Consider the following 57,671-nt stretch of genomic DNA (forward strand, 5'->3'; position numbering starts at 1 on the left):
GGCGCCGCACGCCCTGGCGGCGCAGCAGCGCCCGTCGCTGCCGAGCCGCCCGTGGTCGTCGCCAGCGTTCCGCCACCAGGCGTTCCGGCGCCGCGTGCGCGCAGCGGACCTGCACCCGCCGGCACCAGGCCTTCCGCTCCAGCACCCGGGGCCGTTGCACCGCCCGCTCCGGCGCCCGCCGACGCGGCAGCGGACACGCCGGCGCCGGGGCCGCGTCCAGTGCTGGAGGAGAAGCCGACGGATGCGCCCGAGGTCGCGCTGATGTTCATCCTGTGGGCTCGCCAGCCCTCGCAGAGGATGGCGTCCATTCGCGTCGGCACCGGCAGCGTCACCGTGGTTCACGAAGGCGAGTTCGTGGAGGGAATGCAGGTCGCGTCCATTCATCAGGACGCAATCGATTTCACCTGGACCGGGCGCACCTTCCGCATCCACGTGCGCCCGTTCTGAGCTCCTACTGCAGATAGCCGAGGCTGCGCAGCGTCTCTTCGTCCTGCGGATCCGGACGCGCGCGCCGCGCCGCTGGCCGCGTCTCCGCCATCGACGTCTCCCACGCGTCGAGAGCCGCGGCGAGGTCGGCCTGAAGCGCATCCCGCCTGCCTTCATACAGATTGTTCAGCTCGGCCGGGTCCGCCGACAGATCGTACAACTCGTAGGCCGAGGTGCGGCGCCGCTGCGGAATCTTGATCAGCTTGTGCCGGCCGCGACGCGCCATCGTCCAGCGCCCGTCGACGCCCTTGACCTGCAGGCGCGGAAAGGCGGCCGCACGTCTTCGGAACGGCGTGGCGGCGGCGAAGAGGGTGCGCCCGGTGCGATCCTCGGAAGGATCGAACAGGTCCACTCCATCCAGATCGCCGCCGCACGTCCATCCCATCATGCGGCACAGCGTCGGCACCACGTCGATCGGCGACGCCAGATCGTGACGATGGCCGGATGGCACACCCGGCCCCCGCATCATCAGAACCGCGCGGACCAGTTCGTCGTAGACGGTGTAGTCGTGCGCGAAGAAGAGGCCGTGCTCGCCCATCGCCTCGCCGTGGTCGGAGACGATGACGACGAGCGTCTCGTCGCTGCGTCCGCTCGAGTCCAGGCGTGCGAGCAGTCGTGCAAGCTGCTCGTCGACGTATCGGAGCTCTCCTTCGTAGAGCCGCATCGCCTGAGCGACGTCGGCGGGAGCGTAGTCGGCGCCGCTGTAGATGCGCGTCAGATCGCGGTCGTCGGCGGAGAAGTCCCGCATGACGCGGCTGTCGGTGCTGGCGGCCCCGGCGGCCGCAGCGTGCTCGGCCGGCGGCCGGTACGGCATGTGCGGATCGAAGTAATGGACCCAGAGGAAGAAGGGAGAGCTGCCGAAGCCGTCGAGGATCCGCAGCGCCGAGTCCGTCACCGACCTGGCATTGGCGCCTCGCAATGACACCGGCTCGTCGTCCCGGTGCGCGGCGTAGTGCTCGAATCCGCGATCGAAGCCGGTGGCCGGCCGCGCCAGCCACGGATTGGAGACCACCGCGCCCGTGCGCAGGCCGGCGCCGCGCGCCAGCTCCGCCAGCGTCTGTCCGGCAAAGTCATGCAGCGTGACGCCGGAGGCGTGGATGAAGATTCCGGAGCGGTCCGGGTAGGCGCCGGTCATGAGCGCAGCGACCGCCGGCATCGTGAAGGGCGCGACCGAGACGGCTTCGCGGAAGACGGCCGCCTGCTCGGCCCACCGGGCCAGCGCCGGCATGTGCTCGGGCGCGCCGCCGTATGCTGCAACCCGATCGGCCCGCAGCGTGTCGATCACGATCATCAATATGGACGTGGCCGACGTCGTGGGAGCGCGCGGTCCGGGCCCCTCAGGAACGTGCTCCCTGCAGCCGCCCACGAGCGCCGCGATTGCAATCGCGCACGCACAACGACCGGCTGCCTGCATCGCAAGCATGCGCAAACGCAAGCACCCCCCAAGCTGGTGGTTTTGCAAAAGCTTGCGATGCTTTCGCCACGTCGCCGAAACGACGACGCCAAAAATCCCTAAGCTGCTGAAGTTGATGGCATTTCCCCACGACAGGATGGCGTAACTGCCGATGCTGCCGAGTGATTTCTTGACTGCCTTCCTTTGCATGCGTAGCGTCACGCGTCATTCGGCGATCGCGAAACGAGCCAAACCCCGCGAAACGCCGTCGGATTTTACACATGAAGAGCCGCAACACGGGGACGGCCCCCCTGGACCACACCCGCGCCCGGCCGCGAAAAAGCGCACCAGTGAAGGCAAACGCCAAAACCGCAACGCCAGCGCCCGCTGCGGAGAACGGCCAGCAGCCGTTCTCCTCCGACAAGAGCCTCGCCACCCTTCTCGAGCTCGGGAAGGAGCAAGGCTATGTCACCTACGACGACATCAATCGCCTCTTTCCGCCCGAAGACTGCGCCCCCGAAGACATCAAGAACGTCATCAACTCGCTCATCGAGAACGACGTCGAGATCCTGGAGGGTAGCGGGGAAGAGGAGGACGGGGAAGCCGAAGGCTCCGAAGAGGTCGATCCGGACACGTTCTTCACTGATGAGGACGAATGGGTCCTCGACACCGGAGACGAGGAAGGCGAGCAGAAGGAGCCCGAGCCCGAGCCGGCGCCCGAGCTCGAGGCCAAGGTCGCCACGCCCGAGCGCGAGTACAGCGCCGACAGCACCGACCCGGTGCGGATGTACCTGCAGGAAATGGGCAGCGTGCCCCTCCTGTCGCGCGAGCAGGAAGTCACCATTGCCAAGGAGATCGAGAGCGGTCTCCACGAGGTCCGCGACTGCGTCTACGCGCTGCCCATCGCGTCGCTGTACGTCATCGGCCTTGCCGACATGCTCAAGACCGGCGAGATCGAGCCGCGCGAGATCTTCGGCGACGACACCGACGAGGATCGTGCCAGCCCCGAGCGCGACGAGAAGCGGCTGAAGGATTTCCTCCACGCGGTGGCCACGCTCAAGCGCCTCTACAAGGCGTACGAGCAGTTCGTGCCGGCGCGGCTGTCGCCCCCGGCGCCGCCCAAGATCGGCACCAAGCCGCGCAAGCCCACGGCGCGCGAAGAGAAGTTCGTCGCCGCCCGCGAGAAGGTGCGCCAGCACCTCGTGGAGATGGAGCTCGGCGAGAAGCACGTCAACAACATCGTCAACAAGCTCAAGGAGGCGCGCGAGAAGGCGCGCGACTACGAGCGCATCATCAAGCGCGCCGAGAAGCGCACCAAGCGCGACGCCAAGCAGATCCTCGAGGTCGTCCGCCAGGTCACCAACGGCAACGCGAACGCGAAGCGCAAGGCGGCCGGCAATCTGCGTATGAGCGTGGACGCGGCGCAGGAGCTGGCCAACAGCATCAAGGAGGCGCGCCGCTCCATCACCGACATCGAGAAGGCGGTCCACATGTCCTTCGAGGACCTGGACCACTTCCTCAAGATCATCCGCCGCGGCGAGGATCGCGCCCAGCTCGGCAAGAAGGCGCTGATCGAGGCCAACCTGCGCCTCGTCGTCTCCATCGCCAAGCGTTACACGAATCGCGGGCTGGGCTTCCTGGACCTGATCCAGGAGGGCAACATCGGCCTGATGCGCGCGGTGGACAAGTTCGAGTACCAGCGCGGGTACAAGTTCTCCACGTACGCGACGTGGTGGATCCGGCAGAGCGTCAGCCGTGCGATCGCCGACCAGGCGCGCACCATCCGCATCCCGGTCCACATGATCGAGACGATCAACAAGGTGCTGCGCACCTCGCGCTACCTCGTTCAGCAGCTCGGCCGCGAGCCTACGCCCGAGGAGATCGCCGAGCAGATGGAGATGCCGGCGGACAAGATCCGCAAGGTTCTCAAGATCGTCAAGGAGCCGGTCTCGCTCGAGACGCCGATCGGCGATGACGAGGAGAGCTCGCTCGGTGATTTCGTCGAGGACCGCCAGTCCGTCTCTCCGTCGGATGCGGCCGTGGCTCTGTCGCTCGAGGAGCAGACGCGCAAGGTGCTGGCCACGCTGACGCCGCGTGAGGAGCAGATCCTGCGCATGCGCTTCGGTATCGGCGAGAAGACCGACTACACGCTCGAAGAGGTCGGCCAGAAGTTCGCGGTCACGCGCGAGCGCATTCGCCAGATCGAAGCGAAGGCGCTGCGCAAGCTGCGCAACCCCCAGCGCGCGCGCAGCCTCGAGACGTTCGGCTAGTTGGAGTCGCGCCGAGGCCCTGACACTATCCGGCCGTGCCTCGGCGATCTGACGCCAGACGAGCTGTCGACGAGCAGCAGGAAGAAACGCCGATCAAGGGCGGTCGTATCGACCGCTCCGCGCTCCGGCGCGGCGCCACGATCGTCGTCCTGCTGCTGGTCGTTTCCTACACCGGCATCTTCCTGTGGGCCGGCGCCGACAGCCTTCGCGCTGCATGGGACCGCCTGGAAGCGCACTACGTCACGCTCCCGCTCCTGGCCACGTTCCTGAGCTATCTGACCATGTCGATCTCCTACGAGGGGATCGTGCGCGCCGCCGGCGCCTCCATCGGCTCGCGCGACATGTTCCGGATCACGCTGGTCGCCAACACGGCCAACTACATTTTCCCCAGCGGTGGCCTGACCGGCTTCGCGCTGCGACTGCTGTTCTTCACCAAGCGGGGAATCACGCCGGGGACGGCGGTGGCGATCTCCTTCACGCAGACGCTGCTGACCAACCTCATGCTGGTGCTGTTCGTCGTCTACGGCCTGATCAACCTGCTACTGAAGGAGGACATCGAAGGCACGCCGCTGGTGGCGGCCGGCGTGGCGACGGCGCTGCTGGGAATCGGCTTTCTGCTGCTCGTTCTCATGATCTACAGCTCGGCCATGCGCCAACGCATCCTCTCGGTCGGTGCGCACGCCGTCGACCGTGTGCTGGACCGCACAGGCTATCACGGACGATTCGCCGCCCGCGCGCGCCGCTTCTTCGTCCACATCGACGAGGGGATGGGCCTTTTCGCGGGCAGGCCGGGAGCGATGGTGCTGCCGAGCCTGTGGATCTTCATGGACTGGCTTTTCATGATGGGAGCGCTGTGGCTCGGTTTCTACGCGACCGGGCGTCCCGTCGGCTTCAGCCTGATCACGATCGCGTTCTCGGTCTCCAGCGTGCTGGCGTTCCTGTCGTTCGTACCCGGCGCGGCCGGCGTGCTCGAAGGGAGCCTGGCCGTGACGCTGTCGAGCCTGGGCGTCCCGATCGAGGATTCGGCACTGCCCATCTTTCTCTACAGGTTCTGCTACTTCATCGTACCCACCGTGGTCGCCTTCTTTCTGGCCCACGGTGCCTTCACCGGGACGCGCAGGGCCGAAGAGGTGTTGTGAATCGTCTGCGCAACCTCTTCATCGCGGGCCTGCTCGTGTTGATTCCGGTGGTGCTGACGATCTGGATACTGCAGCTTCTCCTCGGTTTTCTCGACGCGGTCTCGCAGCCCCTCCTGCGCCTGTACATCGGGCGCGACGTTCCCGGCGTCGGCGTAGTGCTGACGGCGCTGATCGTGCTCATGCTGGGCTACATGACGTCCTGGTTCGCCGGCCGGCGCGTGGTCGAAGCCTTCGAGGCCCACATGGCTCGGATCCCGATCGTGGGCAGCATCTACTCGACGACGCGTCAGGTCGTGCGCGGCTTCTCCTCGAGCGAGGGTATGAGCTTCAAGCGCACGGTTCTGGTGCGGCGTGAGGACGCGCTGCTGTTCGGCTTCGTCACCGGCGAGTTCGTGCTGAGCCGCGAAGGCGAGGAGGTGGAGATGGCCAGCGTTTACGTACCCACGAATCATCTTTACCTCGGCGACGTCTTCATCATGCCGCGCAAGGACGTGCTCGAAGTGGACATGACGCTCGAAGAGGGGATTTCCGCGGTGCTCTCGTGCGGCGGCTCGCTGCCCGACGAGATCCGCTTCCGCGATGCCGGCCACCTGTCGGATTCGCAGCGGCCGCGGGAGCTGCCGAGGCCATGAGCGAGGAACGCTATCTCGGCTTCGACGTCGGCGGCCAGTCGGTCAAGGCCGCGCTCGTGGACGCTCGGGGCACCGTGCTGCGCAGCGAAAGCGCGCCCACCGGCCCAGGCACCGACGAGGAGAGCCTGGTGCGCACGTTCCTGGCGCTGCGCGAGTCGCTGGCGCACGACGGCTGCGCCGGCGTGGGCGTCGGCATCGCCGGCGTGCTCGACAGCCATGGAACCTTGCGCGGTGGCCCGCACCTGCCCGAGCTGCATGGAAAGCGGATCGAGAAGTTCGTCGCCACAGGAATGGGCGTGCCCGCAACCGTGCGCAACGACGCCGACTGCGCCGCCGTCGCCGAAGGCTGGATCGGTGCCGCAGTAGGCCGGCACGACTATCTGGCCATCACGCTCGGCACCGGCGTGGGGTCGGGGCTGGTGCTGGGCGGGCAGCTGCGCCGCGGCGAGAGCGGCTACGGCTGCGAGTTCGGGCACATGATCGTCGTGCACCAGGGGCTGCGCTGCGGCTGCGGCAATCGCGGCTGCCTCGAAGCCTACATTTCCGAAACGGCGACACGACGGGCGGTGGAGCGTGCTGGTCTGGAGCAGCGCCTGCTCCGCGGCCGCGAGCCCGAAGGCGGCATCGCTCGCGTGCTGTTCGACGCGGCCGCGGGCGGCGATGCGCAGGCCGACGCGATCGTCGACGGCATGATCGATCATCTCGGGACGGCCTTGGCTTCGGCCGTCAACATTCTCGACCTCACCACCATCGTCGTCGGCGGCGGCATTGCGCCCGGCGTGCTGGCGCGCGTCGAGCGGCTGCGGGCGGCCATCGCGGCGAGCCTGTTCGCGCGCTCGGTCGATGACGTCGAGATCGTCGAAGCTGCCGGAGGCCCGCTCGCCGGCGCCATCGGCGCCGCTCGTCTGGCGATGCTCGCGCGTTGAGCGCGGTGGCCGTTTCAGCCTAGAATCCGCGACGCTTACACCCACGGAGGTCGTCCCCGCATGCACAGGAACCTGAAGACGCTGTCCGTTCTCGCCTTGTCGCTCGCCCTGGCCGCTTGTGAGAACAAGAGCGAGACCACGACGGCGCCGGCCGCCAAGCCCGCCGATGCACCGGCCGCAGCGCCCGCTCCTGCCGCAGGCTCGGGTGCCAGGACCGTCGCCTTCGAGCTGAAGGACGAGAAAGCCGTGGGCGCGCTGCAAATCGACGTCGAATACAAGGGAAAGGGCCGCTTCGTCGGGGATCACGATGGCGTGGCGTGCGAGACGCTGATCGAGGGTGCGCTGAGCAGCTACAACCACATGCCCAACGAGAAGATGCTCAAGGCCGCGTTCGTCGCGGTCAAGGGCTTCACCGGCCCGGTCAAGTTCTCGCAGTGCAAGTACGAAGGCGAGACCAAAGCAGACGATTTCAAGATCACCGTGCGCGATGCTTCCTCGCCCGATCTTCAGGAGATCGATCCTGCTCCCAGCGTCGCGGTGACGTTGCAGTGACATGACGGTCCGCCGCAAGACACGTCAGATCTTCGTCGGGAACGTGCCCATCGGCGGAGACGCGCCGATCGCCGTGCAGTCGATGACGACGACGAAGACGGAGGACGTGGCCGCAACGCTCGAGGAGATCCACCGGCTCGAAGAGGCGGGCTGCGAGATCGTGCGCGTGGCGGTGCCGCACAAGCGCGACGCGCTGGCGCTCGGGAAGATCCGGTCGCAGATCCGGATTCCGCTGATCGCCGACATCCACTTCGACTACCGGCTGGCGTTGATGGCGCTCGATCAGGGAGTCGACTGCATCCGCCTGAACCCCGGCAACATCGGAACGCGCGATCGGGTCGAGGAAGTCGTCAAGGCCGCGCGGCCTCGCCGCGTACCCATCCGCATCGGCGTCAACGCCGGCTCGCTCGAAGAGGACCTGCTCGACGAGTACGGCTATCCCACCGCCGAGGCGATGGTGAAGAGCGCCATGCGCCACGTGGCCATCCTCGAGGAACTCGACTTCTACGACATCAAGATCTCGATCAAGGCCTCCAGCGTGCCGCTGATGGTGGAAGCGTATCGGCAGCTTGCGCGCGCGTGCGACTACCCGCTGCACGTGGGCGTCACCGAGGCCGGCATGCCGCCGGCCGGCATCGTCAAGTCCTCCATCGGCATCGGCATGCTGCTGGCCGAAGGCATCGGCGACACGATCCGCGTCTCGCTCACTGCCGATCCGGTCGAGGAAGTGCAGGCCGGCTTCGACATCCTGCGTGCGCTGAACATTCGCGCCAAGGGCGCGATGATCGTGGCATGTCCTTCCTGCGGGCGGATCGAGGTCGATCTGTTCAAGCTCGTCGAAGAGGCCAAGCAGCGCCTGGCGCACATCGAGAAGCCGATCACGGTTTCCATTCTCGGCTGCGCGGTCAATGGTCCGGGCGAGGCGCGCGAGTCCGACATCGGCATCGCCGGCGGCAAGAACGGAGGCCTCCTCATCCGCCGCGGCCAGGTCATCGGCAAGTACAAGGAAGGTGAGCTGGTCGACGCGCTCGTGCGTGCCGTCGACGAGATGGTCGCCGAGGATGCGCCCGCCCCGCAAGCGCACGAACAGGAAGGGGCCAGGTCTTGAATCTAGGGGTCGCCGCGATCCGTAGATCGAAGGCCTGACCGCAGGAACACCGCGGCGTCGCCGCTCCGAGAGAGCCGTGCTTTACTCCCGTCTGCTTCTGCCCACGCTCAAGGAAGACCCCGCCGACTCCGAAGTCGCCAGCCACCGCCTCATGGTGCGCTCGGGCATGATTCGCCAGGTCGCACGCGGCATCTACGATTTCCTGCCGCTCGGCCGCCGCACGCTGCACAAGGTCGAGGCGATCGTGCGCGAGGAGCTGAACCGCGCGGGATGCCAGGAGGTGCTGCTGCCCGTCGTGTGCCCGGCCGAGCTGTGGCAGGAGAGCGGGCGGTGGGATCTCTACGGCAAGGAGCTGCTGCGCATCCGCGACCGCAACGACCGCGAGTTCTGCCTCGGCCCGACGCACGAAGAGGTGATGACCGATCTGGTGCGGCGTGACGTGCGCTCCTATCGGGAGCTGCCGCTGAACCTCTACCAGATCCAGACCAAGTTCCGCGACGAGATCCGGCCGCGCTTCGGCCTGATGCGCGGGCGCGAGTTCGTGATGAAGGACGGCTACTCCTTCCACGCCACCTACGAGGACACGCTGCGCGAGTACGAGAACATGCGCCAGGCCTACAGCCGCATCTTCCGCCGCTGCGGCCTGCGTTTTCGTGCCGTGGAGGCCGACACGGGCAACATCGGCGGCAGCCTCAGCCACGAGTTCCAGGTTCTGGCGGAGTCCGGCGAGGACCTGATCGTCAGCTGCAGCAAGTGCGAGTACGCGGCCAACGTCGAGAAGGCCGAGAATCGTCCGGTGCCCGCGCAACCGCTGCCGGATGCCGCGCTCTCGGAGGTGCCCACGCCCGGCGCGCGCACCATCGAAGAGGTGTCGGCATTCCTGTCGCGCCCGCCCGAGCATTTCATCAAGACGCTGATCCTGATGGCGGACGAGCAGGGTATCGCCGTGCTGCTGCGCGGCGACGATCAGCTGAGCGAGCCCAAGCTCAAGGCGATGCTCGGTGCAACGGTGCTGCGGATGGCCGAGCCGGCCGAGGTCGAGCGTCTGACGGGCGCGCCGCAGGGCTTTGCCGGCCCCGTGGGGCTGAAGCTGCCGATGTACGCCGACTACCGGCTGTCGGGATGCCGCGGCATGGTCAGCGGCGCCAACAAGAACGACACGCACGTGGTCGGCGTCTCGAACGAGAGGGACTTCTCCGGCGTCACCTTCGCCAACCTTCGCACCGCCGCGGCGGGCGACGCATGCGCGCGCTGCGAGGACGGCGTCTTCGAGGAGCACCGCGGCATCGAGGTCGGACACGTCTTCTATCTCGGCAAGAAGTACAGCCAGAAGCTGGGTGCCACCTACCTCGACGATCAGGGCAACGCGCAGGTGATGGAGATGGGCACCTACGGCATCGGCGTCACGCGCACGATGGCGGCCGCCGTCGAGCAGCATCACGACGACAAGGGCATCCGCTGGCCGATCTCGCTGGCACCGTTCGAAGTGGTCATCGTTGCGGTCAAGTGGGACGATGAACCGAGCCGCGTCGCGGCGACCTCGCTGCACGACGCGCTCCAGGCGGCCGGCGTCGAGGTCCTGCTCGACGACCGCGACGAGCGCGCCGGCGTCAAGTTCAATGACGCGGATCTGATCGGAATTCCGTTCCGCATCACGATCGGACCGCGCGGGCTCAAGGAAGGCAAGGTCGAGCTGAAGGAACGCTCGCAGGCGCAGGCACAGGAGCTGACGCTGGAAGGCGCCGCCGCAGACGTCATCGAGCGCGTGCGCCGCGCGCACGCGGAGCTGCGCCAGTGACCGTGCGGTCGGCAGGCCTTCGCGAGCGAGCGCGCGAGCGGCTCATCTTCGCGCTCGACGTCTCCACGGCGCGCGAGGCGGGCCAGCTCGTGCGCACGCTGCGCGACAGCGTGGCGATGTTCAAGGTCGGCAAGCAACTGTTCCTGCGCGAGGGCCCGCGCATCATCCAGTTCGTGCGCGAGCGCGGCGGCGAGGTCTTTCTCGACCTCAAGTTCCACGACATTCCGCAGACCGTGGCGCGCGCGTCGGTGGAAGCCACGCGGCTTGGCGCCGCCATGTTCAACGTCCATGCCTCCGGCAGCAGCGCGATGATGAAGGAAGCCGTGCGGCAGGTCCGCCGCGTCTGCCGTACCGAGCATCTGCGCCGGCCGCGCATGCTGGCGGTCACCGTGCTCACCAGCCTTTCGGCCGTGGATCTGGAGACGATCGGCGTGCTGTCGACGCCGGTGCAGGATCAGGTTCTGCGCCTGGCGGTGCTGGCGATGGAGGCGGGGATGGACGGCGTCGTCGCCTCGCCGCAGGAGATTCGCGCGATCCGCGAAGCCTGCGGGCCGCGCTTCCTCATCGTCACTCCGGGCATTCGCCGCGACGGCGACGACATGGGGGATCAGACCCGCGTCACCGGACCGGCCGAAGCCGTCGTCTCCGGCGCCGACTATGTCGTGGTTGGCCGGCCCATTCGCGACGCGCCCGATCCCCGCGCGGAAGCCGAGCACATCATCGACGAGATCGCCGATGCGCTCGTCACGCGCCGCCGCGCCTGATCCTGCATGCTCGCGTTGCTGAGGCGGCGGCGCCGCCGTCGCCTGCGCCAGCAGCCGGTGCCCGAGCACTGGCGCCAGATCCTGCAGCGGCGCTCCTCCCTGTTTCGCCGGCTTCCCGAAGCCGATCGGGCCGAGCTGCTGTCGTGCATCAACGTGCTGCTGGGCGAGAAGAGCTTCGAGGGATGCGCCGGCCTCGAGCTGACCGAGGAGATGCGTGTCGTCATTGCAGGACAGGCCGCGCTGCTGCTCCTGCATCGTGACACCGAATATTTCTCCGTGCTCGAGACCATCCTGGTCTATCCGGAGTCCTACGTCGTCAATGTGCAGACGCCGCTGCAGGATACGCCGCCGTTCGAGCTCGGCGGTGCCGAGATCACGATCGAGGAGTCGCTCGACCACGTCGGAGAGTCCTGGCAGACGGGCAGCCTCATCCTGTCGTGGAGCGACGTGCTGCGCGGCGCAGCGGATCGCGATCAAGGCTGCAACGTCGTGCTGCACGAGTTCGCGCACCAGCTCGACATGGAGAACGGCGAGGCCGACGGCGCGCCGCCCATCGCGGATGCGGCGCTGCGCAAGCGCTGGCGCGCCGTGTTCGAGCGCGAGTACGAGCGCCTGTGTGATCTTGCGGACCGCGGGCGCCGCACGTTCATCGACGACTACGGCAGCGAGCATCCGAGCGAATTCTTCGCCGTGGCCACCGAGCACTTCTTCATGGAGCCGGTCGAGTTCTCCCGCCGGCATCCCGAGCTGTACCGGACGCTGGCCGAGTACTACCGGCAGGATCCGAAGACGTGGGGGCGGCGATCGTGAAAAGGCATTCGCTAACCCCCTCAGGGTAGCGCCATAAGGCACGCGCAGCGCTTGCAGCGGTGTGAAGGATTTCGGCGCTGGCAATCCGTGCTGTCGCCATGCTACGGAGCTACCGCCGCGTCGGCGACGCCACCGCATCGTGACTCCTGATGGGATGAAATGCCTGACCGGCGTCTATGCCCACCCCGACGACGAGACCTTCTCCGGCGGTGGGACGTACGCGAAATACGCGGCGGCCGGCGTGCGTTGCACCGTGTACTGCGCGACGGACGGGGATGCCGGAAAGACCTCCGGCGTCGCCGTCCGATCCAAGGCGGATCTTGCGGTGCTGAGGCGCGAGGAGCTGGATGTCGCACGGAAGATCCTCGGCATTGCGGCGATCGAGCTGCCTGGGCATCCGGACGGTGGTTTGATCGCAGAAAACGCCGACAGGATCGTGGGCGAAATCGTCCGCCATTTTCGCCGTGAACGGCCGCAGGTCGTCATCACGTTCGGGCCCGAAGGGGCGCCGAATACGCATCCCGACCATCGCGTCATCTCTCGCTGCGCGACTGCCGCGTTCCTGCTTGCGGGGAACGATACGATTTTCGTCGAACAGCTCGAGGCGGGACTGGAACCTCACGCTCCGTCCCGGCTTTACTACGTTACGTGGCCCAAACCGGGCGCCGAAGCGCTGCTGAAGACGCGCGGCCTGCCCGCCACGGCGTGCATCGACGTGCGCAATTTCCGTGAAGTCGAAAGGCGGGCATGGGCTGCACACAGGACTCAGCAACTATTGCAGCAGCGCTTCGACGAAACGGCCGCGGCGGACGATGAGCTTTTCGCATATGCGATGGGGGTCGCGCAGCCGTCGCCGCTCGTGGACGATCTGTTCGCCGGTCTGTGACGGCGGCGTGGCTTGACACAGGTTGCCGGCACCGGCTCGGTCATTGCATGCGTCTGGCCTTCGTAGCCTCCTCCCTCCGAATCTCGGGCGGGATGCAGACCGTGGTAGGGTTTGCGGCGCGGCTGGCGGCGCGAGGCCACGATGTGTCCATCGTGTTTCCGCGAGGCGCCAGCGATCCCAGCTTAATCGACAGACTCGGTCCCTCGGTGAAAACCGTCGAAGCGGGCGGGGGATTGACCGCAGCGATGAGTCTCCCGTCCATGGGGCGTCTGGCGGTGGCGCTGGCTCGTGCAGTGCCAGACGCCGATGTGATTCTCGCGACACACGCGCCGACCGCAGTGCCCGTGCTGCTGGCGAGTCGGCGCAAGCGGGAGCGGCGCGCGATGTGGTTCTATCAGGACTACATGGACATGTTCGTCGAGCGCCCCTTCGAGCGCGCGATCCTCCGGCATTTGCCGCCTCGGTTCGAGCAACTGGTGACGGTCTCGGAAGCCGCCGCCGACGATGCTCGCAGCCGCGGTGCGCGGCGTGTGACCAACGTCCGCACAGGCATCTCCGATCCCGAGCTTTTCCATCCGCCGTCCGATTGGGCGTCGCGGGTGCCGGGCTTGCTGGCCTGTATAACCGACATGCGGCCGCGCAAGGGGCTGGCCGATCTCCTGGCCGCCGCGGAGCGTCTGTTTGACCGGATGCCCTCGATTCGCCTGGCGATCGTCTCGAAGGAAGAGTGTGCCATACGGACGCGCGTCCCGTTCGATCTCCATCTGCGGCCGCCGCGCTCGCAGATCGCTGATCTTTTCCGTCGTTGCTCCGCATTCGTGTCGCCGACATGGTCGGAGTCATTCGGCCTGCCGGCGCTGGAGGCAATGGCGTGCGGCGCTCCCGTGGTCACCACCGAAACTCTCGGCGCGAGGGAATACGCGTCGGCCGGAGTCAACTGCCTCTTGGTACCACCGCGCGATCCGGTCGCGCTCGCCGCCGCGGTCGAACGCGTCCTGAGGGATGCCGATCTCGCGCGCAGACTGTCGCAGGCCGGAGCCGCTACGGCGCGTACGTTCGAGTGGAAAGAATGTGTGAGCCGCTTGGAACGTGCGCTGAGCGAGTGACCGCGGCTTCGATGCCTCCGGCCACGCCCCGAGGTTTGGGCTACCGGCCTGCTGCGCGAGCGGAGTTGGCGTCGCCCCGCCTACGCTTCCGCAAGAACCCCTGACTTCACCGCCGCCAGAACCGGCGGAGCCGTCGCCGCAGCCGCAGGCCCGACGAAGGCCGCGTCACGATCGCTCGCCAACACCAGCCGAACCGCGGGGTTTGCAAGCGTGCAACCCGCGCTCGCGACAGCAAGATGAGCTTCTCCCCTCTCCACGGCGATCGATGCATCGAGTCCGGCCAGGCGCAGGTGCATCACGCGGGCGCGCGGATCCAAGAGGCGGAGCGCACGCTCCAGCGCCGCCGTCTGCTCGCACGGCGATCCTGACACCACCATGGACGCATCGACCTCGGCCTGCGTCACGATCAGCTCCACCGACGCGCGAGAGCCTGCATCCAGTCCCTCCACCTCCGGTGGGATGCGCAGCCATCCATGAGCTCCGGTGATCGTGCTGATGGAGCCGGCGCCCTGCGGCAGCATGCCGACGACGTAGCCATCGTGGCCACGCGTCAGGCAGACTCGACGGAACTCCTCGATGCCGGTGCGGGAGACGATCTTGCGTCCCACGCGCGCTTCCAACGTCGCGCGAGCCTGCTCGCCCGTGCCGGACAGGCGCGCGAGCAATGGTTGCAGAAGCTGCTCGGCCGCAACGATGGCGGCCACCGGGTAGCCGGGCACCGCCAGCACCGGAGTGGTTCCAATGCGTGCCAGCGCCACGGGCCGCCCGGGTGCGATGTCGACGCCGTGGACGAACACGTCGCCGAGCTGCTGCAGCACCGCGATGGTCAGATCCTTTCGACCCGCCGAGCTGCCGGCGATGGCGCACACGACGTCGAAGCTGCGGCGCGCCTGGTCGAGCGCGCCGAGCAGCGCGTCCTCGTTGTCGGCGAAGATGCCCAGCCGCACCGGCTGCCCGCCCCATTCCTCGATGAGCGCGGCCAGCACGCGCGAATTGTACTCGATGACCTGTCCCGCAGCGGCGGCACGATTCGGCTCGACGACTTCGTTGCCGGTGGCAAGAATGCCGACCGACGGACGCTGCCGCACCAGAACGCGGCTGTTGCCGGTGGCCAGCAGCGCGCCGAGGTCATAGGCGCGGAGACGGTGGCCCGCCGGCACCACGACGGTGCCCGCATCGATGTCCTCGCCTGCAACACGCAGATCGCGTCCGGGCGGCGACGGAGTCCTGATCTCGAACGCGTCGCCGGCAGCGCGCGCCTCCTCGATCCTGACCACTGCATCGGCCCACGGTGGCAACAACGAGCCGGTATCGACAGGCCGGCACACGGCCTGATCAGGCGGCGGTGCCTCGTCACGGTTCCAGACCGTGAGCCGAACCGGCTCCTGCGCCGAGGCGGCGAACGTATCGCGGGCGCGCACGGCGATGCCGTCCATCGCCGATGCCTGGTAATGCGGCGCAGGGTGCTGCGCGAGCACCTCCTCGGCGGTGACGCGGCCGCAAGCCTCTTCCACTGCGATCTCCTCGGCGGCGAGCGGCTCGATTCCCGCCAGCAGCAGCTCGCGCGCGACCGGCAGCGGCTTGCGTTGCAGGAAGGTGGTCAAAACAGCAGCACCTCCACTTCGGTGCCGGCCGACAGGCCTTCGCTCGAGCGCGGAATGCGAAGAAGTGCGTCTGCGCGCGCGATGGTCGAGATCGTCACCGACTTGCCGCGCAGCGGCCGCGCGCGCAGCAGCTCGTCGTCGCCTGCCTGCTCGAGCCGCACGCGCACGTAGTCCTCACGGCCCGGCGTCGAGGAAAGGTTTTCCGTCAGGCGCGCGCGCACGCGCGGCCGCCGGGCAAGGATGCGAGCCAGAGGCTCGCCCTCGCGAACGCGAATCAATGTGCTGCCGAACAACGTGAAGACGACGGCAGCCGCCGACGGATTGCCCGGCACGCCGAGGATCGCCAGCGGGCCGATCCGCGCCAGCATGGTCGGCTTGCCGGGCGCGATGGCGATGCCGTGAAAGACGACCTGCGCCTGCTCGGCGCCCGAGACGGATCCGAGAACGAGGTCCTTGCTTCCCATCGAGCTGCCGCCCGATACGATGAGGACGTCGCATTCGGCGCGCGCGCGCTCGAGCAGGGACCGCAGCGCCGCTTCGTCGTCTCGCACCACGCCGTAGTCGGTGACGCTCGCGCCGAGCGACCGCGCCATCGATGCCAGCAGGTACTGGTTGACGTTGCGCACCCGCCCCGGCGGCAGCTCGTCCTCGGGCTCGACGATCTCATCGCCGGTGGCGGCAACGCCGACGCGCGGCACCTTGCGCACGACGACGTGGCTGCGGCCCACGCCGGTGATGACGCCGACGTCGCTGCCGCGGATGCGATGACCGGCCTCCAGCACCGGGTCGCCACACCGCAGGTCCTCGCCGATGGCGATGGTGCTGGCGCCCGGGACGACCGCGCTTCGGATGAGAATGCGCCCGCCGATCTCCTCGGTGTGCTCGACCAGAACCACGGCATCGGCGCCCGGCGGCATCATCGCCCCGGTGGACACGCGCAGGGCGCAGCCCGGGCGGATCGGCTCGACCGCAAGAGCGCCCATCGCCACCTCGCCGATCAGCTCGAGAGCGACCGAGCTGGTGTCGGAGGCGGCGTAGGTGTCCTGCGCGCGAACGGCGAAGCCGTCCATGTTGGATCGGAAGAAATGCGGAACGTCCTCGCGTGCCGTCACGGGCTCGGCCAGGACCCGGCCGAGGCAGGCGCGGCTCGAAACGGTCTCGGTCCCGAGCGGCTCGACGAGCGCGAGTTGCTCGTAGGCCTGCTCGGTGGTCAGGAGCCGCAGGAACGGCTTCATGTTTGCAGCCTTCGGTGCTCCAGACATGGAAGCTCTTGCCGTACGCGGTCGATTACCTCGGCTTCGAAGCGGGCCATCACGAAGCCCGCGCCGTCGTCCTCGCCCCGAGCGAGGACCTTGCCCCAGGGATCCACGAGAAGCGAGTTTCCGTAGTCTTCGATGCCGCCGCTGGAGCGCCCGAACTGATTGGGCGCGATCATGAAGAGCTGGTTCTCGATCGCACGCGCCCGAACCAGCGCTTCCCAGTGCGCCTGCCCGGTCGGCCGCGTGAACGCCGACGGCATGACCACGATCTCGGCGCCCGCCTCGCACAGGCGGCGGAACAACTCGGGGAAGCGCAGGTCGTAGCAGATCGCCAGCCCGATGCGCCCGAGGCCGGTGGCGACGGTGACGATCTCGTTGCCGCGCGCGCGGGTGGCCGACTCCCGCACCGTCACGCGGCCGGGAATGTCGATGTCGAAAAGGTGGATCTTCCGATAGACCGCCAGGCGCTCGCCATCCGGTCCATAGACCACCGAGGTGTTGAACGGCCGCTCCTGGCCCGCCGCGAGTTCCAGGATCGACCCTGCCACCAGGTGCACGCGCAGGCGCCGCGCCAGCTCGGCCATGCGGTCGGAGGTTGGACCGGGAATGGGCTCGGCCTGCTCGTGCTCGAGGTCGAGCGGCCCGCGCCACGCGAAGACCTCGGGCAGCGCGATCAGCTCGGCTCCGGCACCCGCCGCCTCCTCGATCCAGCGGCACGCCGCGTCGACGTTGGCGGCCTTGTCCGTGCCGGCGTGGAGCTGAATGGCGGCTGCAAGGAACGACTTCATGACGATCGCGGCGAACGCTACGTTCGCGCTCGGCGCCGGTCAACCGAGCGAGCAGCGAGAGAAAATTCATGACGCCGCACCGCCCTCCGCCGCACCAGCGGTCGTCGGTGGAGGTCAGGCGGGCTGCTCGTTGCCACGGTGCGGCAATTTGCCCTGGGTATGCCTCTTTGATAACGCACCGAGTTAACCGAGGTGCATGCAATGGCGACTGAAAGGGAAATCCGCCGATACACGAACCGCAAGCTGTATGACAAGCAGCAGTCTCGTTATGTCACCTTGGACGACATCGCGGCGATGGTGCGCCAGGGCGAGGAAGTGCGCGTCATCGATAACGAGACCAAAGAGGATCTGACGGCCGTCACCTTCGCCCAGATCATCCTGGAGGAGGAGAAAAGAAAGACGCATCTCGTCTCGGTTCCCTTCTTGCGAAAGCTGATCCGCTCGGGCGAGGCGGCGGTGCAGGACCTCAGCGACAGGGCCTCGCGCGCCATCACCGAGCTCGGCGGGCTGACAGGCAGCGTCAGCGACCGCGTCCGTGAAGTGGTCGACGAGGGCGGACGCGCCGTGGAAGAGGCCATCGAGGAGAGCCGCGGCTTCATCGATGACCTGCTCGGACTTCCGCAGCGTCGCCTCGAGAGCCTTCGGGAGGAGGCGCGCAAGCAGGTGGACTGGATCCGCCAGTCGCCGTCGCTCCAGCGCGAGATCGAGCGGCTCGAAAAGAGCATCCACAGCATCGAACAGATGCTGGCGCGCCTGCGCGCCGGCGAGGACGAAGAGAGCATCCGTGCGTCGCAGGCCGCCGCCGAGAACGGCCATCGTACCGTCGTCGACGACGAGGTCGCTGCGGGCGACGTGGACACCACCAGCGAAGCTGGCGATTCCACCATCGAGGAGCGGCGCAAGGCCGAAGGCTGAGCACGCGCAGCTGCGCGTGAATCTTTACAACCATCTCTCGCGTCGGTAGAACCGATAGGCCGATGGCCAAGTCTTCCCGCTCACGTCGACAAGAGAAACACGCAGACGAATCGCACCCGCTCCTCGAGCGGCTCAAGGAGATCGCCAGCGCCAGCGGCCTCGAAGTGCGCGAGGAGAGGCTCTACCGAGAGGTGGGCTATTCCGTGCGCAGCGGCCTGTGCCGGGTCGGCGAGCAGGAGGTCCTCCTGCTCGACAAGAACACGGCGGCCGGCGACCGCGTCGAGGTGCTGTGCTCGGTGCTGTCGGAACGCGATCTGGACTCGGTCTTCATCGAGCCGGAGCTGCGACGGCAGATCGGCGGTCGTGCCCTGCTGGCCGACGAGGCCGGGCCGGCTCGCTGACGCTTCGGCCCATGTCATGGAAAGGCTGGAGAAGTTTCGCGAGTTCATCCGCGAGCGCGGACTGAAGTCGACGCGCCAGCGCGACGAGATCGCGAGCTGGTTCTTCGGCCACAAGGGACATCTCAGCGCCGATCAGATCTACCGGGAGGTCAAGGAGCTCCACCCCGGCATCGGCTTCTCCACGGTCTACAGGACCATGAAGCTGCTGGTGGAGGCGGGCCTGGTGTCCGAACGCCATTTCAGCGACGCCGAGGCGCTCTACGAGAACGTCGTCGGCCACCACGACCACTGCATCTGCACCTCATGCGGCAAGATCATCGAGTTCGAGAACGAGAGAATCGAGGAGCTCCAGCGGTCGGTGGCCGAGAAGCACGGCTTCCTGCTCAAGAGCCACAAGATGGAACTGTACGGCCTCTGCCAGACGTGCCGGGTCCGCGAACCGTAGGCGACACGAAAAAGGCCGGACATCTTGCGATGTCCGGCCCCTTTCGAGCCGCCGGCCGCGGCTCCGCGATCTTCGCTGCGGCGGCGCCGGCCGCCGCAGCAAGACGTCCTCTCCCCATCACAGCAGCGGGCAGATGAGCTCCACCGTCTGTCCGACCGCCGACTGCAGCGTGCGCAGCGAGTCGCTCGCCAGCACGACGCCGTTGTCGTCGGTGTCGCAGACCACCAGTGGACAGTCGACGTCGGCGCCGACCGCGTTCTGGAGGATCAGAAGCGAATCGCCGGCCAGGACGCTGCCGTCTTCGTTGGCGTCGCCGCAGGTATGCTCGGGCTCCTCGCCGCTGGAGCACTCGATCTTCGACACGCTGATCGTGGGCACGGGCACGATGTCCTCGACGTCGCCATTGGTCGCCTTCTTGGCCGAGACCTGGAAGTCGCTGGCCACCGGGTCGTCGCCGACCGGGATGAAGCGGCAGGTCGCGATGGCGGCAGGCGTGGCAAAGCCGGTGGGGTTGATCAACGCCGCCAGAACCTTGCGCTGCGCCTCGATGTCGTTGTAGCTGGCCAGCGTGCCCGCCGGCAGCGTGTCGCACTCGACGCCGCCCGCAGAGCCGGCGAACTCGCCGGACGCGTTCGGATACAGAATCTGCCAGTCCAGGGCCAGGATGGTGTTGGCGCCATTGAGCCGGAACGTGACGTCGCAAGTACGCGCCGGCAGGTCCAGCGTCGAAGTCGTCGTCGACGACGTCGTGGTCGTCGTCTGGACATCGCCGCAATCGGGCAGCGAGACGGACACGGCGGCATCAACGGCTTCATCGTTCGTGTCGGTGGCTTCGAGCACCGTCACGACGAAATCCTCGAGCGTCAGATTGTCGTCGGCATCCTCGAACTGGCAGTAGGCCAGGTCGTGCGGGCCCTGCATGCCCGAGATGCTGATGAAGCTCAGGTTGAGACGGCTCGCCTGGGCGTTCACTCCGAACGATCCGAGTGAATCCGGCATGACGTTCGTGCATCCGCCATGGATGTCGACGAAGTGTCCGGACTGGTAGTTGACCCGCACCGTCAGCGACGCGAGCGAAACCTCCTCTTCGAGACTGACCGCGACGGTGCAGGTACGAGCCTGCGCCTGTCCGGCAAACGACAGAAGAGTGATGGTCGCGGCCGCCCCGGCAACCGCGAAGAAACGAACCCGAAATAGCACTTTTCCCCGTCCTCCAGAATCTGGTGGACGAGGCGACCCCGAACAACGGCAATACTGCCGCATTCCCGTCGCGAAATCGATGGCTCGCGAACAGGCGGAACGCTTTTTCTGCGCAGGTTTGCTCTCGTCTGAGGCAAACGAAGCGCGAAGCGATTCACGTCAGGGCGAACAGCGATGCGGCGTTGACCGCGGTGGCTTCGATCACTCGTTCCACCGAGGTGCCGCAAGCCGACGCGAGCATGGCCGCGACGTGCGCTACGTATGCTGGCTCATTGCGTTTTCCGCGGTGCGGGACCGGCGCGAGATAAGGGGAATCGGTCTCGACCATCAACCGATCCAGAGGCAATCGCGAGGCCGTCTCCCGCAACGAGGCTGATTTTGGGAATGTTAAGATTCCCGAGAACGAGACGACCAGCCCGTAATCGATGTACCAGCGCGCATCTTCGTACGTGCCGGTGAAGCAATGAACCACGCCGCGCACGCCGCCGGGCGCTTCGCGCGTGAGCACGGCGCGCATGTCGGCCTCCGCATCGCGGCAGTGAAGGACGATCGGCTTGTCGAAGCGCAGGGCCAGTGCCACGTGCCGGGACAGTGCCTCACATTGAGCCATCTTCGGGCTGTGCTCGTAATAGTAGTCGAGGCCGGTCTCTCCCACGGCCACGACCTGCGGCTGCTCGAGGAGCGCCTCGATGCGGCCTTCGGTGGCATCGTCATACGTGGAGGCATCGTGAGGATGGATGCCGGCGGTCGACCGCAGCAGCCGGTTCGTCCGTGCCAGCTCGGCCGCCGCTTCGCTGGCCTCGATGGGACCGCCGCCCCCTACGGCCACGATGTGCGTCAGCCCCGCTTCCAGCGCCCGCGAGATGACCTCCTGGCGATCATCATCGAAGCGCGGGTCGGTCAGATGACAGTGCGTATCGACGAGGCCGACGGCGGGCGCGCGAGACGTCATGAGGCTACTCGTGCCCAGGCCCTAGGCCTTGGGCACCTCGATGCGGGGGAACAGGGGTTGAGGCTCGCCGACCTGGTGTCCGGCGCGGAACGTTCTCCGCCACGGCGCCGGCGCCTCGGCCAGCTGCCCGGGGTCGGCGCGCAGGAGCCCGGCGATGGCGGCCGACGTCTCGGGCATGAACGGCGCGATCAGCCGCGCCAGGTGGCGGAGCGCATCGCACAGCACGTGCAGGATCGCGCCGACCCGCGGACGCTCGCGCTCGTCCTTCCACAGCTTGAACGGCGAGGTCTCGACCACGTACTTGTCGCACGCCGCCACCGCCTTCCAGATCTCCTCGAGCGCGACGTGGAACGCCGCCTTCTCGAGCGCGGCCACCGCCCGCTTCTCGGCCTCCAGGAACGCCTGTTCCAGGGCGACGTCGGCCGCGCGCTCGGTCTCCTCGCCGATGGGCTGGATGCGCCCGTCGAAATACTTGTGCTGCATCGACAGCACGCGGCTGACCAGGTTTCCGGCGCCGTTGGACAGATCGGCGTTGAAGCGGGTGACGAATGCGTCCTCGGTGAACGAGGCATCGGAGCCGAAGGCCATCTCGCGCAGCAGGAAATAGCGGAAGCCGTCCATGCCGAAGCGCTCGCGCATTTCGAGCGGCCGGATCACGTTGCCGAGCGACTTGGACATCTTCGACTCGCCCATGTTCCAGTAGCCGTGCACGTAGAGCCTCTCGTAGACGGGCAGGCCGGCTGCCATCAGCATCGTCGGCCAGAAGACGGCGTGCGGCTTGAGGATGTCCTTGGCGATGAAGTGGCGCGCGCAGCGCCAGTAGCGCTCCCAGCCTTCGCCCTTGGCATGCCGCAAGGCGCTGACGTAGTTGATGAGCGCGTCGAACCAGACGTAGCAGACGTAGCGGTCGTCGAAGGGCAGCTCGATGCCCCAGGTCAGACGGCTCTTGGGGCGCGAGATGCACAGGTCGCCGATCGGCTCGCGCAGCAGGCCCAGCACCTCGTTGCGATACCCCGCCGGAACGATGAGGTCGGGGTTGCCCTCGAGGTGATCGAGGAGGGCCTGCTGATAGCGGCTCATGCGGAAGAAGTAGTTCTCCTCGCGGATCCACTGCGGCACCGTCTGATGGTCGGGGCACTTGCCGTCGACCAGCTCGCGGTCGGTGTAGAACCGCTCGCAGCCGGTGCAGTACTGGCCGCCGTACTCGCCGAAGTAGATGTCGCCGGCGTCGTAGACCTTCTGAAGGACCTCGCGCACGAAGGCCACGTGGTAGTCGTCGGTGGTGCGCACGAAGTGATCGTAGGCGATGCCGCAGGTGTTCCACGTCGAGCGGAACAGTGCGGACACGTCGTCCGCGTACTCCCGCGGCGCCTTGCCGCCGGCCTCGGCGGCCTGCGCGATCTTGTCGCCGTGCTCGTCGGTGCCGGTCAGGAAGAAGACGTCGCGGCCCATCGAGCGGTGGAAGCGCGCCAGCGTGTCGACGACGACGGTCGTGTAGGTGTGGCCAAGATGCGGCGCGGCGTTGACGTAGTAGAGAGGGGTCGTCAGCTCGATGCGGTCGGCCATGACACGTCAGGCTCGCACGTTCGCCAGCAGGTCGCGAATGACCAGGCGCGCGTTGGCATTGCGCTCGAGCGCACCGATGGTCCACTCGATGCGGCGGGCGTGGTCGAGAAGCGCGCGAGCGTCCGCCGCGGTCGCGGCTTCGAGGATGGCCGCCAGCGCCGCCGATGGCTCGTGCCGGGAATGTCCGAGGCTGCGCTGCACCTTGGCCAGCTGCCATTCGAGCAGATCGCCGAGGGCGTAGCCGGACTCCTTGCGCGCCATCAGCGTCTGCAGCATCGCGTCGATGTCGGTGGTTCCGGCGATGACGCCCTCGAAGGTGAGGAGCACCGTCTCGCGGTCGGCCAGGCCGTCGGCGTCGTAGCAGAGCGCGCGCGCCACGCTCCCCCGCGAGCAGGCTGCCGCGGCGACGGCTTCTTCGTCGCCGCGCCCCAGCCGTCGCAGGACCTCCAGCACCTCGCGCTCCTCGAGGCAGCCGAACGTCAGATGACGGCAGCGCGAGCGGACCGTGGGCAGCATCGCCGAAGCGTTGTCGGCCACCAGGATGATGACGGCGAACCCCGGGGGCTCCTCGAGAAGCTTCAGGATCGCGTTCTGCGCGTCCACGGTCATCGTGTCGGCGCTGCGGATGATGCCCACGCGCGGTCCGCGGCGCGACGGCCGCAGCGCCAGGCTGCGCGCGAAGGCGCGGCTGTCGTCGATACCGATCGAGCTCTTGTCGGGGGCCGGCGCCGCTTCGACGACGTCGGGATGGACGCCGCCGGCAATCAGGCGGCAGCTCTCGCAGGGCGGGCTGCAGTCTCCGGTGGTGTCGCACTGCAGCAGCATCGCCCACCAGCGCGCGACGACGTACTTGCCGACGCCCGAGGGCCCCGAGAAAAGCCACGCATGATGCAGGCCGAGGTCGCTGCCCCCGGCCAACCTGCGCGCCTGCTCGCTCAGCATGGCGCGGATCCGCTCGTGACCGACAGGATCGCGCGTCACGGCGCCTCGTCAGTGGATGCGGCGCGCCGCGAGCGTCGCGTCGACCGCGGCGATGCAGCACGAGCCGACTTCCTCTTCGGCCAGGTCGCCATCGATGCGCACGAAGCGCTCGGGGAACCTGCCGGCGAGCGCGGCAAATCCATCACGGATGCGCTGGTGGAAGCTCAGCGGCTCGGCCTCGAAACGATCGCCGGGGCCGGCGGCGCGTCGCTTGGCGCGCCCCAGCCCGAGGCCGATGTCGCAGTCGATCCACAGCGTCAGGTCGGGCGTCAGGCCATGGGCGGCAAAGCCGTTCAGGCCGATGAGCGTATCGAGATCGTGCCCGCGGCCGTAGCCCTGGTATGCGAGCGTGGAGTCGCTGTAGCGGTCGCAGACCACGATTTTTCCGTCCTTCAGGGCCGGCCGCACGACCGTTGCCACGTGCTGGGCCCGGTCGGCCAGAAACAGCATGAGCTCGGCGGTGGCGTCCAGGACGTTGGCCGGATCCGCCAGCAGCTTGCGGATGCCCGCCGTAACAGGAGTGGCGCCGGGCTCGAACGTCAGCACGACCTCGTGGCCACGGGCGGTAAGGTGGTCGGCTATGCGTTTGGCCTGCGACGATTTGCCGCAGCCTTCGATGCCTTCGAGGGTGATGAACAGCGCCACGCTGAGCGAGTGTTTCTGCGGAAGTCCGCTTTGGCAACCGCGGCTCAGGAGCAGCGTGCAGGGTCGGCGAGGGTTCGCTCGATGGTGCGCACGGCCTGGCCGCACGTCGCTGCGGCGCGCAGCACGCACCAATTCGGACCGCGACGGACCAGCCGCACCTCGAGGCTGCCGACGCGTGGCCCGATCAGCGCTGCCGCCGCGGACGCGTCGGCTGTCGGCGCATCCAGCGCAAGACCACCGAGCGCCGCGTAGCGCGCGCACAAGACGTCCTGCCGGGCGCGCAGCTCACCTGCGAGAACGGCTGCTCGCGTGACCGCGGCCGAGGCGAGCGAGGCGCCTGCGGCGGTCAGCAGGATCGTTACGAGCAGGGCGGCGCCGCGCTCGCTCGCCCGGCACCGCCGGCTCATGGAGCGAGCGACGCCGGCAGCGCGAACAGCCAGAGACGACGCTTCCTGCCCGGACCATCGCGCAACTCGAGCTCGACCATCGTGGCGGCGGACGGCGCCGATGCGGCGCCGTCGCGGCCCACGACGCGCAGCCGTCCCGTTGCATCGCCGCGTTCGACGATGGTCATTCTCTGCTTTCCGAGGCGGTGGCGGATGCGCAGGTCGCCGCCGGCCGCCATCAGCTCGAGGGCCGTCGTCTCGGCACCCGACGGCTCGACGTCGCCGTCGCCGTCGAGGTCCGCTTGGAACACCACTCGTTCCTCTTCGGCTTCGGCGATGGCGTGCGGCAGCCCGGGCCCGCTCCCGGCCGACAGAGCGGCGCGATCGACGAGGTGCTCGAGCAGGCGCTCGACGAACAGCTCGGACGTCAGTGACGTGGCAGCCGCCGCCAGCCGCGCCGTGCTCGCAAGCGCGGCGATGGTGGTCGCCAGCATGGCACCGGTCACGGCCAGCGCAGCGGTGGTCTCGAGCATCCCCGGCATCGCTCATCCGGTGGCGCAGCTCGGCTGCCGCACCAGCGTGTCCAGGCGGATGCGAAGCGGCGATGGCGGGGCGGTGACGGTCACGCCGACGCGATCCACCGAAAGCGACGCCAGCGGCGTCGTCGCCAACTCGCACTGGAAGTCGGGCGGGCACTCGTAGGCCTGCGCGCACGGCGAGCCGATGCGGCTTTCGAGGGCGTTGCGCGCGACGTCCAGCGCCAACCACGCCGAGCGGGTTTCGTGGATGATGCGTGCGCCGGTCTCCATGGCAGCGGCGATGCCAGCGATGGCGATGCCGCCGACGGCAAGTGCCATGACGCTTTCGAGCAGAGTGACGCCGCGCTCGCTGGCGCGCCGCTGTCGGTGCCTGGTCCGCAGCATGCTCGCGCGTCGGTGCCGCTGCGTGTTCGGTATGGGATTGCAGGGACGGTCCGTATCGTCGTTGCCCATGATCATTGCTCCTGCCCGTTCATCGGACGACACCGCGCTGGTTGACCACGACGGTGGCCGTGGCCGCACCGGCGGCCAGGGTCACCGTGGCGTTGTCGGCAAGGCCGCTGGCGCGAAACTCGATCGTGCCGTCGGCCGGGGCCGCCGTGATCGCGACGCCGTCGGCGAGGCGACGCTTCCTGGCTCCCGGCTGCAGCACGACCGATCCGCTGCCGGCGGCAAGCTCCACCTGCACGTTGGACTCGCGCTCGTAGGCCCGCCGCCGAGCCTCGGTCAGCGCATCCAGCACGGCCATCCGGCTGGCCTCCACAGCCACCGATGCCGCCAGCGGCCGCACGCCCGCCGCGGTCAGGGCCGCCAGCAGCCCCGCCACCGCCATCGCCATCGTCAGCTCCAGCATCGTCGCACCTCGCGTCAGCCCCGGTCGCATGCGTCGCTCCTCGAGCACGTCAATGCCTCGGCGACGGGCCTGCGGGCAATGCCCTTGATGTCATGACGTGCTAAGAGCCGCGCGTGCGCGACCCACGTCTGCTCGATCTGCTCAGCGACCGTTCCATCAGCCTGACAACCGGCGTGTTCGATCCACTGTCGGCGAGGATCGCCGAGCGCGCCGGCTTCGCCGCGGCGATGCTCAGCGGCTATTCGGTCGCTGCGACGCTGCTCGGCGAGCCGGACATCGGCATCCTGTCGCAGACCGAGATGCTCGAAGTGGCACGACGCACCGTCTCCGCCGTGCGGATGCCGATCCTGGTGGACGGCGACACGGGCGGCGGCGGCGTGCTCAACGTGCAGCGGCTCGTGCGGGAGCTCGTCGGCATGGGCGCCGCCGGCGTCTTCCTGGAAGATCAGGTGTGGCCCAAGCGTTGCGGCCACATGCGCGGCAAGTCGGTGGTGCCGATGCAGGAGCACGTCGAGAAGCTGCGCGCCGCCGCCGAAGCCAAGGGCGACGCCGACTTCATCATCGTGGGACGCACCGACGCACGCGCCGTGCACGGTCTCGAGGATGCCATCCGGCGCGCGCACGCGTACAAGGCCGCCGGCGCAGACGTGCTCTTCGTCGAAGCACCGCAGAGCGTCGAGGAGATGCGCCGCATCACCGGCGAACTGCCTCCGCCGCTGCTCGTCAACATGGTCGAAGGCGGTCAGACGCCGCTGCTGCCACTGGGCGAGCTGGAGGGGCTCGGCTTCGAGATCGCGGTGTATCCGGTCAGTGCGGTCCTGGCCCTCGGGCGCACTCTGGAGCGGGTCTACGGCTACCTGGCGCGCCAGGGCGACACCGCCGGAATCGGCGGCGAGCTCATGGGCTTCGACGAGTTCGCGCAGCTGCTCGGCATCGAGGAGCGGCGGGCATCGGCTGAGCGGTTCGGCAGCGAATGACGCTGCGCGTGGGTGCCCGCCGGGCGAGCGCCAACGGGTTTATTTCTCGTCGGCTCCCACGATCGCTCCGTCTCGATCGGGCAAAACTTCATCGCCCTTCCTCCTGACTCCCGCGTTCCCGTTTAACGTGGGACCGGTGACAGTGACCGCCGCGACACCTCCGGCATCGTACCGGGGATCGCGCGTCCTACGCGACAGAGGTGCCTCGATGAAGTCTCGCTCGATCCTGATGCTACTCGCTTCGATTCTCGTCTGCGTCCCGTCTGCGGCACTGGCCGTGCAAGGCGATTGCGGCCAGCCGGTCAGCAATGGAGAGGACCGCACCACCAGCGACGCCCTGTTCGTGCTGCAGGCGGCCGTGGGCTCCCAGGAGTGCGAGCTGTGCGTCTGCGACGTCGACGATTCGGGCGAGATCGACACGAGTGACGCGCTCAACGTCCTGCGCGACGCCGTCGATCTGGACTCGGCCAGGGAGTGTCCCGAATGCGGCATCGACACCAGCTCGCAGTGTCCGGGCGTCGCGCAGTTCGCGCTGTTCTCCTCGGTGCGCGGGCCATGCACGAGCAACACCGACTGCGCCGCGTTCTCCGTCTGCGATCCCGATCTCGGCCGCTGCCGTACGGCAACCGACGTGGACGTGGGATGGACCGGCCTGGCGCACAACGCCGACACCGACGACCCCGTTCCGGCGCGTCTGTTTCTGGACTGCGAAGGCCCCGCGCCGTGCGGGCAGTGCGAGATCACCGGGCACGACCCCTCGCTCGGCAATTGCCGCTGCGCCGGCGACAACCGCACGCGCTGCTTCACGGTAGCCGGGCCGGACGAAGAGAACTGCGGCGGCGAGCAGTGCATCTGCTACTTCGGTCCGCCCATGCCGCTGTCGGCCGGCAACACGCCGACGTGCGTGCTCAACACGCTGGCCGGCCAGCCCGGGGGCACGGCCAACGTCGATGAGGGCTCGGGAAGCATCGAAATTCACCTGAACGAGAAAGTGCATCTCGGCATCGGGCTGACCACGCCGTGCCCGCTCTGCGTCAATGATCCGACTCCTGCCGACGGCATGCGCGGCGGCACGTGCATGGGCGGCGAGGACAACGGCGAGACGTGCGACGCGCAGGCCTACAACGCCACGTTCCCGCCGCCGACGGGCGGCTTCTACAGCCTGGACTGCATGCCGCTGGCCGGCGCGAACATCACCGGCTCCGGTCTGCTGATCGACGTGACGCTGACGACGGGTCAATCAACCCTGACGGCCGATCTGCCCTGCGCGGCCGACGGGCCCAATGCGGAGCTGGATTGCCACTGCCTGTCCTGCAGTGGGGACACGCGGCGCGGCTGCAGCAGCGACGCCGACTGCAGCGAGCACGACGCCGGTACCTGCTCGAGCATCGGGCAGCAGGGCACGCAGCCCCAGCCCAACGGCTGCACCGATCTGCTGTGCGAGGACGTGGGCGGCGGCGAAGGCACGTGCACGAACGGCCCCGACGATACCTTCTGCGCAGGCCTGGTCCGCGCGAACGGTGCAGGCTTCATCACGTGCAACAGCAACGAAGACTGCGACCCGGTGAACATCGGCGTCGACGCCGGCGACTGCACGCTGGTGGAGCGACGTCCGTGTTTCCTGGACACCATCGTTGCGCAGGGCGCGCCGCACCCGGTCATTCCGCTCGGTGCAGGGACGTTCTGCGCGCCGGCGACTTCGGCCGGCGGCGTCAACCTGGCGGCGGGCCTGCCGGGGCCGGGACGTCTGGAACTGCAGACGCTGGTGTCGCTGTTCTGCAAGAACAGCCCGATGACACAGTACCAGCCGGGAGTCGGCGGATGTCCGGCGCCGGAGTGACCGAAGTCCATTCAGCTTCTGCCGTTGGTGGCTACGACCACGGTTGAGCCTCGACGGCCGCCGCCGGGCGCTTGGATTGCGCACGGCGGCGCCTGCCGGCGGCATCGAACATGGCGCTCGCTCTGGCGGCTGCCGGAGCCGCGCGAACCCATCTCGCTCGAAAAAACATCCTTGTTGCAGCTTCGGCCGTGTGAGCAGATGCGACACGTTGGGGGAAGGCTGCCGTGGTCGCACGGCAGTACGTCGGAGGTTCGCTGCGCGGGGAGATTCCATGGCAAAGTTGTCTTGCAGCATCGCGGTCGCCGTCGGCGTCGCCTGGGCGGTGGCAGCTGCACCGGCGCTGGCCGGGCCGACGTCGGTCGTGCTCGTGTCGTGGGACGGCGCGCGGTACGACGTGGTGCAGGAGCTGCTGCGCTGGCAGCCGCTGACCGACGCACCGCTGCCGTGTCCGGCCAAATCGGCGCCGGCGCGAATGCCGACGCCATGCGGCCCGTACTGGAGCTGCCTTCCGACGCTGTGCACGTTCCAGATGGTCGAAAGCGCCGTCGTCTCCGGTAAGCCGCTGACGCGCGTGCAGCATGCGAGCATGCTCAGCGGCCAGCCGCCGGAGATCACGGGCGTCACCACCAACAACGGCGGCGGCACGATGCCGCCGGGGCTGAGCATCTACGAGCGACTGCACGCACGGCGTGGCGACGTCGGCTTCGCGCACGTCGGCAGCATTCGATACACCGTGACCGGCATCCTGGCCTGGGCACGCGATTCCGTCATCGCCCCCGGCTTCATCCAGTCGCGCGGCGGCCCCGACAACTTCACGGGCACGGCGGCCAACGAGCAGCTCTTTCCGCTGCTGCAGAGCCTGGCCGGCTCGCCGTTCTTCGCGTTCCAGCACCAGAAAGGCATCGACTGGAGCGGCCATCGCATCGGCGACGGATCGCCGCAGTACCGCGAGGCGATGATGCACGCGGACGACCGGTTGGCAGAGCTGCTGGAAGAGCTCGAGCGTCTGGGCGAAGGGGATACCGACGTCTACGTGACCACCGATCACGGATTCCAGGGCCGCACCCATCTCGGCCGCGTCCGTCGCAGCGTGGCACGGACGTGGTTCGCGTCGCGCAAGCGCGATCTGCGCTGCTTCGCCCGCGGCGATGTGCTCGACGTCGCGCCCACGGTCCTGCACGCCTTCGGCATCGATCCCGCCAGCGAGGGCGATCTTGGCGGCCGATCGTTTCTGGATCCGGCACGCGTGGCCAAGTGCACCGACCCGACCTGCGGCAACGGCATCGTCGAGCCGGGAGAAGATTGCGAAGGCGGTGTCACCGCAATCGAGACTTGCGAGACGCTCGGCTTCCTGCGCGGCTCGCTCGGCTGTACGGCGGATTGCGCGTTCGACACCAGCGAGTGCGCCGATGGCGTGGCGTCGGCGCGCCTGTCGCTGCGCGGGTCGGACGAGGACACCCGCTCCATCGACCTGCGCCTGACCGACCGCAACCGTGGCGGGCCCGAAGTCGACCCGAAGAGACAGAAGATGGAGGTCACGATCCTGGAGGAGGGACAGGAGATCTGGCGCGCGAGCATCGATGCGGGCGATCAGGGATGGAGGGCGGATGCCGGGCTGATCTGGAGCGCGCCGCGCGGGAGCCGCGCCGACGGTCTCGACAGCGTCCGCATGTCCGACCCCGACCACCGCATGAAGCTCATGCTGCGGGCGAGCGAGGCGCCCATTCCTGCGGATTTCGGCCCGGACGCCGTTCGGGTCGTGCTGCGCGTCGGTGCGGAGCGACTGGAGATGGACATGACTTGCCTGCTCGGCAGCTCGGTCGGATCGTACGACTGCGAGAGCGCGTACGACGAGGAGCTGGCGCTTGCCGCGCATGCCGATTGCGCGCATGCAGGCGCCTCTGCCGGCGGGGCGCCGTAGTCCGCCACGAGGGAATCGTCACTTGCGCCGATCGATGCGACTGTTTCTGGCCTGCCTGTGGGTGCTGGCCGCCTCGGCGGCAGACGCACGTGCCGCGCTGAAGCCGTCGATCCCGGAGGTGCGCGTGACGCCCGAGGCGCCGGGGCACGTGCTCGAAGCCGGATCCATTCACGCGCTGCCCGATGGGCGGGCGCTGGTCGTTTGGACGAGCGAGCAGCCAGATGTCTGGGTCAGGACCGCATTCGGCCGCATTGTCGGGAGCGACGGCCGTCCACAAAGCTTGGCGTTCCAGCTCAACGACGTCACCGGCACCGCGCCCGGCTCGCTCGGCAGCGTGGCGGCGGCGGTGGCTGCGGACGGATCGTTCCTGGCTGCCTGGCAGGCGCGCGATCCTGACGACGAGGACGCGTGGCGAATCTACGTGCGCGCCTTCGACGCCGCCGCCGCCCCGCAAGGGCCCGAGATCGCGGTCAATGAAGACGACGTCCTCGATGCGCTCGCGGGCGTCGTTTCCCTTGCCAGCGGCCAGTACGCCATTCTCTGGTCCACGGAGACCGGCGCGGGCAGCACTGTTCAGCTTCGCCGCCTGGCCATCGACGGTACGCCGCTGGCCCCGGCCGTCATCGTCGATGCGGCTGCGGCCGGCACCGAGCAGACGGCGGCGCTGGCGCTTGCGGCGGCCGGGGACGCGGCGATCGTCGCGTGGCGGCACGGCATTCGCGTCGGCGGCACGGGCGACTACGACGACGTCAACTACATCGGCTCCTATGACGGCAGCGGCAATCCTGTTGCCGCTGCGTTCGCCTTCGAGGATCCGCCCGTTGGCGGGCGCGTCTACAGGATGTCGCTGGTGCTGGACGGCGGCGGAGATCTCGCCGCTGCATGGTTCGTGTCCGATTCGTACACCGGCCTCTGGCGGGCCCGCCGGCTGGCGCTGGACGGCACCGTGCTGGGCGAGCTCGAGAGGCCGTCCGAGCAGCACTTCGCACTGAAGGCGACGCCGGGCGGAGAGCTGGTGGCCGCATGGAACGATTTGCCGGAAGACTTCATCTACCAGTCCTTCACGCAGGGCTATGCGGGCGACGGCACGCTCGCCGATGCGCCGGTCGCCATCGTCGATGACCTGTATCTGACGGCCAGCTACCAGGGCGAGCTCGCCCACTTCGACCTCAACGGCTCCGGCAGCGTCTGGGCGCTCATCGCCGAGCGACGCAGCGACCCCGACGTGCAGGATGTGTCGGGTTATTTCGTCCGTCGCATCTGCGACGGTTCCGACGCCACCTGCAGGCTCTGTCCCGACTTCGACGACGCCATCGATTCGGACGGCGACGGCGTGGCCGACGGCTGCGATCCCTGCACGAACGTCGGTGGCGCGCAGGACGCATCACGGCGCGCGGTCATGGTCTCGTTCGGCGGCGAAGAGCCCGATCCGGCAATCATCGCCGTGCGCGACAATCGGGTCTCGCTGCGCCACCGCGTCGTGCTGCCGCCTTCGACCAGCTTCGCCGCGCTGCCCGTGGAGGAGAAAGGCGTACGATTGCGCATCGAGAGCGTGCGCGGCGGCGCGATGGTCGACGTGACGCTGCCCGGTGGAACGTTCACGGGCGCCGACACTGCGGGATGGCTGCGCAGGGGCAGCAAGGTCATCTACCAGGATCGCACCGCCACGCCCGTCAACGGCCTGCGCCGCGTCGTCCTGAAGGACCTCACGGTCGTGCAGCCGAACCTCGTCGCGGTTCAGATGAAGGCGGCGGCCGGCACCTACGCCGTCGACGGCAACCTGCTGCCGCTGTCCGCGGTCGTCACTCTCGGCGGGCACGAAGAAGCCGACGCGGGCATGTGCAGCGAATCCAGCTTCGATCCCGAGGATTGCGTGGCCTTCGGAACTCTCGTGCGTTCGACCGTGCAGTGCGCGGCGCGATGACCGGCGCAAAGTAGGCGGCCGTGGTCGCGCCGGGCAGCGCGCCCGCCGCCGCCGGCGCGGCGGTCGGCACGCACCCAGCGTGAAGCGTTTTCGCCGCGTGGACTCTGCGTCGCTGCCTCGCTACTAGGCGAGGCATGGATCTGAGCTACGGCCCCAAATACGAAGAGTTCCGCCAGCAGGTGCGCGACTTCCTGGCTGCGCACGCCAACGACGCTCCGCGTGCGGGCGTCGGCTTCGGCGAGGGCATGGCGTCGATCCGGGGCTGGCAGAAGACGCTGGTCGAGAACGGCTATGCGTCGCGCACCGTCCCGCGCGAGTACGGCGGCTTCGGCGCCAGGCCCGACCTTCTCGAGAACATCATCATCGACGAAGAGTTCCGCAAGGCCGGTATCTCGCGCGGCATGACCAATCAGGGAATCAGCATGTTCGTGCCGACGCTGCTGCAGTACGGCACCGAAGAACAGAAGCGCCAGTACATCGGACCGACCATTCGCGGCGAGATGATCTGGTGCCAGGGATACAGCGAGCCCGGCGCCGGCTCCGATCTCGCCAGCCTCAAGACCAGCGCCGTGCTCGACGGCGACGAGTTCGTCGTCAACGGGCACAAGATCTGGACGAGCACGGCGCGCGAAGCGCAGATGATGTTCGCGCTCATCCGGACCGAGCCGGAGGCGCCCAAGCACAAGGGCATCAGCTATCTGCTCATCGACATGAAGTCGCCGGGCATCACGATCCGGCCGCTGGTCATGATGACGGGGCAGGCCGGCTTCAACGAGGTCTTCTTCGACAACGTGCGCGTTCCCCGGCGCAACCTGGTTGGCGAGCGCGGGCAGGGCTGGGAAGTCGGCAAGGCCACGCTGATCCACGAGCGCAACATGCTGGGCGCGGCCGATCACACCGAGGACATGCTCTACCGCTGCATCGACGTGCTGCGCGACTACGGCGTCGCCGACCAGCCCGTCTTCCGCGACCGCATGATGAAGATCGCCGCGCGCGTCTATGCGATGAAGTACCACTCGCTGCGCATGCTCACCGACCGCCTGCGCAAGGCGCCGCCGAGCGCCGCTTCGCTGATCACCAAGCTCAACGGCTGCCAGCTCAACCACGACGTCTGCAAGCTGGCCATCGATGCGATGGGCGAAGCCGGCGTGCTGCGCCGCGGCTCGCCGCGCGTGCGCGACGACGGCTCGTGGCAGACCGAGTACATGTTCCAGCTCGGGCTGATCATCGGCGGCGGCACCGCGCAGATCCAGAAGAACATCATCAGCGAGATCGGGCTCGGCATGCCGCGCGAGCCGAAGACGGCCAAGGGAGTCTAAAGTCGTGGACTTCGGACTATCGGAGGATCAGCAGCTCTTCGCGCAGTCTCTTCGCGGGTTCCTGTCCGACCGCGTTCCCATGGACCGCGTTCGCACAGTCATGGAAAGCGCCAGCGGCCACGACGCCGTTTTGATCGCGCAGCTGGCCGAGCAGGGCGTGACGGGCATTCTCGTCCCGGAGAAGCACGGGGGCAGCGGCCTGGGGCTGCTGGATGCAGCCATCGCGGCGCAGGAGCTGGGACGGGCGGCCACGCCGTTCTCCTTTCACAGCGCCGCCGTCGTAGCGCCGCTGCTGCTCGCGCAGGCGGGCAACGAAGAGCTGACGGGACCGTGGCTGTCGCGCATTGCCGAAGGCAAGGCGCTGATCGGGCTTGCTCTTGCCGCACCGGCGCTGCGCGGCGGCACGTTGAGCGGGACGGTCGGCTTCGCGATGGACGCGGCCTCGGCCGATGCTCTGCTGGTCGTTGCCGGCAGCGGTTCCGACACGCGCGTGCTGCTGCTGCCGCGCGACACTCCGGGCATGACGGTGACCGCGCTCTCGACGGTCGACGACACGAGGCGCGTCGCCGAGGTCGGTTTCGAGAACGTCGCCGCCGAAGGGCATGTCCTCGAGCTTGCCGACGCCGCGACGGCGGTGGAACGCGCGGTGGATGCGGGTCGCGTCGTGCTGGCGGCCGATGCGCTTGGCGCCGCCGAGCGCTCGCTCGAGCTGGCCGTCCAATACGCGTTGACACGCGAGCAGTTCGGCCGCGTGATCGGCTCGTTCCAGGCCGTCAAGCACATGTGCGCGGAGGTCTTTGCGGAGGTCGAGCCGGTGCGGTCGCTGCTGTGGTATGCCGCCTTTGCGTGGGACGATGGCCGCGAAGACGCGGCCACGATGGCGGCGCTGGTGAAATCGCACGGGACCGAGGCTGCCACGGAGGCCACCACTACCTGCATCCAGGTGTACGGCGGCATGGGCTTCACCTACGAGTGCGACATGCACGTGTGGTTCAAGCGTGCCGGCTACGACCGCCAGATGCTCGGCGGCCCCTCGGCGCTGCGCGAGAAGGCGGCCGCCGCTCTGATCGCCTGACGGTTCGCGCTCCACTCGCTCCGACGAACGACACCCGCCTGAGCCGCAGATGTCTTCCGTCATGAATGTCCTGCTCCCGCGCGTCGTCGGTTGGGCATGGCGGGACGCACGAGAGAAGCGGGAGACTGGTCATGAAGAAGCTGCTGGCCGCGATCGTTGCGGCCTTTGCCCTGGTGATGGTGGAAATGCCTACCGACGCTGAAGCGCATGGCTGGAGGCACCGACGGCCCCGAGTCGTGAGCTACTACCGCGTGCCGCGCTACCGGCACTACTACCGGCCTGCTCCGGTCTACTATCGACCCGCGCCGGTCATCCATTACGCTCCACGGCCGGTGTTCGGCGTCAGCTTCTACGCTCGATAGAGTTCAACAACGCGCGTCGGCTCATCGAGCGAACCCGAGCTGGAAGTAAGGCGCCTTCAGCGCCCCTTCCAGTTCGGCTTTCTCTTTTCTGCAAAAGCGCGCGGGCCTTCCACGAAGTCTTCGGATTGGAACAGCTCGCTGACCGCGGGGTAGTGCGCCTTGACGGCCTCCTCGAGCGGACGGCCGAGGCTGAGCGTGGCGACCTGCTTGGTCGCGCGCACCGACAGCGGCGCGCACTCCAGGATCTCGTTGGCCCACGCCAGTGCGCGCTCGAGCGCCTTGCCTGGCTCGGTCACTTCCTGAACCAGGCCGAGACGGTGTGCCTCGGCCGCGTCGATGTGGCGGCCGGTCAGCATCAAGCCCATGGCGTTCTTCAGGCCGATCTGACGCGGCAGGCGGTGCATGCCGGTGGCGAGCGCGGCCAGTCCCACGCGCGGCTCGGGCAGGCCGAGCTTGGCGTTCGAGGAGGCGATGATGATGTCGCAGGCGAGCGCGATCTCGAACCCGCCACCGAGCGCGACGCCGTTGACGGCGGCGATGACGGGCTTCCACAGATCGAAGCGGCTGGTCAGGCCTCCGAAGCCGCGCGGCGGGATCTCGAGCTTGCCCTGGTTCTGCGCCGTCCACTTCAAATCGTTCCCCGCCGAGAACGCCTTCTCGCCGGCGCCGGTGACGATGGCGACCCACAGGTCATCGTTGGCCGCGAAGTCGTCGAAGGCCTGTCCCATCTCGATGTTGGCGGGCGGATGCAACGAGTTGAACGACTCGGGCCGGTTTATGGTGACGATGAGGATGCGGCCTTGCGTTTCGACCGTAATGAATTCGTAGCTCATTGCTGAATCCTTGGCGGACGCGCATAGCGCGCCATCTGCTTCGTTGCAGCCCTCGGGGCTCGCTGCGGCGGGCCTCCAGCCCGCCTGCGCTCGCGCCTCGGTCTGCGCCTCGCATCTGGCACACTCTGCGCGCCCGCTCGTGGGTTCGCGGCGGACGCGCATAGCGCGCCATGTCCTTTGCTTGCAGGCCTCGGGCGCTGCGGCGCGGGTCGACGTACCCCTGCGATGATGTTTGCGCAAGCCGGCGGTCAGAACAGCGAGACGTGCTCGAGGTAGAGCTCGACGACCTGCGGACCTGCGATCATGTACAGGAACGCTCCGAAGGCGAGGAAGGGCCCGAACGGTATCGCCATGTCGAGCTTTCCCTTGCGCGCCAGCATCAGGAACAGCCCGATGATGGAGCCGGTGATGGCGCCCACCATGAGACTGAACAGGGGCGCCTGCCATCCCAGGAAGCCGCCGATCATCGCCAGCAGCTTGACGTCGCCGAAACCCATTCCCTCCTGCCCGCGCATGCGCTCGTAGGCCCAGCCGAACGCCCACAGCAGGCCGCCGCCGATGACGATGCCGGCCAGCGAGCTGCTCAGCGGAACGTGCCCGACGAAGAAGGCGGCCGCCGGCGCGACCAGGAGCGAAGGCAGCGTGATGCGATCGGGAATGATGAAGTAGTCGATGTCGATGAACGTGATGACGATCAGCGCCGACGTCAGTGCCAGGTACAGCGCCGTCTCGCGCGGCGGCAGGCCGCACGCGACGATCACGCCGAACAGCAGCCCCGTCAGCGCCTCCACGAGCGGATAGCGCGCCGAGAAGCGGTCGCCGCAGGACCGGCAGCGGCCGCGCAGGAGGAAGTAGCTGAGGACCGGGACGTTGTCGTACCAGGCGATCGGCTCCTTGCACCTTCGGCAGTGCGAAGGCGGCGTGACCACCGACTCGTCATCGGGCATGCGGTAAATCGCCACGTTCAGGAAGCTGCCGACGATGAGGCCGAAGAGAATTGCGAAGAGGATGATCACGTCAGGCTCGAGGCGCTGCGGCGGTGTCGAGCCGACTATAGCCGGGCTGGCCGAGGGGGACGAATCAGCGCCGCCATCATTTCCGTACTCCGCTCCGGTGCGGCGACCGCCGGATCGTGCCCGCCGCATTGGCCGGCGCCATGGCTGTCGCCCAGCCCTGCCGCACCGGCCGCGCCAGCCACACCCGCAGCCGGCTCAGCGCGGAGTGGAAGTCATCGGCGGATCGGTGCTGCTGTCCCAGTGGAATTCGCGTGCGCCTGCCGGATGCGTGGCCGTTGCCGCCCATGCGGTTTCGTCGGCGGAATCGATCGACAGCTCCACTCCTTCGGAGACGCTGAAGCCGGACAGGTCGGTGGCATCGGAGGCGTAGTGGGCGTTGGTGGCGCGAAACAGCTCCTGCGCGGCCGCCAGGTTGCGCAGGTCCTGCTGCGAGCGCGTGTCGTAGGCGGCGGCGCGAAACTCGCTGAACCGAGGCAGCGCGGCCGCCACCAGAATGCCGAGTATGGCTACGACGACGAGCAGCTCGAGCAGGCTGAAGCCGCGGTGCGCGTGCGTGGCCAGGGCCGACGGTGCGCCGACCTCGCCGGCGTGCCGCGCGCGCGCGTTCCGTGATGATGCGGTCGCAGGTGCCTTCATGATGTCCCTCCAAGCAGGAGCGAGGCCGATCCGAGCATCGGCTGATACAGCGCCATCACGCCGCCGCCCACGGCCGCCGCCATGACGACGACTGCCGCCGGCTCGGCCAGGCGGCACAGGCGCGACAACGCGTGATCGGCAGCGGCGCCTTCGAGCGCCGCCAGCCGCGTGAATGCGGACGCGTAGTCGCCGGTGGCCTCGGCGATCTCCAGCAGCGCGGTGGCATCGCCGCTGCGGTCGAGCAGCGCCGCGTTCCAGCAGCGCGACATCGGGGCGCCGCGCCGCAACGAGCGCAGGCAGCGCGACAGGCGCCCGGAAATCACGCTGTTGTCGGCTGCCGAGGCGGCAAGACGCAGCGCCTCCTCGAGCTCGCAGCCCGCGTCCAGGAGGACGGCAATCAGCGCGCAAGCCGAGTGAAGCTGCCGCGGCGCCGTCAGCCCACGCAGCACGGGAAGCCGCAGCAAGGCCAGGTCGAAGAGGCGGCGGCAGCGGCGGCTGCGCGCCCGAGCGACCGCCGCGGCACCGACCGCAGCCGCCAGCCACGCAGCGACGACGATGGCATTGCGCTGAACCCAGACGCCGAAGGCCAGCAGCATTCGCGTCGTCGCCGGCAGCTCGGCGCCGCGGTCGGAGTAGAGGCTGGTAAAGGCAGGAAGAACCGAGATCGAAAGGAACGCCAGCGCGGCCAACGCTCCGGCGACCAGCAGGCACGGGTACGACAGCGCCGACACGAGGCGCCGCGCGCCGGCCGACTGCTGCTCCATCTGCGAGGCGAGCAGCATGAGTGCACGTGCCGCGGCGCCGCCGGCCTCGCCGGCGCGCACCACGGCGACCTCGACGTCGCGAAAGGGAAGGTCGTCGGCCTGCATCGCCGCCGACAGCGCCGTGCCCCGTTGCACGGCCGTGTTCAGGCGCGTCAGACAGACATTGCCGCCGCGCGCCGAGGAGGCGATGGCTTCGCTGGTGGTCATTCCGGAGGCGGTCAAGGCGGCGATGCGCGCGATCGCCGCCGCGGCCTCGCGGCGGCTGACGGGACGGCGCCGAGCTGCGGCCGCTGCCGCGCCGTGCGTGCGCCGACGCAGGCGCAGCTGGCGCGCATCGGCTTTCGAGGCGCCGCCCGCCACGGGAGCGCGGGAACGCGTCAGGCGCATGACGGACCCTTCTCCTCGCCGGGCTGCGGGCAGTGCGCGAGCGTCTCGCCGAGCGACGTCTCGCCGGCCAGCACGTGCGAGAGGCCGCAGGCGCCGAGGCTGCCGGCGGCGAACGGCTCGGGGGCCAGCTCCGCGCACGCGGCAACCTCGAACAGCGCGAGCCGGCCGCGAAAGCCGACGCCGTCGCAACGATCGCAGCCCACCGGTGCCGCCACCGCCGCCGGCGCGCGCAGCCCCGCCAGTGCGAAGAGACGCCCGTGCGCGCTCGGCACTGCCGCCGTGCTGTGGCAGTGCGAGCACAGCCGCCGCACCAGGCGCTGCGCGATGACCAGAGAGATGGTCGCGCGCACCAGGTAGTCGGGCACTCCCATCTCCGGCATGCGCAGCAGCGCCTCGCGGGCATGGCTGGCGTGCACGCTCGACAGCACGAGGTGTCCCGTCAGCGCCGCGCGGCAGGCGATGCGCGCGCTGTCGGCGTCGCGGATCTCTCCGATCATCAGCACGTCCGGGTCCTGGCGCAGGAGCGCGCGCAGAGCGACCGCGAACGTGCGGCCGACGTCCTCGTCGACCGGCACCTGCGAGACCCCTTCGACGTCGAGCTCGACCGGATCCTCGACGCTGACGATGGAGCGCGACGGGCGCCGCAGATGTGATAGCGCGGCATAGAGCGTGGTGGACTTCCCGCTGCCCGTGGGGCCAGCCACGATGACCAGGCCGTTCGAACGTGACAGCGCGCGGTCGAGGCTCGCGCGCTGCGCCGGTTCCATTCCGAGCTCTTCGAGCGTGCGCGCGGCGTTGCCGTGGGGGAGGAGCCGCAAGGCGATCTTTTCGCCTCGGGCCACCGGCAGGAACGCCGCGCGCACGTCCACGCGCCTCCGGCCCGACTCGAAGCTGAAGCGTCCATCCTGAGGTACGCGTCGTTCGGCCAGGTCCACGCGCGAAAGAAGGCGGATGCGGGCGAGAAGGGACGGCACGAGCGCCGCCGGCGGCGGCTCGAGGTCGCGCAGGTGACCGTCGATGCGCATGCGCACGCGCAGACCTTCGCGGTCCGGCTCGAAGTGAAGGTCGGATGCCTCGGCGCTGGCCGCGGCCGTCAGGTAGGCGTCCAGGAGGCGCACTGCAGGGGCGCCTCCTTCGTCATGGCGGGCAGCGTACCTGTCTCGAGCGGTGCCGTTGGCGGCGGAGAACACGGACGACATGCACGCGATGCTAGGGCGGCCGCGCATGCCGGCTCAACGACGAAGATGTGATGAAGAGCGGGAGTTGCGGCGCGGCTACAGCTGCACCGCCCGGTGTCCCTTCTCCGCCAGCATTGCCAGGATGCTGTCGCGGCCGAGCAGGTGGCCGCTGCCGACGACGACGAAGTAGGTGCCCGTGCCGCTGAGGTACCGCTCGACGGCTTCGGTCATCTTGCGATTGCGCTGCGTGAACAGGCGATCGTAGAGCATGGGGTTGGCACGCCGCAGCGGCTCCACGACCAGATCGGTGATACGCTCGCCGTCGCCGCGCTTCCAGGCATCCTGCGCGCGCTGAATGGCTGCCGGCAGCTCGTGCATGTTGCGCACGGCGTGCTCGAGCGACGCCAGCTGCGCCTCCTCGGGCATGTCACGGAAGATGGCGACCTGATCGAGCATGGTCTCCAGCGTCTCGACCTTCTTCCGGCCGGCCATCCGCCGAAGGTGCTCTTCGATTCCCCACTCGGCCTTGTAGCCGGCCGCCGCCAGCGCCACGTTCGTCAGCGTCAGGTAGGCGTACCACGGACGCATCTTCCAGATGTCGGACAGCTCGGGGGAGTCCTTGCGCTCCTCGATGATCCGCTCCAGCGCCTGGCGCGTGGAGGCGTCGATGTGGCGGTCCAGCGAGTCGCCTTGCGGATAGGTTCCGTAGACTTCCAGCAGGCGCTTGGACTGCTCTTTCCCCACCGGCGAGACGTCGAGCTCGGTCACCAGCACGCTGGAAGCATGAAAGGCGTTGCGGATGCGCGGATCGAGCGGGTACAGATCGGCGCTGGCGACGTGGATGGAGCCGAGCAGGTAGACGGTGGCCGAGCTCGACGTCACCTTCCACAGCAGCACGCCGGTGTTCTTCGGCTCCGACTGCGGGTGCTCGTTCAGAGCTGGGGCAGGCGGTGCCGCCGGCACCGCCGGGACGACATCGCCCGGACGCGCGTCGCCGGTTCCGGGCGTCGTCAGTTCGCGCGCAGTCTCTTGCGCGCCGGTGACGGCGGGGGCGCAGACGAGCAGCAGAAGGGCGAGGGCGGAAGTTGCGGTCCTCTGCATGGGCTGTGCGACTGTCCTATTCGGGCGGCAGCTTCCAGTAGAAGGTGGCTCCGGCGCCGGGCTCGCTTTCGGCCCAGATCTTGCCGCCGTGTCTTTCGATGATGCGCCGCACGATGGCAAGACCGACGCCCGTGCCTTCGTATTCGGACGCGCCGTGCAGCCGCTGGAAGACCCCGAAGATCTTCTGCGCGTACTCCATCTCGAAGCCGATGCCGTTGTCGCGAATGAAGTAGACGACCGCGCCGTCGCGGGCAGCCGCGCCCACCTCGATGGCCGCGGGGCGGCGCGCGCGGCTGTACTTGACCGCGTTGCTCAACAGGTTGACGAACACCTGGCGCAGCAGCGCCGGATCGGCCGTGCACGGGGGCAGATCGCCCAGCGTGATGACCACCTCGCTTTCCGGCAGGCCGGCGCACGCGATCTTCAGCGCCTCGCGCGCCAGCGCGAGCGTCTCGACGGGCTGCTTGTTCAGCGATTGCCGTCCCAGACGCGCAAACGCGAGCAGATCGTCGATGAGACGGTCCATCGTGACAGCCCGATCGTTGACCGCCTGCAGGTACTGGCGGCCCTCATCGTCGAGAGCCGCTGCGTGCTCGTCCAGGAGCAGGCGCGTAAAGCCCGAGATGCTGCGCAGCGGGGCGCGAAGATCGTGCGAGACGGAGTAGGTGAAGCTCTCGAGATCGCGCGCGATGGCCGCCAGCTCGAACGTCCGCTCGGCCACCCGCCGCTCCAGGTCGACGGCCAGACGCCGGTTCTCCTCCTCGGCGAGCTTGTGCTCGGTGATGTCGCGGTAGTTGAACACCAGCGCTCCGACCGCTTCGTCGTCGACGAGATTGGTGATGGCCGAATCGACCCATCGCCAGCTGCCGTCGGCGTGGCGCAGGCGGTAGCGGGCGCGAGCCGTTGCGCCGTGCTTGCCGATGACTTCGCCGAGAGCCTGCATCAGCGCGGGAAGGTCTTCACGGCATACGTTGCCATAGGCGGGCTCCCCGATGCCGGACTCCGGATCGTGGCCGAGAATGCGTGCAACCGCCGGGCTGCGGTAGAGCAGCATGCCGTTGGCACCGACGAGCGCGGTGCCTTCGGTGGCGTGCTCGATCAGGGCGCGGAAGCGGCGCTCGCTGCGCTGGACCGAGTCGGTGGCGGTGATGGCGGCCGTGACGTCGGTGAACAGAAGCGCGATGTGCGGGATGTTGCCGTGCGAATCGGGCAGCGGAAGCGTGACGACGTCGATGGCCACTCGCCGCGCGTACGTAACGCGCACGTGCTCGAGCTGCCTGGCATCGTACCAGAACGGCCCGAAGCGCCCGGTGTGGCCGGCGAAGGCCTGCCGAACGGCCAGCATGCCGCCGCGGCGCTCGAGGTTTTCGTCGCGAAAGACGTTGTAGTCAGGCGGCGGCTCGGCTCCGAACATGTCGCGGAAGGCGCGGTTGACCAGGAGCGACTTGCCGCTGGCGTCATAGATCTGCAGGCCGATGGGCGCGTGCGCGAACAGCAGCTCGAGCAGGCGCAGCGGATCGTCCATCGCCCGCAGGCGCTCTCGAATCAGCCTCAGTTCGTCCATCGACGTCAGGTTCGTCCGAATACCGCTATGTCACTCGTAACGAGGCGACGATAGCCGGCGTGCAGGCTTCATACGAGCGGCGGAACGCCGACGGCCGCCAGCATGACACCGACGGGGGCGGTCCTTCCGGTGAAGCGGCGAAATGCGATCGCGCCCTGGTGGACGAGCATGTGGCGCCCATCGATGACCGGCCGTCGGGCTTGGTGAGCGAGGCGCAGGAACGGCGTCAGCGTGCCGCCGTAGGCCAGGTCGAAATGCACGCAGCCGGCGCTCGTCTTCTCGGGGCGGTACGGCAGAAACGAGCCGCCGTGCAGGCCGACCGGCGTGCAGTTGATGACGAGGTGACGGCTGGCCAGGAAGTCGGCGTCGCCGAGAACCTCGAGCCCGGCCGCGCGCAGCCGCCGCCCGCTCTCGAAGTGACGGGCCAGCTTCCTGGCCTTGGCCACGGTGCGGTTGGCGAGCACGATCTCGGCGGCGTCATGCGCCAGCAGCGCATGCACGATCGCGCGAGCGCTTCCGCCGGCGCCGATGACGAGGGCGCGTTTGGCGCGTGAGCGGAAGTCGTGCGCGAGCAGTGCGCGGTGGAAGCCCTCGGCGTCGGTGTTGTCGCCGACGATATCGTCGCCCTCGCGATAGACCGTGTTGACCGCGCCGATGGCGCTGGCCGTGTCCGTGAGGCGATCGACCAGGCGGACGACGGCTTCCTTGTAAGGCACGGTGACGTTGAAGCCGACGATGCCGAGCGTCTTCATCGCGCGCACGGCGTCGCGAAGGCCGCGCGAGGAGGCGCGGAAGGGAACGTAGACGAAATCCAGTCCCAGCTCGGCGTAGGCCGCGTTGTGCATGCGCGGTGAAAGCGAGTGATCGACCGGATCGCCGAGGATGCCCACCACGCGCGTGGTGCCCTCGACGCTCGCACGAGCCGGCGCCGGCCGACGAGCCGGCGCCGCGCTGCTTCGCCGGCCGCGCATCGGTGCCTCTCAGGACAGCGCGGCGTGCGCGGCCGCAAGCCGCGCCACGGGCACGCGGTAGGGCGAGCACGAGACGTAGTCCAGGCCGATCTTGTGGCAGAAGATCACCGAGCGCGGATCGCCGCCGTGCTCGCCGCAGATGCCGAGCTTCAGGTCCGGCTTGACGCTGCGGCCCTTCTCGCTGGCGATCTTCATGAGCTCGCCGATGCCGGCCTGATCGATGCTGACGAACGGGTCCTCGTCGAGCACGCCCTGGTCGACGTACGCGGGCAGGAAGCGGCCGGAGTCGTCGCGCGAGAGGCCGAAGCCCATCTGCGTGAGGTCGTTGGTGCCGAAGGAGAAGAAGTCGGCCTGGCGGGCGATTTCGTCGGCCGTCAGCGCGGCGCGGGGAACCTCGATCATCGTGCCGACGGTGTAGGCGAGCTTCTTCTTCTTCTTGGCGAGCACGTCCTCGGCCGTGTCGATGACGAGCCTGCGCAGGCGCTCGAGCTCGCGCGGCGTGGCCACCAGCGGGATCATGATCTCGGGCAGCACCTTGACGCCCTTGCCGGCCACCTCGACGGCGGCCTCGATGATGGCGCGCGTCTGCATCGCGTAGATTTCCGGGTAGGTGATCGCGAGGCGGCAGCCGCGGTGACCGAGCATCGGGTTGAACTCGTGCAGGGCCTGCCCGGTCTGCTCAAGCTGCTTCTTGTCGAGTCCCGTCTTCTTGGCGAGCTCGGCATACTCGGCGTCGCTGTGCGGGAGGAACTCGTGCAGCGGCGGGTCGAGCAGGCGCACCGTCACCGGCAGCCCTTCCATGGCCTTGAAGATGCCGACGAAGTCCTTGCGCTGATACGGAAGCAGCTTGGCCAGCGCCTTCTCGCGCGCCTTCAGGTCGGCGGCCAGGATCATCTCGCGCACCGCGTCGATGCGGTCGCCCTCGAAGAACATGTGCTCGGTGCGGCAAAGGCCGATGCCTTCGGCGCCGAACTCGCGCGCGACCCTGGCGTCCTGCGGCGTGTCGGCGTTGGTGCGCACCTTGAGGCGGCGCGCCTTGTCCGCCCACTTCATCAGCTTGGCGAAATCGCCGGAGAGCTTGGCCTGGCTGGTGGGAACCTGGCCGACGTAGACCGAGCCGGTGCTGCCGTCCAGGGTGATCCAGTCGCCGGCCTTGACGGTCGTGTTGCCGGCGGTCATGCGCTCGGCGTTGTAGTCGATGCGAAGCGTCTCGCAGCCGACCACGCAGCACTTGCCCATGCCGCGGGCGACCACGGCGGCGTGCGAGGTGCGGCCGCCCTTGGCGGTAAGAATTCCTTCGGCGGCGTTCATGCCGCCGATGTCCTCGGGCGAGGTCTCGGTACGCACGAGGATGACCTTCTCGCCGTTCTTCTTGGCCTCCACCGCATCGTCGGCCGAGAACACGACCTTTCCGGCCGCCGCGCCCGGTGATGCACCGAGGCCCTTGGCCAGCAGCGTCTTGGCCGCCTTGGCATCGATGGTCGGGTGCAGGAGCTGATCGATCTGGTCCGGAGCCACGCGCAGGACCGCCGTGTTGGAGTCGATCAGGCCCTCCTTCTCCATCTCCACGGCTATGCGCACGGCCGCCGTGGCGGTGCGCTTGCCGTTGCGCGTCTGCAGCATCCACAGGCGCGAGTTCTCGATCGTAAACTCCATGTCCTGCATGTCGCGGTAGTGCTTCTCGAGCTTGGAGGCGAACCCGAGCAGCTCCTTGGTGGCCTTGGGCATGAGCTCCTCGAGGGACGGGAACTTCTGGCGCCGGTCCTTCTCGGAAACGCCGTTCTCCTTCGCCCATTGCTGCGAGGCGTGCTTGAGAGTCTGCTGCGGCGTGCGGATGCCGGCCACCACGTCCTCGCCCTGCGCGTTGACGAGGAACTCGCCGAAGAAGCGCTTCTCGCCCGTGCCGGGGTCGCGCGTGAAGGCCACGCCGGTGGCGCTGTCGTCGCCCATGTTGCCGAACACCATGGCCTGCACGTTGACGGCGGTGCCCCAGGACTCGGGGATGTTGTTGAGCTTGCGGTAGATGACCGCGCGCTCATTGAACCAGGAACGGAAGACCGCGCCGATGGCGCCCCAGAGCTGCTCCTGCGGATCGCTCGGGAAGGGCCGGCCGCAGCGCTTGCGCACGAGATCCTTGAATTCGGTGACCAGCTCGCGCAGGTCCGAGGCGCTCATGTCCGTGTCGAGCTCGATGCCGAGCTTGTGCTTCTTCTTCTCGATGATGGCCTCGAACGGATCGGCCTCCTTGGCCGACTCCGGCTTGAGGCCCATCACCACGTCGCCGTACATCTGGACGAAGCGGCGGTAGCTGTCCCAGGCGAAGCGCTCGTTGCCGGAGGCGGTGGCCAGCCCGACGACGGTCTTGTCGTTGAGGCCGAGGTTCAGCACCGTGTCCATCATGCCCGGCATCGAGGCGCGCGCGCCCGAGCGGACCGACACCAGCAGCGGATTGGCCGGATCGCCGAACTTCTTGCCCATCGCCTTCTCGAGGCGGGCCACCGCGTCGGCGACCTGCGACTCCAGCCCCTTGGGGTAGGTGCCCTTCTTGGGATCGTAGACGGCGCAGACTTCGGTCGTGATGGTGAAGCCGGGAGGCACCGGCAGGCCGAGGCCTGCCATCTCGGCCAGGTTGGCGCCCTTGCCGCCGAGCAGGTTCTTCATCGAGGCGTTGCCTTCGGTGGCCTTGTCGCCGAAGAAGTAGACCATCTTTTCGAGCGACGGCGATGCGGACCCGCCGCGCCGGACTGCGGCCGGCGCGCTCTTCTTCGCGGCGGAGTTCTTGCCGGTCTTCTGTGCCGTCCTGGCGGCGGGCTTGGATGTCTTGCTGCTCTTGCTGGTGCTGATGCGGTTCATGTCTGACGCTTCGTCCTCGAGGTTGCTGGTTTCCGAAAGAGCGCGCGGCGGCGCGAAGGCGCGGGGCTGCTGCGCTCAGGCTAGGGGAGCATGGCCGCCTGCCATCCTTCTCAAGCGGCCGGGCTCAAAGGCCCGGCCTGGATGGGCGGGGCCACTTTCTTTCGTACGATGTCGTAGAGGTCGTCGATGCGGACGCGGTCCTGGCTCATCGTGTCGCGGTCGCGCAGCGTGACGGTGCCGTCCTTGAGCGTGTCGTAGTCGACGGTTACGCCAAGGGGCGTGCCGATCTCGTCCTGGCGCCGGTAGCGGCGCCCGATCGAGCCGGCCTGATCGTAGGTGACCGCGAAGTGCGGGCGCAGCATCTCGACGATCTCCTGCGCCTTGGCGTCCATGCCGTCGCGCTTCATCAGCGGCAGGATGGCGACCTTGATGGGAGCCAGCGACGGGTGCAGGCGCAGCACGGCGCGGCGGTCGTTCTCCGGGCCGTCCTCGTCGTAGGAGTCGACGAGGAAGGCCAGCGTGGCGCGGTCGGCGCCGGCGCTCGGCTCGATGACGTAGGGAACGTAACGCTCCTTGGTCTGATCGTCGAAGAAGGAGAGGTCCTTGCCCGAATACTCGATGTGCTGCTTGAGATCGAAGTCGGTGCGGTTGGCGACGCCTTCGAGCTCCTGCCAGCCGATCGGGAATTCGTACTCGACGTCGCCGCAGCCCTTGGCGTAGTGCGCCAGCTCGTCGCTGGCGTGGCTGCGAAGGCGCAGGCGCTCGCTGCGGATTCCGTAGTTCTTGTACCACTGCAGGCGGCGCTCGCTCCAGTACTGGAACCACGCGTCGTCGGTGCCCGGCGGCACGAAGAACTCGAGCTCCATCTGCTCGAACTCGCGCGTGCGGAACAGGAAGTTGCCGGGAGTGATCTCGTTGCGAAAGCTCTTGCCCATCTGGGCGATGCCGAACGGCGGCTTCATGCGCGCGGAGTTCACCACGTTGACGAAGTTGACGAAGATGCCCTGCGCGGTCTCGGGCCTCATGAAGACGACGGCGGCCGAGTCCTCGACCGGCCCCATGAACGTCTTGAACATGAGATTGAAGCTGCGCGGCTCGGTCAGCTCGCCTTCGCACTGGCCCGGATGCAGGCTCGGCTTCTTGGGGCACGCGATCTGGCCGATGTGGTCGGCGCGGAAGCGGCCCTTGCAGAGCTTGCAGTCCACCATCGGGTCGGTGAAGTTCGCGACGTGGCCGCTGGCCTCCCACACGCGCGGATGCATGAGGATGGAACAATCCAGACCGACGATGTCGGGGCGCGTGGTGACGGTGTCGCGCCACCAGGCTTCCTTGACGTTGCGCTTGAGCTCGACGCCGAGGGGCCCGTAGTCGTAGCAGCTTCCCAGGCCGCCGTAGATCTCCGACGACTGGAAGACGAACCCCCGCCGCTTACAGAGGTTGACGATCTTCTCCATGGTGACGACGGAGGTCGTCGCGGCGGTCGAGGCGGGGTCGGACACTAGCGTTTTTCCTCGTGTTCCTTCTGCTGGCGTGCGAAGGAACCGCAGTCTGTAGCGCGGTGCGGCGATGCGTTCAACCGGTCGACTCGACTGCGCGCGGCGCGTGATCGTTCGATCGACATCGAGAGGCTGGAGACGGGCACCCACGCCACGGTCACGCTCGACGGAGCGATCCGCAGGCGACCTTCCGGTACGCGTGGAAAGAAGCTGCACCTGGCCTTCGAGAGTCAGCTGGGCCCGGCCGACGGAGCCAGCGCGCGCCGCGTCCTGCTCTACGGCGGCGCGGCCAGGGCCAGTCTGCGGCCCGCGCTGCCGTCAGGGACGGCTGCAGGCCGCCCCACCATGATTGTGTTGGAACACCTCGGTCGAACATTCCTCGGCAACGTAACGTGTCTCGACGCAGCGGCCCTCGGTGCCATCCTGCTGATCGCCGAACACGATGATCGTACGAAGCGGGGAGTAGCGCTCGGCGATACCATAGCGATCCGCCGCTGCGGTGACTTGCACGTCGGTTTGGCGCGGACCGGCCGTGCTGCGGTCGCGCAGGACCACCTTGCGTATTCCGCGGATCGGTGTGGCGGATCCGTCGCGATAGCGTATGACGCCGTTCTTGATCGTCCAGCCGCGGCGCTCCTGTGCCGAGAACAGGCCGGGTGGTAGTTGCGCGTCGACGAGCGCGCCACCGGGTGCACCTTCGATTCGTACGCGCAGGCCGTGCTCGAGCACTGGCAACGAGGCGAAGTCGGCGACGCCGTCGGGCAGAGTGAATCGCGAACGGATTCCTATGCGGTTGGATCGTCGCGGGTAGGCCTCCGACGCCATGGAATTGGAGACCGAGGTGCGGCTGACGGCGGCAGTGTCATCCGCCGATACGCACGGGTCGCAGCCGTCGACGACGAAGTCGCCGTCGAGATCGATGGAGTCGTCATGGCCCGTACATCGATCGCAAGCGACATCTTCGGAGCTGCAGTATTTGCGGAAGTAAAGCTCCATGACCGCGGGCCACGTGTCGGATGCGTAGATCGGCTCCTGCACGATCCGCAGCAACGCGGCGACGCTGCCCGCGGCGCTCATCGCCGCGTCCAACTCGACCATTCTGCCCGGACGGAAGCTGTCACGGAGCGGCACGGGGCTGCCTGTCGGCGTGCCCGTCATGGTGCGCGCAACCATTTCCATATCCTCGCTTCCGCTCGACCCGGGATCGATCGCGACCCAGGTCCCGTTGCGTGCCGTCGCCAGAAGCGGACCCTGGACCGCGACCGGCGCTGCCAGCGGCTCCAGTGATGGCTGATAGGTTGCCACGCTTTCAACCGCCGAGCCGCTGTTGGCCCATCCGACTGCCAGCGAGCCGTCGTCCGCCATCCCGATGTCCAGGATCGCCTGCACGCCCGATCCGAGCGTGCGCGTCACCACCGGCGCGTCCGCGGAATCGAACGCCGCGACTTTCGCCTCGTAGACTTCGCCCTGACGCTCGACCCACGCGGCCGTATAGGAGCCGTCGCCGGCAGAAGCGATCTCTGCGCCGTGACCGGTCATGCCCGGCGCGGTCGCGATGACGACCTCGCTGCCGAGAAGCGTGCCGCCCAGCGCGAAGCGGCGCGCGCGTATATCCAAGGACCCGTATGTCCACCACGACGCGATGAACTCGCCACTGCCGACATACGAAACATCGGAGGCGTGCTGATCGCCCGCCGCTATGGTGTTGATCTGGAACTCCTGACCCAGCGGAACGCCATTGGCATCGTAGGCCCGGGCAAAGACGCCGAAGCTGTCTCCGTCACGGCCCACTCCAGGAGGTGCCTCCGGCTCGACGTCATCGCGGCTCGCGATCAGTACGACCACTTCGCCGGTCTCCGTCGCGGCCAGGCCTGCAGGCGCCTGCCAGCCCCGCACGAATGTGTTGACCACCTCGGGTTGCCCCAGGGCTGAGCCATCTTCCGAAAGGTACCAAAGATAGGTATCCATGCTCGCTTCGGTGGAGTCCCTCAGCCTGCCGAAGCTGACGGCATAGCCGCCGTTCGGGAGTGCGACCATTTGAAGGGACTGAGGCGCGCTGAGCGTGGGCGACTGTTCGAGTGGTAGCTTTTGTTCCGGCATGCCCGCGAGCAGTTCCGCATGAGCGGCCGGCGCTATACAGGTGGCGACCATCAGGACAGGTGAGACGATCCATGTCGGCCGAAAATGGGTCATGCGCCGCATGGCCGCACATGTCCCTTCTGTTTCGCCTGAGTCAACTCACTCGCGGGAGAAGGACGTCTGCGCTGCCCGGACGGCGCGATTCAGGACCGGTCCAGCTCAAACCCGCAGCACGATCTTCCCGAAGTTCGCGTTCGACTCCATGCGGCGGTGCGCGGCCGGCGCCTCCGCCAGCGGCATCACCGAATCGATCACCGGCACGATGGCGCCCGCGGCAACGTGCGGAAGCACGCTCTTCTCGAATGCCCGCGTCGCCAGCGCCTTCTCTTCGAGCGGGCGCGAGCGCAGCAGCGTGCCGCGGATCTGAAGCCGCTTGTTGAGCAGCGGCCCGAGCGGCAGCTCGCCGCTGAAGCCGCCCATCAGCCCCACCACGACCATGCGGCCCTTCTCGGCCATCGCCTGGACATTGGCTGCAAGATAGGAAGCGCCGACGAAATCGACGACGACATCGACGCCGCGCCCGCCGGTCAGCTCGCGCGCACGCTCGGCGAACTGCTCCTCCTTGTAGTTGATCCCGGCATCGAGCCCCAGCGCTGCGGCCTGCGCCAGCTTCTCGGCCGAGCCGGCGGTGCCGATGACCGGTGTCGCGCCCATGGCCTTGGCCACCTGCACCACCGAGGTGCCGACGCCGGAACCGGCGGCGTGGACGAGCACCGACTCGCCGCACACGAGCCCGCATTGGGAGAGCGCATCGTGCGCCGTGATCAGAGCTTCGGGCAGCGCCGCGGCCTCCTCGTACGAGAGACAATCGGGGATGACGGAGACGAGCCGGAAATGCGTCGCGACCTTCTCCGCATAGCCGCCGCCGGCGAGGAGGCCCATGACGCGGTCACCGACGGCGATTCCCAGCACACGCTCGCCGGCCGCAAGGACTTCGCCGGCGAACTCGAGGCCCGGCACCTCGAACTGCGGCTTGGGGCCGGGCTGCGGGTAGAAGCCGCGTCGCTGCAGGATGTCGGCCCGGTTCAGCGCCGTCGCACGAACGGCGACGAGAACGTCTTCCGGGCCGATGGCCGGGTCGGGAATGTCGCGAAGGACGAGGACGTCCGGGTCGCCGTATTGGCCGATGACGATGGCTTTCATGCCGTCTCCTCTGATGTCGTGCCGCGCGCCGGGACGGCACGCCGCGGACTCATACAACGCTGCTGGGGCGGGACAACCCATCCCACCCCACTGGCTGTTGCCGGTGCGCGCAGCTAGCGTTCGATGTGCGGGGGAGCCCATGCTCGATCTGCGCCTGATCCCGATGTTCGTCATGGCTGCGACGGTGCCGGTGGCGGCGGCCATCGGCACAACGGCGTTCGCGCAGGAGTGCGCCCTTGCCGTCTCCGGGGAAGGGCCGCCCAAGGCGAGCGATGCGCTTGCCGTCCTCCGCGCCGCCGTCGGCAGCCTCGCGTGCCAGCTGTGCGTGTGCGATGTCGACCGCTCCGGCAACACCACCGCCTCCGACTCGCTCGCAACGCTGAAGGCTGCCGTCGGCCAGGACATACGGCTGCGCTGCGTTGCCTGCCCGGTCACCGAAACCATCGGCGTGGCCGGTGGAACGGTCACTTCGGCGGACGGGCGGTTCGAGATCCGAATTCCAAAGGACGGTGTCGGGGCCGACGTCGAAGTCACGGTGGCCGGCAAGGCCCTCTCGCGCCTCGGCGATGCGTTCGGCGACGTCTCCCTGACCGACGCCTACGAGGTGCTGCCGGAAGGCCTCCAGATCGTCCCTCCGGCCGCCGTCATCGTCCACGCCGACGCCACCCGGCAGGAGGACGGCAGCCTCGATGCACCGATCGAAGTGATCCTCGTGGAGGAACCGGACGCGTCGCTGCTTGCCGGCGGTGCAGCCGGCGTCGACGGCGTTCTTCCCCTGCTCGGCGATGCCACGGTCGACGTGGACGTCGAGCGGGTGCGGCGGCAGGCCGAGATCGTGCGCGCCGGCGAGGTCGGAATCGGCAGAGCCACTCGCGTCCGTCTGCGACTTCCCGCTTCCCCGCCGGTCGATCTGGCGCAGCCGGTCGAGGTCGGGTTCGGTGGTGCGACGGGCGTCGAAGAGCACTCCTACAGAGCGGTGTACGAAGACGAACTCGCCAACCATTTCCTGCCGATGGAGGGCGTTCCTCTGATGACGCCGCCGATCAGCGTCGGCACGAGCGGACACCTGCTTTCCATCGATTACATCTGCGATCGGGCCGGTCCCCACGATTATCTGGCCAAGGCCACGCTGGACGCCTTCGACGATGCGATCCTGCAGTTCTACACGCAGGAGGTTTTCCTGCAGGGAACGATCCGGTGCGTCGGCCCGGTCGCCCTGGCCACCGACTTTGCGTTCACCGACGGCTGCGCCGGCACGCTGCTTCCTTTTGGACCGGCCGGCAGCGGGGCCAAGATCGCGTGCACGGGCGGCGGCGTGAGCGACAACGGCGTGCGGGTCATGCTCCCGCAAGAGGACCCCGACACGTTCGCGGTTCCGCCGGTCGCCGAACTGATCACGGCCGGCGTCAAGGAGTCCGCTCCGACCTTCGACGTCGCAATCCTGCCCGCGCCCGGCGAGAGCCCGAACGATGCCGTGCTGGCGGTGGGCGCGACCGCGCAGCTCTGGCGCTACGATCCGCAGAGCGGGAACCTGCACGACGTCTTCCCGGTGCTCATGGGCAGCCACAACTTCGTCGACGTCTCGCATCCCGTGCAGGAGCAGGGCAGCGCCTCGGCCGTGATGATCGACGCGGCGACCAGCTCGTTCTTCCTGTTCGAATACGACGGCACCGCTTCGCCTGCGCCGCCGCAGTTGCTGCTCGGTGCGACGGCCTTCGACGACGCCGGCGTCGATGGCGGTCTGGCCACGGGGCGTATCCGTACTTCCAGCGGCCCCTTGATCGGATCGACGCTGGGCAACGGCCTCGACCCCGGCACCATCTTCTTCCATGACCTTGTCGATCCGCAGGCCAACGTCACGGTGATCGGCGAGGGCGGGCTAGATCCGCAGGTCATGGACTGCGCTGGCTCGCTGTGCGTGCAGACGAGCGCCGCCGACGACGCGATGACCGTCATCTCATGGCCGCAGAGCGGACTGCCGACCATCCTCGACACGGTATCCCTGAGCGATGATCCGGTAGGCGCCAAGGTCTTCGCGCTCGGCGGGACGCGCTACTTCGTCGTCACCGCCTCGCGCGGCGAGGACCTGCTCGACCTGACCGTGATCGACACCGCCGGCGACAAGCTCGTCGAATCGAGCAGTCAATCGGCGATGCCGCCCGACTGCCAGCAGCCGAGCACCGTCGGCTCGGTCGGCGCCGACTCGGTGGTGGTCAATTGCGCGGCAACCTCGACCTTCGCGTACTTCCCGGGGATCGTGCCGGCGCAGTAGGCCCGCGGGATCCTTACGTCATCACGGCTGCTTTCGCTGCGCGCTGCGCAGCGACGCCAGAAACGCGCGGGACCGCGGCGGCTTGCTGAGGTGAAGATCGACCAGCCGTTCCAGCAGCGCCGAGGCCAGGCGGCAGACCTCCGGCGGTGCCGCCTCCGGAACGCTTTGGGCCGCGCGCCGCACGTACTCCATCAAAGGTGCGTCGATGACGCGACGGCTCGGCCGGAAGCTCGCGTCCTCCGGATCGATGCCGAGCGACTCCGCCTCGTGCCGTGAGCAGATGACGCCGCTGCCGCGGCTGTCGAGAATCGGCCGCGAGTACTCGGTGACCGGCTCGGCGCAGATGCCGCACGAGCCGAAGTCGGGCGCCCAGCCGCTGCGTTCGAGCAGGCCGAGCACGTAGTGGTGCGCGAAGGGCTCGCAGGGGCCGCTGCCCAGGCGTCCGATGATGTCGCGATAGAAGTCGTACAGGTCGCGGCAGAGGTCGCGTTCGACCGTCATCAGCTCGGTCAGCTCGGTCAGATACGAGGCCCATGCGTAGCTGTCCAGGTCGGAAGCCATGGAGGCATTCGACCCCATGACACGGCTTTCGTGCAGGAAGGCCAGCGAGCCGTACGGCTTTCGCGCGATCCGCACGGACAGCTCCTGGAAAGGCTCGAGCGCCCCGCCTGCAAACCGCCGCACCGAGCGGCGCGCGCCCTTGGCGATGGCGGAGATCTTCCCGGCCTCGCGCGTTAGCAGCACGACGATGCGGTCGGACTCGCCGTAGTTGCGGGTCCGCAGCACGAAGGCGGTGGTGGTCAGCTCTTCCATGGGGCGCGCGCTGCGTTGACAGTCGCGAAGGACGATCTTAGCTTGCCCGAGTCGCAAGCGCCGCGCCTGCAACGTGAGCATGTGCTCCAGCGGCAGGCCTCCACAGGATCCCATGGCGGACGAAAGCGCAGAACCCAAGAACGGAGTGGAGATCGACGGCACCTCGCCGGGTGATGCCGCCAACGGCACCGAGGTCGAGGCCTCGCCCGACGATGCTCTGGCCGCCGCCAGGCAGGAGGCGGCCGACAACTACAACCGCTTCCTGCGCGCCAAGGCCGATCTCGACAACATCCAGAAGCGTCACCAGCGCGAGCTGGCCGACCGTGCGAAATTCGAGGGCGAGGCTCTGATCCGCGACCTGCTGCCGGTGGTGGACGATCTCGAGCGGGCGCTCGAGCACGCCGCCGCCTCCACAGGAGCCGATTCGACGCTGGCCGACGGAGTGGGGCTGGTTCTTCGCGGAATGCTCGGCGCGCTGCGGCGCCACGGGGTCGAGCGCCTTGAAGCCGAAGGCAAGCCTTTCGACCCCAATGAGCATGAGGCGGTCTCGATGGTGGAGACGGACGAGGCGCCGGCGGGGACCGTCATTGCCGTGCACCGTCCCGGCTACCGGATGAAGGATCGGCTTCTTCGCCCGGCCATGGTGTCCGTGGCCAAGGCGACGTCCGAGGACTCGTAGCCCGCTCCCATCCCCTCCCGGCGCGGCTCGCCCGCGCCGCTTCGCAAACGTCAGGAATGAAGCTCCGGCAGCGTGGCCGCACGTGCGGCGGGCGAGCGCTCTTGCGCTCGTGCGAATGCTCGGCTGCACGATTCGACCCCAGCCGCCCTTTTTCCCGGCGTCACCTTGCGCCATGAGGCCGGGTGCTTATCTACCGCTCCGGGCGTCGGCTTGCGGCGCCAAAATCTATGTTCCCCCGAGTAGTTCGGGGGCATTACCTGGAGAGGAATCATGGGCAAAGTCATCGGCATCGATCTCGGAACCACCAACTCCTGCGTGGCCGTTCTGGAAGCAGGATCCCCGGTGGTCATTCCCAATTCCGAGGGCGGTCGCACGACGCCTTCGGTCGTCGCCGTCACCGATGGCGGCGAGCGCCTGGTCGGCACCATCGCCAAGCGCCAGGCCATCACCAACCCCAAGAACACGATCTTCGCGGTCAAGCGCCTGATCGGGCGCCGCTTCGATGACGCCGAGGTGCAGAAGGCCAAGCAGCATCTGCCCTACGAGATCGTCAAATCCGACAACAACGCGGCGTACGTCAGGCTCGGCGGCAAGACCATGAGCCCGGCCGAAGTGTCGGCCATGATCCTGCAGAAGATGAAGAGCACCGCCGAGGACTATCTCGGCGAGACCGTAACGGACGCGGTCATCACGGTTCCGGCCTATTTCAACGACAGCCAGCGGCAGGCCACCAAGGATGCCGGCGCGGTGGCTGGCCTGAACGTCCTGCGCATCATCAACGAGCCGACTGCGGCGGCGCTGGCCTACGGTCTGGACAAGAAGGGCGAGCGGCGCATCGCCGTCTTCGACCTCGGCGGCGGCACTTTCGACATCTCGATCCTCGAGCTCGGCGAAGGCGTCTTCGAGGTGAAGGCCACCAACGGCGACACGTTCCTCGGCGGTGAGGACTTCGACCAGGTCATCATGGAGTATCTGGTCGCCGAGTTCCGCCGCGATCAGGGCATCGACCTGTCCAAGGACCGCATGGCGCTGTAGCGCCTGAAGGAAGCTGCCGAGAAGGCCAAGTGCGAGCTTTCGACGGCGATGGAGACCGACATCAACCTGCCGTTCATCACGGCCGACCAGAGCGGTCCCAAGCACCTGAACATCAAGCTGACGCGCTCGAAGCTCGAGGCGCTGTGCGCCAACCTGCTCGACCGTCTCGAGGGCCCCTGCCGCACGGCGCTGAAGGACGCGGGCATGCAGGCGGGCGACATCGGCGAGGTCGTGCTGGTCGGCGGCATGACGCGCATGCCTGCGGTGCAGGAGCGCGTGCGCAAGGTTTTCGGCAAGGAGCCGCACAAGGGCGTCAACCCCGACGAAGTCGTCGCCATCGGCGCGGCGATCCAGGGCGGCGTGCTGGCCGGTGAGGTCAAGGACGTCCTGCTGCTGGACGTCACTCCGCTCTCGCTCGGCATCGAGACGCTCGGCGGCGTCTTCACCAAGCTGATCGAGAAGAACACGACGATTCCGACGCAGAAGAGCCAGGTCTTCTCGACGGCCGACGACAACCAGCCGGCGGTGTCGATCAAGGTATTCCAGGGCGAGCGCGAGATTGCGGCGCACAACAAGCTGCTCGGGCAGTTCGACCTGACCGGCATTCCTCCGGCGCCGCGCGGCATGCCGCAGATCGAGGTCACCTTCGACATCGACGCCAACGGCATCATGCACGTGTCGGCGAAGGACAAGGGAACCGGCCGCGAGCAGCGCATCGAGATCAAGTCGGACAGCGGTCTGACCAAGGAAGAGATCGAGCGCATGATCCGCGACGCCGAGGCGCATGCGGCCGAGGACCACAAGCGCCGCGAGCAGGTGGATGCGCGCAACGAGCTCGACGGGCTGATCTACCGCGTCGAGAAGAACCTGGGCGAACTCGGCGACAGCGTCGACGAGTCGACCAAGAACGACGTGCGTACGGCGATCGAGAGCGCCAAGAAGCAGCTCGACGTCGAGGACGTGCAGGCG

Annotated in this window: 50 protein-coding genes and 1 pseudogene (2 of these 51 running past the window's edge); 25 read left to right on the forward strand and 26 right to left on the reverse strand. The window is 68.2% G+C overall.

Annotated elements, in window-relative coordinates; all coding sequences use genetic code 11:
- Nucleotides 1–447: the 3' portion of a hypothetical protein gene (locus VEC57_05370; protein ID HYB98547.1), read on the forward strand. The gene continues 1,074 nt to the left of window position 1, outside the view; the window shows 447 of its 1,521 coding nt (coding positions 1,075–1,521); the start codon falls outside the window, past its left edge; it ends in the stop codon at nucleotides 445–447.
- 4 nt (nucleotides 448–451) lie between these two features.
- On the opposite strand, the gene VEC57_05375 is transcribed toward VEC57_05370, so the two are convergent.
- Entirely contained in the window at nucleotides 452–1,777 is a 1,326-nt protein-coding gene (locus VEC57_05375) for a sulfatase (protein HYB98548.1), read from the reverse strand.
- Between the two features lie 452 nt (nucleotides 1,778–2,229).
- On the opposite strand from VEC57_05375, the gene rpoD reads away from it, so the two are divergent.
- The 11 genes from rpoD to VEC57_05430 all read left to right on the forward strand — a co-directional run bounded on the left by rpoD (nucleotide 2,230) and on the right by VEC57_05430 (nucleotide 13,870).
- Nucleotides 2,230–4,149 carry an RNA polymerase sigma factor RpoD gene (rpoD, locus tag VEC57_05380; GenBank protein HYB98549.1) on the forward strand — a complete coding sequence of 640 codons (1,920 nt, stop codon included), beginning with the start codon at nucleotides 2,230–2,232 and terminating at the stop codon, nucleotides 4,147–4,149.
- A 35-nt stretch (nucleotides 4,150–4,184) separates the two neighbouring features.
- Nucleotides 4,185–5,288 carry a flippase-like domain-containing protein gene (locus VEC57_05385; protein HYB98550.1) on the forward strand — a complete coding sequence of 368 codons (1,104 nt, stop codon included), beginning with the start codon at nucleotides 4,185–4,187 and terminating at the stop codon, nucleotides 5,286–5,288.
- Nucleotides 5,285–5,920: a DUF502 domain-containing protein gene (locus tag VEC57_05390; protein ID HYB98551.1), complete on the forward strand. Its 636-nt coding sequence runs from the start codon at nucleotides 5,285–5,287 to the stop codon at nucleotides 5,918–5,920. The genes VEC57_05385 and VEC57_05390 overlap by 4 nt, the downstream gene beginning before the upstream one ends.
- On the forward strand, nucleotides 5,917–6,846 hold the full coding sequence (locus VEC57_05395; protein ID HYB98552.1) for an ROK family protein: 930 nt from the start codon (nucleotides 5,917–5,919) through the stop codon (nucleotides 6,844–6,846). The genes VEC57_05390 and VEC57_05395 overlap by 4 nt, the downstream gene beginning before the upstream one ends.
- A gap of 60 nt (nucleotides 6,847–6,906) precedes the next feature.
- Nucleotides 6,907–7,398 carry a hypothetical protein gene (locus tag VEC57_05400; GenBank protein HYB98553.1) on the forward strand — a complete coding sequence of 164 codons (492 nt, stop codon included), beginning with the start codon at nucleotides 6,907–6,909 and terminating at the stop codon, nucleotides 7,396–7,398.
- A gap of 1 nt (nucleotide 7,399) precedes the next feature.
- Nucleotides 7,400–8,506: a flavodoxin-dependent (E)-4-hydroxy-3-methylbut-2-enyl-diphosphate synthase gene (gene ispG, locus VEC57_05405; protein HYB98554.1), complete on the forward strand. Its 1,107-nt coding sequence runs from the start codon at nucleotides 7,400–7,402 to the stop codon at nucleotides 8,504–8,506.
- 76 nt (nucleotides 8,507–8,582) lie between these two features.
- The gene (locus VEC57_05410) at nucleotides 8,583–10,304 is read left to right on the forward strand and encodes a proline--tRNA ligase (GenBank protein HYB98555.1); all 1,722 of its coding nucleotides are present in this window, start codon (nucleotides 8,583–8,585) and stop codon (nucleotides 10,302–10,304) included.
- Nucleotides 10,301–11,068, forward strand: a complete 768-nt coding sequence (gene pyrF, locus VEC57_05415; GenBank protein HYB98556.1) for an orotidine-5'-phosphate decarboxylase — start codon at nucleotides 10,301–10,303, stop codon at nucleotides 11,066–11,068. The genes VEC57_05410 and pyrF overlap by 4 nt, the downstream gene beginning before the upstream one ends.
- A 6-nt stretch (nucleotides 11,069–11,074) precedes the next feature.
- On the forward strand, nucleotides 11,075–11,878 hold the full coding sequence (locus tag VEC57_05420; protein ID HYB98557.1) for a M90 family metallopeptidase: 804 nt from the start codon (nucleotides 11,075–11,077) through the stop codon (nucleotides 11,876–11,878).
- A 154-nt stretch (nucleotides 11,879–12,032) separates the two neighbouring features.
- Entirely contained in the window at nucleotides 12,033–12,764 is a 732-nt protein-coding gene (locus VEC57_05425; protein HYB98558.1) for a PIG-L family deacetylase, read from the forward strand.
- Between the two features lie 92 nt (nucleotides 12,765–12,856).
- Nucleotides 12,857–13,870, forward strand: a complete 1,014-nt coding sequence (locus VEC57_05430) for a glycosyltransferase family 4 protein (protein HYB98559.1) — start codon at nucleotides 12,857–12,859, stop codon at nucleotides 13,868–13,870.
- An 80-nt stretch (nucleotides 13,871–13,950) separates the two neighbouring features.
- Here VEC57_05430 and VEC57_05435 read toward each other — a convergent pair whose 3' ends face one another.
- The 3 genes from VEC57_05435 to VEC57_05445 are packed head-to-tail and all read right to left on the reverse strand — an operon-like array spanning nucleotide 13,951 to nucleotide 17,521.
- Complete coding sequence (locus VEC57_05435) at nucleotides 13,951–15,474, reverse strand: molybdopterin-binding protein (GenBank protein ID HYB98560.1); 1,524 nt, start codon at nucleotides 15,472–15,474, stop codon at nucleotides 13,951–13,953.
- Nucleotides 15,471–16,709 carry a gephyrin-like molybdotransferase Glp gene (gene glp, locus VEC57_05440; GenBank protein ID HYB98561.1) on the reverse strand — a complete coding sequence of 413 codons (1,239 nt, stop codon included), beginning with the start codon at nucleotides 16,707–16,709 and terminating at the stop codon, nucleotides 15,471–15,473. Before glp ends, VEC57_05435 begins: the two co-directional genes overlap by 4 nt.
- A complete protein-coding gene (locus VEC57_05445; GenBank protein ID HYB98562.1) occupies nucleotides 16,706–17,521 on the reverse strand; it encodes a carbon-nitrogen hydrolase family protein in 816 nt (271 codons plus the stop codon). Before VEC57_05445 ends, glp begins: the two co-directional genes overlap by 4 nt.
- A gap of 201 nt (nucleotides 17,522–17,722) precedes the next feature.
- On the opposite strand from VEC57_05445, the gene VEC57_05450 reads away from it, so the two are divergent.
- From VEC57_05450 to VEC57_05460, 3 genes are all read left to right on the forward strand, one after another.
- Nucleotides 17,723–18,436: a polyhydroxyalkanoate synthesis regulator DNA-binding domain-containing protein gene (locus tag VEC57_05450; protein ID HYB98563.1), complete on the forward strand. Its 714-nt coding sequence runs from the start codon at nucleotides 17,723–17,725 to the stop codon at nucleotides 18,434–18,436.
- A 62-nt stretch (nucleotides 18,437–18,498) separates the two neighbouring features.
- Nucleotides 18,499–18,837 carry a hypothetical protein gene (locus VEC57_05455; GenBank protein ID HYB98564.1) on the forward strand — a complete coding sequence of 113 codons (339 nt, stop codon included), beginning with the start codon at nucleotides 18,499–18,501 and terminating at the stop codon, nucleotides 18,835–18,837.
- A 16-nt stretch (nucleotides 18,838–18,853) separates the two neighbouring features.
- A complete protein-coding gene (locus VEC57_05460) occupies nucleotides 18,854–19,282 on the forward strand; it encodes a Fur family transcriptional regulator (GenBank protein HYB98565.1) in 429 nt (142 codons plus the stop codon).
- 117 nt (nucleotides 19,283–19,399) lie between these two features.
- Here the strand turns inward: VEC57_05460 and VEC57_05465 are convergent, their stop codons facing one another.
- The 9 genes from VEC57_05465 to VEC57_05505 all read right to left on the reverse strand — a co-directional run bounded on the left by VEC57_05465 (nucleotide 19,400) and on the right by VEC57_05505 (nucleotide 26,434).
- Entirely contained in the window at nucleotides 19,400–20,482 is a 1,083-nt protein-coding gene (locus VEC57_05465) for a hypothetical protein (GenBank protein HYB98566.1), read from the reverse strand.
- A gap of 154 nt (nucleotides 20,483–20,636) precedes the next feature.
- Entirely contained in the window at nucleotides 20,637–21,434 is a 798-nt protein-coding gene (locus VEC57_05470) for a TatD family hydrolase (GenBank protein HYB98567.1), read from the reverse strand.
- Between the two features lie 21 nt (nucleotides 21,435–21,455).
- Nucleotides 21,456–23,000, reverse strand: coding sequence for a methionine--tRNA ligase (gene metG, locus VEC57_05475; GenBank protein ID HYB98568.1), 1,545 nt, complete (start codon nucleotides 22,998–23,000; stop codon nucleotides 21,456–21,458).
- Nucleotides 23,001–23,006: 6 nt separating this feature from the next.
- Nucleotides 23,007–23,981 carry a hypothetical protein gene (locus VEC57_05480; GenBank protein HYB98569.1) on the reverse strand — a complete coding sequence of 325 codons (975 nt, stop codon included), beginning with the start codon at nucleotides 23,979–23,981 and terminating at the stop codon, nucleotides 23,007–23,009.
- A 9-nt stretch (nucleotides 23,982–23,990) separates the two neighbouring features.
- On the reverse strand, nucleotides 23,991–24,626 hold the full coding sequence (gene tmk, locus VEC57_05485; GenBank protein ID HYB98570.1) for a dTMP kinase: 636 nt from the start codon (nucleotides 24,624–24,626) through the stop codon (nucleotides 23,991–23,993).
- 44 nt (nucleotides 24,627–24,670) lie between these two features.
- The gene (locus VEC57_05490) at nucleotides 24,671–25,033 is read right to left on the reverse strand and encodes a hypothetical protein (protein ID HYB98571.1); all 363 of its coding nucleotides are present in this window, start codon (nucleotides 25,031–25,033) and stop codon (nucleotides 24,671–24,673) included.
- Nucleotides 25,030–25,545, reverse strand: coding sequence for a hypothetical protein (locus VEC57_05495; protein ID HYB98572.1), 516 nt, complete (start codon nucleotides 25,543–25,545; stop codon nucleotides 25,030–25,032). Before VEC57_05495 ends, VEC57_05490 begins: the two co-directional genes overlap by 4 nt.
- 12 nt (nucleotides 25,546–25,557) lie before the next feature.
- Nucleotides 25,558–26,004, reverse strand: a complete 447-nt coding sequence (locus tag VEC57_05500) for a prepilin-type N-terminal cleavage/methylation domain-containing protein (GenBank protein ID HYB98573.1) — start codon at nucleotides 26,002–26,004, stop codon at nucleotides 25,558–25,560.
- 19 nt (nucleotides 26,005–26,023) lie between these two features.
- A complete protein-coding gene (locus VEC57_05505) occupies nucleotides 26,024–26,434 on the reverse strand; it encodes a hypothetical protein (GenBank protein ID HYB98574.1) in 411 nt (136 codons plus the stop codon).
- Between the two features lie 83 nt (nucleotides 26,435–26,517).
- Between VEC57_05505 and VEC57_05510 the strand changes: the two genes are divergently transcribed.
- The 7 genes from VEC57_05510 to VEC57_05540 all read left to right on the forward strand — a co-directional run bounded on the left by VEC57_05510 (nucleotide 26,518) and on the right by VEC57_05540 (nucleotide 35,822).
- Nucleotides 26,518–27,381, forward strand: coding sequence for an oxaloacetate decarboxylase (locus VEC57_05510; protein HYB98575.1), 864 nt, complete (start codon nucleotides 26,518–26,520; stop codon nucleotides 27,379–27,381).
- Nucleotides 27,382–27,589: 208 nt separating this feature from the next.
- Nucleotides 27,590–29,221 (forward strand): hypothetical protein, encoded by a 1,632-nt coding sequence (locus VEC57_05515; protein ID HYB98576.1) that lies wholly within the window; start codon nucleotides 27,590–27,592, stop codon nucleotides 29,219–29,221.
- A 271-nt stretch (nucleotides 29,222–29,492) separates the two neighbouring features.
- Nucleotides 29,493–31,142: an alkaline phosphatase family protein gene (locus VEC57_05520; protein ID HYB98577.1), complete on the forward strand. Its 1,650-nt coding sequence runs from the start codon at nucleotides 29,493–29,495 to the stop codon at nucleotides 31,140–31,142.
- Between the two features lie 34 nt (nucleotides 31,143–31,176).
- Nucleotides 31,177–33,066, forward strand: a complete 1,890-nt coding sequence (locus tag VEC57_05525; protein ID HYB98578.1) for a hypothetical protein — start codon at nucleotides 31,177–31,179, stop codon at nucleotides 33,064–33,066.
- Nucleotides 33,067–33,200: 134 nt separating this feature from the next.
- Nucleotides 33,201–34,385 (forward strand): acyl-CoA dehydrogenase family protein, encoded by a 1,185-nt coding sequence (locus VEC57_05530; GenBank protein ID HYB98579.1) that lies wholly within the window; start codon nucleotides 33,201–33,203, stop codon nucleotides 34,383–34,385.
- 4 nt (nucleotides 34,386–34,389) lie between these two features.
- A complete protein-coding gene (locus VEC57_05535; protein ID HYB98580.1) occupies nucleotides 34,390–35,460 on the forward strand; it encodes an acyl-CoA dehydrogenase family protein in 1,071 nt (356 codons plus the stop codon).
- A gap of 131 nt (nucleotides 35,461–35,591) precedes the next feature.
- On the forward strand, nucleotides 35,592–35,822 hold the full coding sequence (locus tag VEC57_05540; protein HYB98581.1) for a hypothetical protein: 231 nt from the start codon (nucleotides 35,592–35,594) through the stop codon (nucleotides 35,820–35,822).
- A 56-nt stretch (nucleotides 35,823–35,878) separates the two neighbouring features.
- Here VEC57_05540 and VEC57_05545 read toward each other — a convergent pair whose 3' ends face one another.
- The 12 genes from VEC57_05545 to VEC57_05600 all read right to left on the reverse strand — a co-directional run bounded on the left by VEC57_05545 (nucleotide 35,879) and on the right by VEC57_05600 (nucleotide 51,903).
- The gene (locus VEC57_05545) at nucleotides 35,879–36,655 is read right to left on the reverse strand and encodes an enoyl-CoA hydratase-related protein (protein HYB98582.1); all 777 of its coding nucleotides are present in this window, start codon (nucleotides 36,653–36,655) and stop codon (nucleotides 35,879–35,881) included.
- 248 nt (nucleotides 36,656–36,903) lie between these two features.
- Nucleotides 36,904–37,671, reverse strand: coding sequence for a prepilin peptidase (locus VEC57_05550; protein HYB98583.1), 768 nt, complete (start codon nucleotides 37,669–37,671; stop codon nucleotides 36,904–36,906).
- A 195-nt stretch (nucleotides 37,672–37,866) separates the two neighbouring features.
- Nucleotides 37,867–38,307: a type II secretion system protein gene (locus tag VEC57_05555; GenBank protein ID HYB98584.1), complete on the reverse strand. Its 441-nt coding sequence runs from the start codon at nucleotides 38,305–38,307 to the stop codon at nucleotides 37,867–37,869.
- Nucleotides 38,304–39,458 carry a type II secretion system F family protein gene (locus VEC57_05560; protein HYB98585.1) on the reverse strand — a complete coding sequence of 385 codons (1,155 nt, stop codon included), beginning with the start codon at nucleotides 39,456–39,458 and terminating at the stop codon, nucleotides 38,304–38,306. The genes VEC57_05555 and VEC57_05560 overlap by 4 nt, the downstream gene beginning before the upstream one ends.
- A complete protein-coding gene (locus VEC57_05565; protein HYB98586.1) occupies nucleotides 39,449–40,576 on the reverse strand; it encodes a GspE/PulE family protein in 1,128 nt (375 codons plus the stop codon). The genes VEC57_05560 and VEC57_05565 overlap by 10 nt, the downstream gene beginning before the upstream one ends.
- A gap of 156 nt (nucleotides 40,577–40,732) precedes the next feature.
- A complete protein-coding gene (locus VEC57_05570) occupies nucleotides 40,733–41,737 on the reverse strand; it encodes a TraB/GumN family protein (GenBank protein HYB98587.1) in 1,005 nt (334 codons plus the stop codon).
- Between the two features lie 16 nt (nucleotides 41,738–41,753).
- Nucleotides 41,754–43,301 (reverse strand): ATP-binding protein, encoded by a 1,548-nt coding sequence (locus tag VEC57_05575; GenBank protein ID HYB98588.1) that lies wholly within the window; start codon nucleotides 43,299–43,301, stop codon nucleotides 41,754–41,756.
- Between the two features lie 68 nt (nucleotides 43,302–43,369).
- Nucleotides 43,370–44,272 (reverse strand): shikimate dehydrogenase, encoded by a 903-nt coding sequence (aroE, locus tag VEC57_05580; protein ID HYB98589.1) that lies wholly within the window; start codon nucleotides 44,270–44,272, stop codon nucleotides 43,370–43,372.
- A 9-nt stretch (nucleotides 44,273–44,281) separates the two neighbouring features.
- Nucleotides 44,282–47,125 (reverse strand): pyruvate, phosphate dikinase, encoded by a 2,844-nt coding sequence (ppdK, locus tag VEC57_05585; GenBank protein ID HYB98590.1) that lies wholly within the window; start codon nucleotides 47,123–47,125, stop codon nucleotides 44,282–44,284.
- Nucleotides 47,126–47,235: 110 nt separating this feature from the next.
- A complete protein-coding gene (locus VEC57_05590) occupies nucleotides 47,236–48,624 on the reverse strand; it encodes a glycine--tRNA ligase (GenBank protein ID HYB98591.1) in 1,389 nt (462 codons plus the stop codon).
- A 315-nt stretch (nucleotides 48,625–48,939) separates the two neighbouring features.
- The gene (locus tag VEC57_05595) at nucleotides 48,940–50,772 is read right to left on the reverse strand and encodes a hypothetical protein (GenBank protein HYB98592.1); all 1,833 of its coding nucleotides are present in this window, start codon (nucleotides 50,770–50,772) and stop codon (nucleotides 48,940–48,942) included.
- A gap of 147 nt (nucleotides 50,773–50,919) precedes the next feature.
- Nucleotides 50,920–51,903: an NAD(P)H-quinone oxidoreductase gene (locus tag VEC57_05600; GenBank protein ID HYB98593.1), complete on the reverse strand. Its 984-nt coding sequence runs from the start codon at nucleotides 51,901–51,903 to the stop codon at nucleotides 50,920–50,922.
- A 139-nt stretch (nucleotides 51,904–52,042) separates the two neighbouring features.
- On the opposite strand from VEC57_05600, the gene VEC57_05605 reads away from it, so the two are divergent.
- Entirely contained in the window at nucleotides 52,043–54,175 is a 2,133-nt protein-coding gene (locus VEC57_05605; GenBank protein HYB98594.1) for a hypothetical protein, read from the forward strand.
- Between the two features lie 21 nt (nucleotides 54,176–54,196).
- Here VEC57_05605 and recO read toward each other — a convergent pair whose 3' ends face one another.
- Nucleotides 54,197–54,988, reverse strand: coding sequence for a DNA repair protein RecO (recO, locus tag VEC57_05610; protein ID HYB98595.1), 792 nt, complete (start codon nucleotides 54,986–54,988; stop codon nucleotides 54,197–54,199).
- A 112-nt stretch (nucleotides 54,989–55,100) separates the two neighbouring features.
- Here recO and grpE point away from each other — a divergent pair, with 112 nt between their 5' ends.
- Together grpE and dnaK are read left to right on the forward strand one after the other, a co-directional pair.
- A complete protein-coding gene (gene grpE, locus VEC57_05615; GenBank protein ID HYB98596.1) occupies nucleotides 55,101–55,667 on the forward strand; it encodes a nucleotide exchange factor GrpE in 567 nt (188 codons plus the stop codon).
- A 270-nt stretch (nucleotides 55,668–55,937) separates the two neighbouring features.
- A pseudogene (dnaK, locus tag VEC57_05620) lies at nucleotides 55,938–57,671 on the forward strand (molecular chaperone DnaK) (it continues 222 nt past the right edge of the window).

The organism is Candidatus Limnocylindrales bacterium (genome assembly GCA_035626395.1).
Classification (GTDB): Bacteria; Desulfobacterota; Binatia; order UBA1149; family CAITLU01; genus DASPNH01.

Excerpts from the sequence above, each read along its gene's own strand:
- VEC57_05375 (HYB98548.1), bottom strand. The coding sequence starts at position 1,777 with ATGATCGTGATCGACACGCTGCGGGCCGATCGGGTTGCAGCATACGGC.
- VEC57_05395 (HYB98552.1), top strand. The coding sequence starts at position 5,917 with ATGAGCGAGGAACGCTATCTCGGCTTCGACGTCGGCGGCCAGTCGGTC.
- VEC57_05400 (HYB98553.1), top strand. The coding sequence starts at position 6,907 with ATGCACAGGAACCTGAAGACGCTGTCCGTTCTCGCCTTGTCGCTCGCC.
- ispG (HYB98554.1), top strand. The coding sequence starts at position 7,400 with ATGACGGTCCGCCGCAAGACACGTCAGATCTTCGTCGGGAACGTGCCC.
- VEC57_05420 (HYB98557.1), top strand. The coding sequence starts at position 11,075 with ATGCTCGCGTTGCTGAGGCGGCGGCGCCGCCGTCGCCTGCGCCAGCAG.
- VEC57_05425 (HYB98558.1), top strand. The coding sequence starts at position 12,033 with ATGAAATGCCTGACCGGCGTCTATGCCCACCCCGACGACGAGACCTTC.
- VEC57_05430 (HYB98559.1), top strand. The coding sequence starts at position 12,857 with ATGCAGACCGTGGTAGGGTTTGCGGCGCGGCTGGCGGCGCGAGGCCAC.
- glp (HYB98561.1), bottom strand. The coding sequence starts at position 16,709 with ATGAAGCCGTTCCTGCGGCTCCTGACCACCGAGCAGGCCTACGAGCAA.
- VEC57_05445 (HYB98562.1), bottom strand. The coding sequence starts at position 17,521 with ATGAAGTCGTTCCTTGCAGCCGCCATTCAGCTCCACGCCGGCACGGAC.
- VEC57_05450 (HYB98563.1), top strand. The coding sequence starts at position 17,723 with ATGGCGACTGAAAGGGAAATCCGCCGATACACGAACCGCAAGCTGTAT.
- VEC57_05455 (HYB98564.1), top strand. The coding sequence starts at position 18,499 with ATGGCCAAGTCTTCCCGCTCACGTCGACAAGAGAAACACGCAGACGAA.
- VEC57_05460 (HYB98565.1), top strand. The coding sequence starts at position 18,854 with ATGGAAAGGCTGGAGAAGTTTCGCGAGTTCATCCGCGAGCGCGGACTG.
- VEC57_05470 (HYB98567.1), bottom strand. The coding sequence starts at position 21,434 with ATGACGTCTCGCGCGCCCGCCGTCGGCCTCGTCGATACGCACTGTCAT.
- metG (HYB98568.1), bottom strand. The coding sequence starts at position 23,000 with ATGGCCGACCGCATCGAGCTGACGACCCCTCTCTACTACGTCAACGCC.
- VEC57_05490 (HYB98571.1), bottom strand. The coding sequence starts at position 25,033 with ATGAGCCGGCGGTGCCGGGCGAGCGAGCGCGGCGCCGCCCTGCTCGTA.
- VEC57_05495 (HYB98572.1), bottom strand. The coding sequence starts at position 25,545 with ATGCTCGAGACCACCGCTGCGCTGGCCGTGACCGGTGCCATGCTGGCG.
- VEC57_05500 (HYB98573.1), bottom strand. The coding sequence starts at position 26,004 with ATGGGCAACGACGATACGGACCGTCCCTGCAATCCCATACCGAACACG.
- VEC57_05505 (HYB98574.1), bottom strand. The coding sequence starts at position 26,434 with ATGCGACCGGGGCTGACGCGAGGTGCGACGATGCTGGAGCTGACGATG.
- VEC57_05515 (HYB98576.1), top strand. The coding sequence starts at position 27,590 with ATGAAGTCTCGCTCGATCCTGATGCTACTCGCTTCGATTCTCGTCTGC.
- VEC57_05520 (HYB98577.1), top strand. The coding sequence starts at position 29,493 with ATGGCAAAGTTGTCTTGCAGCATCGCGGTCGCCGTCGGCGTCGCCTGG.
- VEC57_05525 (HYB98578.1), top strand. The coding sequence starts at position 31,177 with ATGCGACTGTTTCTGGCCTGCCTGTGGGTGCTGGCCGCCTCGGCGGCA.
- VEC57_05530 (HYB98579.1), top strand. The coding sequence starts at position 33,201 with ATGGATCTGAGCTACGGCCCCAAATACGAAGAGTTCCGCCAGCAGGTG.
- VEC57_05540 (HYB98581.1), top strand. The coding sequence starts at position 35,592 with ATGAAGAAGCTGCTGGCCGCGATCGTTGCGGCCTTTGCCCTGGTGATG.
- VEC57_05545 (HYB98582.1), bottom strand. The coding sequence starts at position 36,655 with ATGAGCTACGAATTCATTACGGTCGAAACGCAAGGCCGCATCCTCATC.
- VEC57_05555 (HYB98584.1), bottom strand. The coding sequence starts at position 38,307 with ATGAAGGCACCTGCGACCGCATCATCACGGAACGCGCGCGCGCGGCAC.
- VEC57_05560 (HYB98585.1), bottom strand. The coding sequence starts at position 39,458 with ATGCGCCTGACGCGTTCCCGCGCTCCCGTGGCGGGCGGCGCCTCGAAA.
- VEC57_05570 (HYB98587.1), bottom strand. The coding sequence starts at position 41,737 with ATGCAGAGGACCGCAACTTCCGCCCTCGCCCTTCTGCTGCTCGTCTGC.
- VEC57_05575 (HYB98588.1), bottom strand. The coding sequence starts at position 43,301 with ATGGACGAACTGAGGCTGATTCGAGAGCGCCTGCGGGCGATGGACGAT.
- aroE (HYB98589.1), bottom strand. The coding sequence starts at position 44,272 with ATGCGCGGCCGGCGAAGCAGCGCGGCGCCGGCTCGTCGGCCGGCGCCG.
- ppdK (HYB98590.1), bottom strand. The coding sequence starts at position 47,125 with ATGAACCGCATCAGCACCAGCAAGAGCAGCAAGACATCCAAGCCCGCC.
- VEC57_05595 (HYB98592.1), bottom strand. The coding sequence starts at position 50,772 with ATGGTCGCCACCTGTATAGCGCCGGCCGCTCATGCGGAACTGCTCGCG.
- VEC57_05600 (HYB98593.1), bottom strand. The coding sequence starts at position 51,903 with ATGAAAGCCATCGTCATCGGCCAATACGGCGACCCGGACGTCCTCGTC.
- VEC57_05605 (HYB98594.1), top strand. The coding sequence starts at position 52,043 with ATGCTCGATCTGCGCCTGATCCCGATGTTCGTCATGGCTGCGACGGTG.
- recO (HYB98595.1), bottom strand. The coding sequence starts at position 54,988 with ATGGAAGAGCTGACCACCACCGCCTTCGTGCTGCGGACCCGCAACTAC.
- grpE (HYB98596.1), top strand. The coding sequence starts at position 55,101 with ATGGCGGACGAAAGCGCAGAACCCAAGAACGGAGTGGAGATCGACGGC.